The organism is Pseudomonas sp. DC3200b2, from assembly GCF_049895785.1.
Classification (GTDB): domain Bacteria; phylum Pseudomonadota; class Gammaproteobacteria; order Pseudomonadales; family Pseudomonadaceae; genus Aquipseudomonas; species Aquipseudomonas massiliensis.
The window spans coordinates 1-56682 of record NZ_JAFCTA010000006.1 but is presented as its reverse complement, the minus strand read 5'-3'; the positions used below and the strand labels follow the sequence as shown (position 1 = coordinate 56682).

General features: G+C 63.6%; 52 protein-coding genes and 1 tRNA gene (1 of these 53 only partly in view). 25 read left to right on the top strand and 28 right to left on the bottom strand.

The genetic code is table 11. The annotated features are described in order from the left end of the window. From ACP691_RS17495 to pcaC, 7 genes are all read left to right on the top strand, one after another. On the top strand, positions 1-512 hold the 3' portion of the coding sequence (locus ACP691_RS17495; RefSeq protein ID WP_426151905.1) for a CoA transferase subunit A. 346 nt of this gene lie to the left of the window's left edge; only the last 512 of its 858 coding nucleotides appear in the window; its start codon lies off the left edge, out of view; it ends in the stop codon at positions 510-512. Beyond that, positions 509-1291 carry a CoA-transferase subunit beta gene (locus tag ACP691_RS17490; RefSeq protein ID WP_426152267.1) on the top strand — a complete coding sequence of 261 codons (783 nt, stop codon included), beginning with the start codon at positions 509-511 and terminating at the stop codon, positions 1289-1291. Before ACP691_RS17495 ends, ACP691_RS17490 begins: the two co-directional genes overlap by 4 nt. Continuing rightward, on the top strand, positions 1288-2493 hold the full coding sequence (gene pcaF, locus ACP691_RS17485; protein WP_426152265.1) for a 3-oxoadipyl-CoA thiolase: 1206 nt from the start codon (positions 1288-1290) through the stop codon (positions 2491-2493). The genes ACP691_RS17490 and pcaF overlap by 4 nt, the downstream gene beginning before the upstream one ends. 119 nt (positions 2494-2612) lie before the next feature. After that, complete coding sequence (locus tag ACP691_RS17480) at positions 2613-3902, top strand: MFS family transporter (RefSeq protein WP_426151903.1); 1290 nt, start codon at positions 2613-2615, stop codon at positions 3900-3902. Positions 3903-3950: 48 nt separating this feature from the next. Then, entirely contained in the window at positions 3951-5315 is a 1365-nt protein-coding gene (locus tag ACP691_RS17475) for a 3-carboxy-cis,cis-muconate cycloisomerase (RefSeq protein ID WP_426151901.1), read from the top strand. Positions 5316-5327: 12 nt separating this feature from the next. After that, positions 5328-6116, top strand: coding sequence for a 3-oxoadipate enol-lactonase (pcaD, locus tag ACP691_RS17470; protein ID WP_426151899.1), 789 nt, complete (start codon positions 5328-5330; stop codon positions 6114-6116). A 12-nt stretch (positions 6117-6128) separates the two neighbouring features. Beyond that, positions 6129-6521, top strand: coding sequence for a 4-carboxymuconolactone decarboxylase (gene pcaC, locus ACP691_RS17465; protein ID WP_426151897.1), 393 nt, complete (start codon positions 6129-6131; stop codon positions 6519-6521). Between the two features lie 140 nt (positions 6522-6661). On the opposite strand, the gene ACP691_RS17460 is transcribed toward pcaC, so the two are convergent. From ACP691_RS17460 to ACP691_RS17445, 4 genes are all read right to left on the bottom strand, one after another. After that, positions 6662-7948, bottom strand: coding sequence for an OprD family porin (locus ACP691_RS17460; protein ID WP_426151895.1), 1287 nt, complete (start codon positions 7946-7948; stop codon positions 6662-6664). A gap of 603 nt (positions 7949-8551) precedes the next feature. Further along, a complete protein-coding gene (gene adeC, locus ACP691_RS17455) occupies positions 8552-10003 on the bottom strand; it encodes an AdeC/AdeK/OprM family multidrug efflux complex outer membrane factor (RefSeq protein ID WP_426151893.1) in 1452 nt (483 codons plus the stop codon). Beyond that, positions 10000-13149: an efflux RND transporter permease subunit gene (locus ACP691_RS17450; RefSeq protein WP_426151891.1), complete on the bottom strand. Its 3150-nt coding sequence runs from the start codon at positions 13147-13149 to the stop codon at positions 10000-10002. Before ACP691_RS17450 ends, adeC begins: the two co-directional genes overlap by 4 nt. A gap of 3 nt (positions 13150-13152) precedes the next feature. Continuing rightward, complete coding sequence (locus ACP691_RS17445) at positions 13153-14295, bottom strand: efflux RND transporter periplasmic adaptor subunit (protein ID WP_426151889.1); 1143 nt, start codon at positions 14293-14295, stop codon at positions 13153-13155. A gap of 227 nt (positions 14296-14522) precedes the next feature. Here ACP691_RS17445 and ACP691_RS17440 point away from each other — a divergent pair, with 227 nt between their 5' ends. Then, on the top strand, positions 14523-15185 hold the full coding sequence (locus ACP691_RS17440; RefSeq protein ID WP_426151887.1) for a TetR family transcriptional regulator: 663 nt from the start codon (positions 14523-14525) through the stop codon (positions 15183-15185). On the opposite strand, the gene ACP691_RS17435 is transcribed toward ACP691_RS17440, so the two are convergent. The 3 genes from ACP691_RS17435 to ACP691_RS17425 all read right to left on the bottom strand — a co-directional run bounded on the left by ACP691_RS17435 (position 15165) and on the right by ACP691_RS17425 (position 17937). Further along, positions 15165-16568, bottom strand: a complete 1404-nt coding sequence (locus ACP691_RS17435) for an MDR family MFS transporter (RefSeq protein WP_426151885.1) — start codon at positions 16566-16568, stop codon at positions 15165-15167. The two genes, ACP691_RS17440 and ACP691_RS17435, sit on opposite strands and share 21 nt — an antisense overlap. Before the next feature lie 162 nt (positions 16569-16730). Then, complete coding sequence (locus tag ACP691_RS17430) at positions 16731-16907, bottom strand: hypothetical protein (RefSeq protein WP_426151883.1); 177 nt, start codon at positions 16905-16907, stop codon at positions 16731-16733. Between the two features lie 106 nt (positions 16908-17013). Further along, positions 17014-17937, bottom strand: a complete 924-nt coding sequence (locus ACP691_RS17425; RefSeq protein ID WP_426151881.1) for an AraC family transcriptional regulator N-terminal domain-containing protein — start codon at positions 17935-17937, stop codon at positions 17014-17016. Between the two features lie 309 nt (positions 17938-18246). Between ACP691_RS17425 and ACP691_RS17420 the strand changes: the two genes are divergently transcribed. Further along, the gene (locus ACP691_RS17420) at positions 18247-18570 is read left to right on the top strand and encodes an antibiotic biosynthesis monooxygenase (protein ID WP_426151879.1); all 324 of its coding nucleotides are present in this window, start codon (positions 18247-18249) and stop codon (positions 18568-18570) included. A 15-nt stretch (positions 18571-18585) separates the two neighbouring features. Here the strand turns inward: ACP691_RS17420 and ACP691_RS17415 are convergent, their stop codons facing one another. Both ACP691_RS17415 and bglX read right to left on the bottom strand, forming a co-directional pair. Next, positions 18586-19206, bottom strand: coding sequence for a flavin reductase family protein (locus tag ACP691_RS17415; protein WP_426151877.1), 621 nt, complete (start codon positions 19204-19206; stop codon positions 18586-18588). A 76-nt stretch (positions 19207-19282) separates the two neighbouring features. Then, positions 19283-21574, bottom strand: a complete 2292-nt coding sequence (gene bglX / locus ACP691_RS17410; protein ID WP_426151875.1) for a beta-glucosidase BglX — start codon at positions 21572-21574, stop codon at positions 19283-19285. 193 nt (positions 21575-21767) lie between these two features. On the opposite strand from bglX, the gene ACP691_RS17405 reads away from it, so the two are divergent. Next, a complete protein-coding gene (locus ACP691_RS17405) occupies positions 21768-22985 on the top strand; it encodes a class I SAM-dependent methyltransferase (protein WP_426151873.1) in 1218 nt (405 codons plus the stop codon). A gap of 140 nt (positions 22986-23125) precedes the next feature. Here ACP691_RS17405 and ACP691_RS17400 read toward each other — a convergent pair whose 3' ends face one another. Continuing rightward, positions 23126-24133 (bottom strand): DUF4917 family protein, encoded by a 1008-nt coding sequence (locus tag ACP691_RS17400; protein ID WP_426151871.1) that lies wholly within the window; start codon positions 24131-24133, stop codon positions 23126-23128. A gap of 243 nt (positions 24134-24376) precedes the next feature. Here ACP691_RS17400 and ACP691_RS17395 point away from each other — a divergent pair, with 243 nt between their 5' ends. Beyond that, entirely contained in the window at positions 24377-25429 is a 1053-nt protein-coding gene (locus tag ACP691_RS17395) for a glycerophosphodiester phosphodiesterase (RefSeq protein WP_426152263.1), read from the top strand. Here ACP691_RS17395 and ACP691_RS17390 read toward each other — a convergent pair. Then, positions 25423-25635: a hypothetical protein gene (locus ACP691_RS17390; RefSeq protein ID WP_040261155.1), complete on the bottom strand. Its 213-nt coding sequence runs from the start codon at positions 25633-25635 to the stop codon at positions 25423-25425. The two genes, ACP691_RS17395 and ACP691_RS17390, sit on opposite strands and share 7 nt — an antisense overlap. Before the next feature lie 149 nt (positions 25636-25784). On the opposite strand from ACP691_RS17390, the gene ACP691_RS17385 reads away from it, so the two are divergent. Beyond that, entirely contained in the window at positions 25785-26210 is a 426-nt protein-coding gene (locus ACP691_RS17385) for an HPF/RaiA family ribosome-associated protein (RefSeq protein WP_040261154.1), read from the top strand. Between the two features lie 112 nt (positions 26211-26322). On the opposite strand, the gene ACP691_RS17380 is transcribed toward ACP691_RS17385, so the two are convergent. The 4 genes from ACP691_RS17380 to ACP691_RS17365 all read right to left on the bottom strand — a co-directional run bounded on the left by ACP691_RS17380 (position 26323) and on the right by ACP691_RS17365 (position 28061). After that, positions 26323-26396: transfer RNA gene (locus ACP691_RS17380), tRNA-Gly, on the bottom strand. A gap of 42 nt (positions 26397-26438) precedes the next feature. Then, positions 26439-27167, bottom strand: coding sequence for a 16S rRNA pseudouridine(516) synthase (locus tag ACP691_RS17375; protein ID WP_426151868.1), 729 nt, complete (start codon positions 27165-27167; stop codon positions 26439-26441). After that, the gene (locus tag ACP691_RS17370) at positions 27157-27378 is read right to left on the bottom strand and encodes a cysteine-rich CWC family protein (RefSeq protein WP_426151866.1); all 222 of its coding nucleotides are present in this window, start codon (positions 27376-27378) and stop codon (positions 27157-27159) included. Before ACP691_RS17370 ends, ACP691_RS17375 begins: the two co-directional genes overlap by 11 nt. A gap of 59 nt (positions 27379-27437) precedes the next feature. Then, positions 27438-28061, bottom strand: a complete 624-nt coding sequence (locus ACP691_RS17365) for an energy transducer TonB (protein WP_426151864.1) — start codon at positions 28059-28061, stop codon at positions 27438-27440. Positions 28062-28154: 93 nt separating this feature from the next. Here ACP691_RS17365 and ACP691_RS17360 point away from each other — a divergent pair, with 93 nt between their 5' ends. Next, positions 28155-28943, top strand: a complete 789-nt coding sequence (locus tag ACP691_RS17360; protein ID WP_426151862.1) for a class I SAM-dependent methyltransferase — start codon at positions 28155-28157, stop codon at positions 28941-28943. A gap of 14 nt (positions 28944-28957) precedes the next feature. On the opposite strand, the gene ACP691_RS17355 is transcribed toward ACP691_RS17360, so the two are convergent. The 6 genes from ACP691_RS17355 to ACP691_RS17330 all read right to left on the bottom strand — a co-directional run bounded on the left by ACP691_RS17355 (position 28958) and on the right by ACP691_RS17330 (position 37224). Further along, positions 28958-29437, bottom strand: a complete 480-nt coding sequence (locus ACP691_RS17355; protein ID WP_426151860.1) for a YbaY family lipoprotein — start codon at positions 29435-29437, stop codon at positions 28958-28960. A 67-nt stretch (positions 29438-29504) separates the two neighbouring features. Next, entirely contained in the window at positions 29505-32048 is a 2544-nt protein-coding gene (plsB, locus tag ACP691_RS17350; protein WP_426151858.1) for a glycerol-3-phosphate 1-O-acyltransferase PlsB, read from the bottom strand. Between the two features lie 129 nt (positions 32049-32177). After that, positions 32178-32552, bottom strand: coding sequence for a hypothetical protein (locus tag ACP691_RS17345; RefSeq protein WP_426151856.1), 375 nt, complete (start codon positions 32550-32552; stop codon positions 32178-32180). A gap of 23 nt (positions 32553-32575) precedes the next feature. Next, complete coding sequence (locus ACP691_RS17340) at positions 32576-33406, bottom strand: putative RNA methyltransferase (RefSeq protein ID WP_426151854.1); 831 nt, start codon at positions 33404-33406, stop codon at positions 32576-32578. Further along, complete coding sequence (gene dapE / locus ACP691_RS17335) at positions 33406-34557, bottom strand: succinyl-diaminopimelate desuccinylase (RefSeq protein WP_426151852.1); 1152 nt, start codon at positions 34555-34557, stop codon at positions 33406-33408. Before dapE ends, ACP691_RS17340 begins: the two co-directional genes overlap by 1 nt. A 72-nt stretch (positions 34558-34629) precedes the next feature. Next, positions 34630-37224 carry a glycosyltransferase gene (locus tag ACP691_RS17330; RefSeq protein WP_426151850.1) on the bottom strand — a complete coding sequence of 865 codons (2595 nt, stop codon included), beginning with the start codon at positions 37222-37224 and terminating at the stop codon, positions 34630-34632. A gap of 138 nt (positions 37225-37362) precedes the next feature. On the opposite strand from ACP691_RS17330, the gene tcdA reads away from it, so the two are divergent. Next, complete coding sequence (gene tcdA / locus ACP691_RS17325) at positions 37363-38169, top strand: tRNA cyclic N6-threonylcarbamoyladenosine(37) synthase TcdA (RefSeq protein WP_426151849.1); 807 nt, start codon at positions 37363-37365, stop codon at positions 38167-38169. Here tcdA and ACP691_RS17320 read toward each other — a convergent pair. The 4 genes from ACP691_RS17320 to ACP691_RS17305 all read right to left on the bottom strand — a co-directional run bounded on the left by ACP691_RS17320 (position 38160) and on the right by ACP691_RS17305 (position 41278). Beyond that, positions 38160-38567: a SufE family protein gene (locus ACP691_RS17320; RefSeq protein ID WP_426151847.1), complete on the bottom strand. Its 408-nt coding sequence runs from the start codon at positions 38565-38567 to the stop codon at positions 38160-38162. The two genes, tcdA and ACP691_RS17320, sit on opposite strands and share 10 nt — an antisense overlap. Then, positions 38564-39769 (bottom strand): aminotransferase class V-fold PLP-dependent enzyme, encoded by a 1206-nt coding sequence (locus tag ACP691_RS17315; protein WP_426151845.1) that lies wholly within the window; start codon positions 39767-39769, stop codon positions 38564-38566. The genes ACP691_RS17320 and ACP691_RS17315 overlap by 4 nt, the downstream gene beginning before the upstream one ends. A gap of 93 nt (positions 39770-39862) precedes the next feature. Continuing rightward, positions 39863-40897, bottom strand: coding sequence for a 2,3,4,5-tetrahydropyridine-2,6-dicarboxylate N-succinyltransferase (dapD, locus tag ACP691_RS17310; RefSeq protein ID WP_426151843.1), 1035 nt, complete (start codon positions 40895-40897; stop codon positions 39863-39865). 33 nt (positions 40898-40930) lie between these two features. After that, positions 40931-41278: an ArsC family reductase gene (locus ACP691_RS17305; RefSeq protein WP_040261449.1), complete on the bottom strand. Its 348-nt coding sequence runs from the start codon at positions 41276-41278 to the stop codon at positions 40931-40933. Between the two features lie 356 nt (positions 41279-41634). Between ACP691_RS17305 and katB the strand changes: the two genes are divergently transcribed. Both katB and ACP691_RS17295 read left to right on the top strand, forming a co-directional pair. After that, complete coding sequence (gene katB / locus ACP691_RS17300) at positions 41635-43104, top strand: catalase KatB (RefSeq protein ID WP_426152261.1); 1470 nt, start codon at positions 41635-41637, stop codon at positions 43102-43104. Positions 43105-43167: 63 nt separating this feature from the next. Then, positions 43168-43698, top strand: a complete 531-nt coding sequence (locus tag ACP691_RS17295; RefSeq protein WP_426152259.1) for an ankyrin repeat domain-containing protein — start codon at positions 43168-43170, stop codon at positions 43696-43698. A gap of 136 nt (positions 43699-43834) precedes the next feature. Here ACP691_RS17295 and dapC read toward each other — a convergent pair whose 3' ends face one another. Genes dapC through map form a run of 3 tightly spaced genes read right to left on the bottom strand, consistent with a single transcriptional unit; the run spans position 43835 to position 48575 of the window. Further along, the gene (dapC, locus tag ACP691_RS17290) at positions 43835-45034 is read right to left on the bottom strand and encodes a succinyldiaminopimelate transaminase (RefSeq protein WP_426151841.1); all 1200 of its coding nucleotides are present in this window, start codon (positions 45032-45034) and stop codon (positions 43835-43837) included. Positions 45035-45047: 13 nt separating this feature from the next. After that, on the bottom strand, positions 45048-47750 hold the full coding sequence (locus ACP691_RS17285) for a [protein-PII] uridylyltransferase (RefSeq protein WP_426151839.1): 2703 nt from the start codon (positions 47748-47750) through the stop codon (positions 45048-45050). 39 nt (positions 47751-47789) lie between these two features. After that, positions 47790-48575, bottom strand: coding sequence for a type I methionyl aminopeptidase (gene map, locus ACP691_RS17280; RefSeq protein WP_426151837.1), 786 nt, complete (start codon positions 48573-48575; stop codon positions 47790-47792). Positions 48576-48880: 305 nt separating this feature from the next. On the opposite strand from map, the gene rpsB reads away from it, so the two are divergent. The 9 genes from rpsB to ACP691_RS17235 all read left to right on the top strand — a co-directional run. Next, entirely contained in the window at positions 48881-49621 is a 741-nt protein-coding gene (gene rpsB / locus ACP691_RS17275; RefSeq protein WP_040261137.1) for a 30S ribosomal protein S2, read from the top strand. 154 nt (positions 49622-49775) lie between these two features. Continuing rightward, positions 49776-50642 (top strand): translation elongation factor Ts, encoded by an 867-nt coding sequence (gene tsf / locus ACP691_RS17270; protein ID WP_426151835.1) that lies wholly within the window; start codon positions 49776-49778, stop codon positions 50640-50642. Positions 50643-50809: 167 nt separating this feature from the next. Then, on the top strand, positions 50810-51553 hold the full coding sequence (pyrH, locus tag ACP691_RS17265) for a UMP kinase (protein WP_426151833.1): 744 nt from the start codon (positions 50810-50812) through the stop codon (positions 51551-51553). Further along, positions 51550-52107, top strand: coding sequence for a ribosome recycling factor (frr, locus tag ACP691_RS17260; RefSeq protein WP_040261134.1), 558 nt, complete (start codon positions 51550-51552; stop codon positions 52105-52107). Before pyrH ends, frr begins: the two co-directional genes overlap by 4 nt. 19 nt (positions 52108-52126) lie before the next feature. Further along, positions 52127-52882, top strand: a complete 756-nt coding sequence (gene uppS, locus ACP691_RS17255) for a polyprenyl diphosphate synthase (protein ID WP_040261133.1) — start codon at positions 52127-52129, stop codon at positions 52880-52882. After that, positions 52882-53703: a phosphatidate cytidylyltransferase gene (locus tag ACP691_RS17250; RefSeq protein WP_426151830.1), complete on the top strand. Its 822-nt coding sequence runs from the start codon at positions 52882-52884 to the stop codon at positions 53701-53703. Before uppS ends, ACP691_RS17250 begins: the two co-directional genes overlap by 1 nt. Further along, a complete protein-coding gene (gene ispC, locus ACP691_RS17245) occupies positions 53700-54890 on the top strand; it encodes a 1-deoxy-D-xylulose-5-phosphate reductoisomerase (protein ID WP_426151828.1) in 1191 nt (396 codons plus the stop codon). Before ACP691_RS17250 ends, ispC begins: the two co-directional genes overlap by 4 nt. A 58-nt stretch (positions 54891-54948) precedes the next feature. After that, positions 54949-56298 carry an RIP metalloprotease RseP gene (gene rseP, locus ACP691_RS17240; protein WP_426151826.1) on the top strand — a complete coding sequence of 450 codons (1350 nt, stop codon included), beginning with the start codon at positions 54949-54951 and terminating at the stop codon, positions 56296-56298. 73 nt (positions 56299-56371) lie between these two features. Next, a partial coding sequence (locus ACP691_RS17235) for a POTRA domain-containing protein (RefSeq protein ID WP_426199742.1) occupies positions 56372-56682 on the top strand: 311 nt, incomplete at its 3' end.

Below are 56682 nucleotides of genomic sequence, written 5' to 3'. Positions count from 1 at the left end.
CCGGCTTGCCCTTCGCGGTGCTGCGTGCCTATGCAGGCTCCGACCTGCCCAAGGTGAACCCTCTGATCAAGAGCGTCACCTGCCCCTTTACCGGGGAGGTATTGGCCGCCGTGCCTTCGGTGCGCCCGGACGTCACCGTGATTCACGCGCAGAAGGCCGATCGCAAGGGCAACGTTTTGCTGTGGGGCATACTTGGCGTACAGAAGGAGGCAGCCCTGGCGGCCAAGCGTTGCATCGTCACCGTCGAGGAAATCGTCGATGACCTGCAGGCACCGATGAACGCTTGCGTGTTGCCTACCTGGGCCCTGAGCGCCGTCTGCCTGGTACCGGGCGGCTCGCATCCGTCCTACGCCCATGGCTACACCGAGCGGGACAATCGCTTCTATCAGGATTGGGACCCCATCGCCCGTAACCGGGAGACCTTCACTGCCTGGATCGACGAGCACGTGCGCGGCACCCGCGATTTCGAAGAATACCGCGCCAAACTCAGCCAAGCCGGGGGGAACGCCTGATGACTTACTCCACGTCCGAAATGATGACCGTGGCCGCCGCCAGGCGGTTGAAGAATGGCTCGGTCTGCTTCGTCGGCATCGGCCTGCCATCCAAGGCAGCCAACCTGGCGCGGCTGACTTCGTCGCCCGATGTAGTGCTGATCTATGAGTCAGGCCCGATTGGCGCCAAGCCCAGCGTGCTGCCGCTGTCCATTGGTGATGGTGAGCTGGCCGAAACGGCTGATACCGTGGTTCCTACCGGGGAGATCTTCCGCTACTGGCTGCAAGGCGGCCGTATCGATGTAGGCTTCCTCGGCGCTGCCCAGGTCGACCGCTTCGGCAACATCAATACCACGGTGGTAGGTGACTACCACGCGCCCAAGGTCCGCTTGCCAGGTGCTGGCGGCGCGCCGGAAATCGCCGGCTCGGCCAAGAGCGTGTTGATCATCCTCAAGCAATCCCACCGCAGCTTCGTGGAAAAGCTCGATTTCATTACCTCCGTCGGCCACGGCGAGGGCGGCGACTCGCGCAAGCGCCTCGGCCTGCCAGGCGCGGGCCCGGTGGGAATCATCACCGACCTGTGCATCATGGAGCCGGAGGCCGGTACCAACGAGTTCGTGGTGACCTCCATTCATCCGGGCGTGACCCGTGAGCAGATCACCGCCGCTACTGGCTGGCCGATCCGCTTCGCAGAGCAGGTGACAACCACCGGCGAGCCTACCGACGCCGAGCTGACCGCTCTGCGCGATCTCGAAGCCCGTACCGCCGCGGCCCACGGCCAAGCACCGGGAGAAGCCTGATGCGCGACGTCTTTATCTGTGATGCCATCCGTACACCGGTCGGCCGCTTCGGTGGCGCGCTGGCTTCAGTCCGCGCGGACGATCTGGCCGCCATTCCGATCAAGGCGCTGATGGAGCGCAATCCGCAGGTGGACTGGAGCGCCGTGGACGAAGTGTTCATGGGCTGCGCCAACCAGGCGGGCGAGGACAACCGCAACGTGGCCCGCATGGCCTCGTTGCTGGCAGGGCTGCCGCCGAGCGTGCCGGGCATTACCTTGAACCGCCTCTGCGCCTCGGGCCTGGATGCCATCGGCACAGCCTTCCGTGCCATCGCCGCGGGCGAGATCGAACTTGCCATCGCCGGCGGAGTAGAGTCCATGTCCCGCGCGCCCTTCGTGATGGGCAAGGCGGAAACCGCCTATTCACGCAACATGAAAATCGAAGACACCACCATCGGCTGGCGCTTCGTGAACCCATTGATGAAGGCCGAGTACGGCGTGGATTCGATGCCACAGACAGCCGATAACGTAGCCGATGACTACAACGTGTCCCGCGCCGATCAGGATGCCTTCGCCCTGCGCAGCCAGCAGCGCGCCGCGGCCGCGCAGGCCTCGGGATTCTTCGCTGAAGAAATAGTGCCGGTGCGTATTCCCGGCAAGAAAGGCGAAACCGTTGTCGACACCGACGAGCACCCTCGCGCCGACACTACCCTGGAAGCCCTGGCTCGGCTCAAGCCGGTCAACGGCCCAGACAAGACCGTCACCGCGGGCAATGCCTCGGGTGTGAACGACGGTGCCGCCGCGCTGATCATCGCCTCGGCCGAAGCGGTGAAAAAGCATGGCCTGAAGCCACGCGCGCGGATTCTCGGCCTCGCCAGTGCCGGGGTCGCGCCGCGGGTGATGGGCATAGGCCCGGTGCCCGCGGTGCGCAAGCTCACCGAGCGCCTGGGCCTGGCCATGTCCGATTTCGACGTGATCGAGCTCAACGAAGCCTTCGCCTCGCAGGGCCTGGCGGTGCTGCGCGACCTGGGTGTGGCCGATGATGCGCCGCAGGTGAACCCCAACGGCGGCGGTATCGCCCTGGGCCATCCGCTGGGCATGACTGGCGCGCGGATGGTAGTCACTGCCGTGCACCAGCTCGAGCGCAGCGGCGGCAAGAAAGCCCTTGCCACCATGTGCGTGGGCGTAGGGCAAGGCGTGGCCCTGGCGCTGGAGCGAGTTTAACCGGCGCGTTCATTCAATCCTCCGAAACACTCCAGGCTTCCACGCAAGGCCTGGAGCGTTTCGGGCGATTGTCTGTGGTGGTACGGTAGCGCTTCCGTATCCCCTGACGAGAACAACACATGACAACAACTCATTACACGGGCGAAGAGCGGCGCAAGCGGATTTTCGCTATTGTCGGCGCGTCTTCGGGCAACCTGGTCGAATGGTTCGACTTCTACGTTTACGCGTTCTTCGCGCTCTATTTCGCGCCGTCCTTTTTTCCTTCCGATGACCCTACCGTGCAACTGGTGCAGAGCGCCGGTGTGTTCGCGGCGGGCTTTCTCATGCGGCCCATCGGCGGCTGGCTCTTCGGCCGGGTAGCGGACCGTTACGGCCGGCGAACCTCGATGATGATCGCGGTGCTGATGATGTGCGCCGGTTCGCTGATGATCGCGTTCCTGCCCACCTACCAGAGCATTGGCGTGGCGGCCCCGGTATTGCTGCTGCTGGCGCGCCTGCTGCAAGGGCTCTCGGTGGGCGGCGAGTACGGCACCACGGCGACCTACATGAGTGAGGTGGCGCTGCGTGGCCAGCGCGGGTTCTTCGCCTCCTTCCAGTATGTAACCCTCATCGGCGGCCAGTTGCTGGCCGTGCTGGTGGTGGTGATCCTGCAACAGATGTTCGACAAGGCCGAGTTGATGGCCTGGGGCTGGCGCATCCCCTTCGTGATCGGCGCCCTGGCCGCGTTCGTTTCGCTGCTGCTGCGGCGCTCGCTCGAGGAAACCCTCAGCCCGCAAACGCGCAACGACAAGGACGCCGGCAGCCTGAAAAGCCTGTTCAAGCACCACCGTCTGGCATTCATCACGGTGCTGGGCTACACCGCCGGTGGGTCGCTGATCTTCTACACCTTCACCACCTACATGCAGAAGTACCTGGTCAACACCGCCAAGATGAGCCCGGAGACGGCCAGCTTCATCATGACCGGCGCGCTCTTCGTTTATATGTGCATGCAGCCGTTGTTCGGCGCGCTGTCGGACCGCATCGGCCGACGCAACTCGATGCTCTGGTTCGGTGCCCTCGGCGCCCTGTGCACAGTGCCTATCCTGATGGCGCTCAAAACCGTGACCAACCCGATCATCGCCTTTGCGCTGATCACCCTGGCCCTGGCGATCGTAAGTTTCTACACCTCGATCAGCGGGCTGGTGAAAGCCGAGATGTTCCCGCCACAGGTACGCGCGCTCGGCGTTGGGCTGTCCTATGCGGTGGCGAACGCAGTCTTCGGTGGGTCGGCCGAGTTCGTGGCGCTCAGCCTGAAAAGCGCTGGCAACGAAAATGCCTTCTATTGGTACGTCACCGTGATGCTGGTCATCGCGTTCCTGTTCAGCTTCCGCCTGCCACGCCAGGCTGCCTATCTTCACCACGATCATTGATTCCGCATGGCGCGCCCTGGCATGGCGCGCCCTTGGCATGAGGACACCATGAGCCAGAGACCGACCAACAGCCTGTTCGATGCCTATTTCAGTGCCGCGGGCATGCGCCGGATATTCTCCGACCACGGGCGCATTCAGGGCATGCTGGACTTCGAAGCGGCCCTGGCCCGCGCCCAGGCGCGCACCGGGCTGATTCCGGCCGACGTGCCGCCAGTGATCGAAGCCGCTTGCCAGGCAAGCCTGTACGACCCGCAAGCCCTGGCGCTGGCAGTGGGGGGTGGTGGTAACTCGGCCATTCCCCTGGTGAAGATGCTTGGCAGGCAGGTGGCGAGCGCCGACCCACGCGCCGAGCGCTATGTTCACCTGGGCGCGACCAGTCAGGACGTGATGGACAGCGGCCTGGTATTGCAAATGCGTGACGCCTTGGCGTGGCTGGAAGGCGCCCTGCAGCAACTGACCGACCGCCTGGCCGAGCAGGCCCAGCGTTACGAAGCCTTGCCCATGCCTGGCCGAACCTGGCTGCAACACGCCACGCCGGTCACGCTTGGAATGAAGCTTGCAGGCTGGCTGGGCGCATTGGATCGGCATCGCCAACGCCTGCGTGAACTCAAGCCTCGCTTGCTGGTGGTGCAGTTCGGTGGCGCCTCCGGCACCCTGGCTGCATTGGGCGATCAGGCCTGGCCCGTGGCCGAGGCCCTGGCACAGGCACTAGAACTGAGCCTGCCTGAGCAGCCCTGGCATACCCATCGCGATCGCCTGGCAGAGTTCGGTAACCTGCTTGGCTTGCTGGCCGGTACCCTGGGCAAGATGGGGCGGGACATCAGCCTGCTGATGCAGACCGAAGCGGCCGAACTGTTCGAGCCCTCCGCGCCCGGCAAGGGGGGGTCTTCCACCATGCCGCACAAGCGCAACCCGGTGGGCGCTGCCGTCATGATCGCCACCGCCACCCGCGCGCCGGGACTGGTGTCTACGCTGTTGAGCGCGCTGCCGCAGGAACACGAGCGCAGCCTCGGGCTCTGGCACGCTGAATGGGACACCCTTCCGGAGCTGTGCTGCCTGGTATCCGGCGCGCTGGAACAGGCCATCGGCTTCGCCAATGGCATGGAAGTGGACGCCGAGCGCATGGGCCGCAACCTGCAGCTTACCCATGGGCTGGTGCTCGCCGAAGCGGTGAGTATCGTGCTGGCCCAGCGCCTGGGCCGTGATACCGCCCACCACTTGATCGAACAGTGCTGCAAGCGCGCCGTGGCCGAGCATCGGCACCTGCGCGAGGTGCTCGGCGATACCCCCGAAGTGACCGCCGAGCTTTCGCCTGCCGAACTCGACCAGCTGCTCGACCCCGCACACTACCTGGGTCAGGCGCAGCGTTGGGTTCAGCGCGCCGTGACTGAACATACCCGTCTGGATGCTTGAAAGGAGGTATACGTGGCACGCGTCAAACTCGCCGATGGCGAACTCAATTATCGGCTCGATGGCCCTGAAGGGGCACCTGTGCTGGTGCTGTCCAACTCCCTCGGTACCGACCTGGGCATGTGGGACACCCAGATCCCGACCTTCACCGAGCACTTTCGCGTGTTGCGCTACGACACCCGTGGGCACGGCCAGTCGCTGGTGACCGAAGGCCCGTACAGCATCGAACAGCTTGGCCGGGACGTGCTGGCCTTGGTCGACGCATTGTCGCTGGAAAGGTTTTCGTTCTGCGGCCTGTCCATGGGAGGGTTGATCGGGCAGTGGCTGGGCATCAATGCGGGCAACCGGCTGGACCGGTTGGTCATCTGCAACACCGCGGCCAAGATCGCCAACGACGAGGTATGGAACACCCGTATCGAGACCGTGCTGCGCGACAGGGAAGCGGCCATGGTGGGCCTGCGCGATGCCTCCATCGCTCGCTGGTTCACGCCTGAGTTCGCTGAACGCGAACCCGCCCAGGCCAAGCGTATCACCGACATGCTTGCCGCCACTTCGCCGGACGGCTATGCCGCCAACTGTGGCGCGGTGCGCGATGCCGACTTCCGTGAGCAAGTGGCAGGCATCCAGGCGCCCTTGCTGATCATCTCCGGCAGCCAGGACGCGGTGACGCCACCCAGTGGCGGCGAGTTCATCCAGCAGCGGGTAAAGGGCGCCGAGCACGAAGTATTCCATGCGGCCCACCTGTCCAACGTGGAAGTCGGCGGGCCGTTCAGCCGGCGCGTGCTCGACTTCCTGCGCGCATAAGAGGGTATCACCGTGGACGAACAACAGCGTTACGACGAAGGCATGAAGGTCCGCCGCGCGGTACTGGGCGATGCCCATGTAGACCGCAGCCTGAACAACCTGACGGATTTCAATCGTGAGTTCCAGGAGATGATCACCCGTCACGCCTGGGGTGATATCTGGACCCGGCCGGGGCTTGCGCGGCACACTCGTAGCCTGATCACCATCGCCATGCTCATTGGCATGAACCGCAATGAAGAGCTCAAGCTGCACCTGCGCGCCGCCGCCAATAACGGCGTGACCCGGGAAGAGATCAAGGAAGTGATCATGCAGAGTGCCATCTACTGCGGCATTCCGGCGGCGAACGCCACTTTCCACCTGGCTGAATCGGTGTGGGATGAGTTGGGGGTGGAATCGAGGGGGTAGGCCATGGCTCTTCGCTAGCTACCACCGACAGCTGATCATCCAGGCCAGAGGCCAACTGGCTGGAGCCAGCGAAGCTGGCGAATGCTCACATGCCATTCGCTAGCCTCGCCGGCTCCAGGCGGAGCCAGCGAGGTACCGGACTACAACAGGCTCAACGGGTAGTTGAAGATCAGGCGGTTTTCATCGAAGTCGCCGTTGCCGTTGGAGGCGAAGTCTTTACGCAGGGTGGAGTTCCTCCAGCGTACGCTCAGGCTCTTGAAGGTACCGCTCTGGATGGTATACGCAAGCTCGGTTTCCCGGCCCCATTCCTTGCCGTCATCCATGGTCGCCGTGTGTACGTTGCTGCCTTGCAGGTAACGGTTCATCAAGGTCAGGCCAGGAATGCCCAGCGCCGCGAAGTTGTAGTCGTGGCGAATCTGCCAGGATTTTTCCTTCAGGTTCTCATAGCTGGAGCCATAGGTATCGTTGGCCAGGGTGCCGCCACTGGTGCCGTTGACACGCATCCACATGCTGTCGCCCGTCACCTTCTGCAGACCGACGTAGAAGGTATGCCCGCCGTATTTGGCCGAGAACAGGCCGGAGAAGGTACGGTTTTCCATTTCGCCCGCCAGGGCACTGCCGTCTTCGGAACCGTGGAAGAAGCCCAGGTTGGCGCCCAGGGTCCAGTCACCCATGGGTTGACTGTGCAGCACTTGCAGGTATTGCTGTTTGTACACGTCTTCCAACTGAGCGCCCCAGAGACCGATCAAGGTGCGCTTTTCGTTGAAGGTGTATTCACCACCAGCGAAGTTGAAGCGATCCGACGCCGCTGCCGTCGATTTGCCCTGCATGTACATGTCTTCCATGCTGGCGTCGTTACGCGGGCTGTTCTGGCGGAACTGGCCACCGTACAGGGTCAGGCCGTCGATTTCCTTGGACGTGATCTGCGCGCCCTGGAAGGTCTGAGGCAAAGAGCGGCCGTCGTCCGAACGCAGGATCGGCAATACCGGCATCCACTCACCGACCTTCAGTTCGGTCTTGGAAAACTTCGCCTTGCCAGCGACAGCCAGGCGGCCAAAGTCGTCCGCCGGTTCGTTGCCCGCGTGGGTCGGCAACAGTTGGGTACCATAGGTGCCAGCGCCGCCGTCGAGCTTGATCGAGTACATACCCAGTACGTCGACCCCGAAGCCCACTGTCCCCTGAGTGAAGCCGGACTTGGCGTCGAGAATGAAACTCTGGGTCCATTCTTCGGCCTTGCCCTGGGTGTAGCGCGGATTCACGAAGTTGCGGTTGAAGTAGAAGTTACGGAAGTTGAGCGTGGCGGTGGCATCTTCCACAAACCCCGATTCAGCCGCGGCCGCGGGCAGCGCGGCGGCGGAAACAGCCAGGCCGAGGAGGGCGAGGCCGAAACTTTTCTTACGGGCGAAGCTCGTATGGGTGGCGTTCATTCTTGTTGTGGTCTCTGGTGATCATAGGCAATGGTTGGCCGCGCGAGCGGTCACGGAGGGCCGGAGAACCGGTACACCGGGTGTCTGTCTTGAATATCAGGCGTGATGCGGCTGGAGCGCGCGGGCGATATGCATAGTGGCCAACCTGTTGTTATTGGTTTGGGTCCGGACTGCCCGTGTGCGCGGGTAGCCTCGTCTTGCCGATGGTGCTAAGCCCGATCCTTCGGGTCAATTCTGCTGCGGGTAATCCGGGCGATAGGCGAACACTAACTGCCTGGTTACATTACGGCATCAGTCCTACGATGTCCGATCTGATTGTAAGTAAAAATTTCTTTAAAGCGCTATGACTTTTGTCTAAATAAATGCGCCCGTCAAGCCCTGAACCGCTCAAGGACGCGATAAAGCGCTGAGCCGTATCGGTTTTGGCAAAGCAGCTATGCATTTGTTTTAAGCGAGGCGGGCGGATTGGTTGTTTCAATCCGAGGGTAGTGCCGAAGGAAAGGTGGCATTTTGCTGCTATTTGCGGCAACGACATTCGCTCAAGGCGGGAGGCGCCACCGCTACCCTGGCTTCAGGTAACGGTGGCGGACGGCAGGGGTTGGGCTAACCCTTTGGCGGTTGCAGCGAAGCGTTGTCGGCTTGCCCGGCGGTTTCATACCAGCCGCCACCAAGGGCCTTGTACAGGTTCACCTCGGCGGTGAGCTGGGCCAGGCGGTCGCTGATCAGCGATTGCTGGGCGCTGAACAAGGACCGTTGCGCGTCGAGCAGAGTGAGATGGCTGTCCACACCGATGCGATAACGACGGTCGGCCAGGCGGTAGTAATCCTCGCTGGACTTGACCAGGTCACGCTGGGCCTGAAGCTGATCCACATAGGTCTTGCGCGCGGTCAGCCCGTCGGCGACTTCCTGGAACGCTGTCTGGATGGCCTTCTCATAATTCGCCACGTTCACGTCTTTCTGGATCTTGGCGTAGTCCAGACTGGCGCGCAGCGAACCGGCATTGAAGATCGGCAAGCTGATGGACGGGCTGAAGATCCAGCGTCCCGAACCTCCCTTGAACAAACCATCCAGGTCCGCGCTGGCGGTACCGGCGCTGGCTGTCAGACTGATGCTGGGGAAGAAGGCCGCGCGGGCCGCGCCTATGTTGGCGTTGGCCGCCTTCAGATTATGTTCGGCCTGGAGGATGTCCGGGCGGCGGGTGAGCAGGTCGGAAGGCAGCCCCGCTGGCACCTCGCTGAGCAGGTCGCCGTCCAGGTGCTGCCCGCGGGGCAGGTCCTCGGGCAGACGGGTGCCTACCAGCACGGCCAGGTTGTTCAGGTCCTGGGCCACTTGTCGCTGGTACTGGGCCAGGTTGGCGCGAGCGCCTTCCACGGCGGTGCGGGCCTGGCTCAGGTCCAGCGCCGAAGATACGCCTACCTCGGCGCTGCGGCTGGTCAGCCGCAGGCTCTCTTCGTAGGCCTTGAGGGTCTGCTCGGTCAGGTCATACAGGGCCTGGTCCGCCTGCCAGGTCAGGTAGGCATTGGCCACGCTGGCCACCAGGCTGATCTGGGTCGAGCGGCGCGCTTCTTCGGTGGCGAAGTAGCTTTCCAACGCCTGTTCGCTGAGGCTACGAACGCGGCCGAACAGGTCCAGTTCGTAGGCCGAGATGCCCAGGGTCGCCGAGTAGGTGCTGGAAATGCCGGCGCGGCCCGAGGTGGACAGGTCGGCCGGGCTGCGCTGGCGGGTGCCGGCGCCGTCGGCGCTGACGGCCGGCAACAGGTCGGCCCGCTGGATGCGGTATTGAGCCGCGTAGGCATCCACGTTGAGGGCCGCGACCCGAAGGTCGCGGTTGTTCTGGAGCGACAACTCGATCAGTCGTTGCAGGGCCGGGTCGCGGAAGAATTCGCGCCATCCCTGCTCGGCGGCGGCGACCTTGGCCGGGTCCGCCGGAGCGAAGGCCGCCCCTTGCGGGTACTGGGCCGGCACCGGCGCCGCGGGTTGCTGATAGTCCGGGATCAGCGAGCAGCCGCTCAGGAGCGCGGCGGCCACTGCCAGGGAGATCAATGACTTGCTCATTGGCGAGCCTCATCAGGTGTAGGGTCGCTAGGCTTCCTGCGACCGTGGAATACAGAAGAAACGGTAACGAAGAACATCGGTACCCAGAAGATCGCCAGGATGGTCGCGGTGATCATGCCGCCGATCACGCCGGTACCGATGGCATGCTGGCTGCCGGAGCCTGCGCCACTGGAGATCGCCAAAGGTACCACGCCCAGGATGAAGGCCATGGAGGTCATCACGATCGGGCGCAAGCGCATGCGGCAGGCTTCCACCGCTGCGTCGAACAGGCTCTTGCCCTGCTCGTGCAACTCCTTGGCGAATTCCACGATCAGGATCGCGTTCTTCGCCGCCAGGCCGACCGTCACCAGCAGGCCTACCTGGAAGAACACGTCGTTGGACAGGCCACGCAGGCTGGTAGCGATAAGGGCACCGATCACCCCCAGCGGCACCACGAGGATCACCGCGATAGGAATGGACCAGCTTTCGTACAGAGCCGCCAGGCACAGGAACACCACCAGTACGGACAAGGCATACAACGCCGGCGCCTGGGAACCCGACAGGCGCTCCTCGTAGGACAGCCCGGTGAAGCTGTAGCCCACGCCAGCCGGCAGTTGCTTGGCCAGGCGTTCCACCTCGTCCATTGCCTGCCCGGTACTGTAGCCAGGGGCCGGAGTGCCGAGAATTTCCTCGGCCGCTACGCCGTTGTAGCGCGACAGCTTGGGCGATCCGTAGGTCCATTCGCCCTTGGCGAAGGCAGAGAAGGGCACCATCTTGCCGCTGTCATTGCGCACGTACCACTTTTCCAGGTCTTCGGGACGCATGCGACCGCTGGCATCGCCTTGCACATACACCTTCTTCACTCGACCGCGATCGATGAAGTCGTTGACATAGCTGCCGCCCAGGGCGACCGACAGGGTGCTGTTGATATCCGACAGGCTCAGGCCCAGGGCCCGCGCGCGTTCGTCGTCGATGGTCAGCTGGTACTGGGGCTCGTCGCTGAGCCCGTTGGGGCGCACGCCGGCCAGGATCTTGCTCTGGGCAGCCATGCCCAGGAACTGGTTGCGCGCTTCCATCAGCTTGGCATGGCCGACCCCACCCTGGTCCTGCAGGTAGAAGTCAAAGCCGGTGGCGTTACCCAGCTCCAGTACCGAAGGCGGCACCACCGCGAAGGTCATGGCATCGCCATAGCTGAAGAAATGCTGCTGGGCGCGCTTGGCCACTTCGAACACGCTCATGCTCGAATCACGCTCGTCCCATGGCTTGAGCATCACGAACGCCAGGCCCGAGCTCTGGCCGCGGCCGGCGAAGTTGAAGCCGTTGACGGTGAACACCGATTTCACCGCATTGCCTTCGCCATGCTCGGCGTCGAGCAGGTATTCCCGGGCGCGGTCGAGCACCTTCTGGGTATTCTCGGCCGAGGTGTTGGGCGGCGTCTGCACCTGGGTGAAGATCACGCCCTGGTCTTCGTCCGGAAGGAAGGCCGCCGGGATGCGAGTGAACAGCCAGGCCATGGCGGCCACGATCACCAGGTAGACCAGGAAGGCCGGCACCCGATGGCGGACCATATGCCCCACGCCGCGCTCGTAGCTGATTACGCTGCGGTCGAAGGTACGGTTGAACCAGCCGAAGAAGCCGCCCTTGGGCTGGCCGTGCTTCTGCTGGTCGATGGGCTTGAGCAGGGTGGCGCAGAGGGCGGGGGTGAACACCAGCGCCACGAACACCGAGAGGGCCATGGCCGAGACGATGGTGATCGAGAACTGCCGGTAGATCACGCCAGTGGAGCCGCCGAAGAATGCCATCGGCAGCAGTACCGCCGAGAGCACCAGGGCGATACCCACCAGCGCGCCCTGGATCTGCCCCATGGATTTGCGCGTCGCTTCCTTGGGTGAAAGATGCTCCTCGGCCATCACCCGCTCGACGTTCTCCACCACCACGATGGCGTCGTCCACCAGCAAGCCGATGGCCAGGATCATCCCGAACATGGTCAGGGTGTTGATGGTGAAGCCTGCCGCGGCCAGGATGCCGAAGGTACCGAGCAGTACCACCGGCACCGTCATGGTGGTGATCACCGTGGCGCGGAAGTTTTGCAGGAACAGGTACATCACCAGGAACACCAGCACGATCGCTTCGATCAGGGTGTGCACCACGCCGGAAATCGACTCGGTGACCACCGGGGTGGTGTCATAGGGGAAGACCGCCTCCACGCCCTGGGGGAAGAACGGCTTGAGGTTGTCGATGGTGGCGCGGATCGCCTTGGCCGTGTCCAGCGCGTTGGCGCCGGTGGCCAACTTGATCGCCATGCCGGAAGCCGGCTTGCCGTTGTACTGGGCGTTGATGCTGTAGTTCTCGCCGCCCAGGCCGATGTTCGCCACGTCGCGCAGACGCACCTGGGAACCATCGGTGTTGACCTTGAGCAGGATATCGCCGAACTGCTCGGCGGTCTGCAGGCGGGTCTTGCCGATGATGGTGGCGTTGAGCTGGGTACCCGGCAGGGCAGGCAGGCCGCCCAGCTGGCCGGACGACACCTGCACGTTCTGCGCCTCGATGGCGCTGGTCACATCCAGGGGCGTGAGCTGGAAGTTGTTCAGCTTGGCCGGGTCCAGCCAGATGCGCATGGCGTACTGGGCCCCGAACACCTGGAAGTCACCCACGCCGGAAGTACGGGAAATCGGGTCCTGCAGGTTGGACACGATGTAGTTGGCCAGGTCGTCCTTGGTCATCGAACCGTCGGTGGACACCAGGCCGATCACCAGCAGGAAGTTCTTGACCGCCTTGGTGACGCGCAGGCCCTGTTGTTGCACTTCCTGGGGCAGCAGTGGGGTGGCCAGGTTGAGCTTGTTCTGCACCTGTACCTGGGCGATGTCCGGGTTGGTGCCCTGGTTGAAGGTCACCGTGATGGTCATGCTGCCGTCGGAGTTGCTCTCCGACGAGATGTAGCGCAGGTTGTCGATGCCGTTCATCTGCTGTTCGATGACCTGCACCACCGTGTCCTGCACGGTCTGGGCCGAGGCGCCCGGGTAGTTCACGGCGATGGCGATCGCGGGTGGAGCGATGGCCGGGTATTGGTTGATGGGCAGCTTGAGGATCGACAATCCCCCCACCAGCATGATTACCAGCGCGATCACCCAAGCGAAGATCGGCCGGTCAATGAAGAACTTCGACATGGTTTACTCCTTCTGGCCCCCGGCCGCCTGGTCGGGCGCCGCTGGCGCATCCATCGCTACTTCGTGAGGCTTCACCTCGGCCCCAGGCTTGACGTATTGCAGCCCTTCGACGATCAGCTTGTCGCCGGCCTTGAGGCCGTCCTCGATCAACCAGGAAGCGCCCACGGTACGGCTGGTCTTGAGCGTACGCTGCTCGACCTTGTTGTCCGCGGTGACGACCAGGGCGGTCGGGGTGCCTTTCAGATCGCGGGTCACCCCACGCTGAGGAGCCAGAATGGCATTCTGGGCTACGCCGGCCATTAGCTGGGCATGTACGAACATGCCTGGCAGCAGGCTGTGGTCAGGGTTGGGGAACACAGCGCGCAGCGTCACCGAGCCGGTGGTTTCGTCCACGGATACCTCGGAGAACTCCAGCTTGCCTTCCTGACCGAACAGGGTGCCGTCTTCCAGCTTGAGCTGGACTTTGGCCGCGTTATTGCCGGCTTTCTGCAACTGGCCATCAGCCATGGCGCGGCGCAGCTTGAGCATGTCCGCGGTGGATTGGGTCACGTCCACGTACATGGGGTCCAACTGCTGGATGGTGGCCAGGGCGGTGGTCTGGCCGTTGGTGACCAAGGCGCCTTCGGTCACGGACGAACGGCCGATCCGGCCGGAAATGGGTGCCAATACCTTGGTGTAGCGCAGATTGATTTGCGCGCTCTTGAGGGTCGCCTCCGCCTGTAGCTGCTGGGCGCGGGCGGTGTCGTATTCCTGCCGGCTGACGGCTTGCTCGGCGATCAGTTGCTTGTAGCGATTGGTCAGCGTGCGGTACTGCTCCACGCTGGCCTGGGCGTTGGCCAGGGTCGCCTCATACACCGAGGGGTCGATCTGGTACAGCTGCTGGCCCGCTTTTACATCAGCGCCTTCCTGGAACAGGCGCTTGAGGATGATGCCGTCCACCTGAGGGCGCACCTCGGCCATGCGGAACGCGCTGGTGCGTCCCGGCAGCTCGTTGGTGAGGGTGACCGTCTGCGGTTTAAGGGTGACCACGCCGACTTGAGGAGCCTGGGCCGGGGGCGGCGCGGCCTCTTTCTTTTCACAGCCACTGAGCAGCGTGGCCAGGGCAACGGCGGATACCAATGCGGTAACAGCTGGCTTGAATTGCATGAAGATCCTCGGGGCGGAACGCAGAAGACGCTCAAGAGTAGTTGAACGGAAGGGTTTGTAACATCTAGATAAATAGGTTGCTAACGAATATACTTACGTTCGCGGCTGTTTGTAAATAGGCGTTGTGCCTTCTCTCTGCTGCGTATCGCTCACCCGCCGACGCGCCTGATCATAATAAAAGCGCCGGTTCGCTTCGTTCCATCGAAGCGCTCGATGAGGTCACTGCCATGGTTCGCCGTACCAAAGAAGAAGCCCTGGAAACCCGTAAGCAAATTGTCGATGCCGCCGAGCTCGCGTTCTTCGAGCGAGGCGTGGCCAACACCACCCTGGCGGATATCGCTGCTCGTGCCGGGGTGACCCGTGGCGCTATCTACTGGCATTTCAGCAACAAGGCCGATGTGTTCCAGGCCCTGCTGGATAACCTCAACGAGCCGCTGGAAGACCTGGCCCGTGCCAGCGAAAGCGCCGATGAACCTGACCCGCTGGGTTGCATGCAAGCATTGCTGGTGAAACTGTTTCAGGGTGTTGCCCTCGATCCCAGGACAAGGCGCATCAACGAAATCCTCTTCCATAAGTGCGAATTCACCAATGACATGTGTGACCTTCGCCAGCGGCGTCAGGCGGTCATCGCCGAATGCAACGAGCGTATCGCCTGCACGTTGCGTAATGCGGTCAATCGCGCGCAACTGCCCGCCGATCTGGATACCCAGCATGCCGCGCTCGCCCTGCATGCCTACGTCAACGGCCATATCAGCCTCTGGCTGCTGGTCCCGGAAAGCCAGCGGCTGGAGGAAGAGGCCGCGCGCTGGGTCGCCGCGCTCATGGACATGCTGCGCTTCAGCCCGGCCCTGCGCGTTCAGCCGCAGCCCTCAGCCGCGCCCCCGCAATAGTACGTCGGGCATCTTCAACGCCGCCGCCAGTCCCAGCAAGGATAGGCCCGCGCTGATACACAAGAGTTCACGGAATCGCCCGCTCAGCTGACTGTCAGCCGGCGCCTGCGGCCCAAGGCCATGCAACAGCGCGTTGTGCTGGGCGCCTTCACCCAGGCCTGCGTCTGCTCCCAGCAAAGCCAGCAGTAAGGCGGACATGACCGCCACGCCCGTGGCCCCGCCCAAGGAGCGGAACAGGTTGGTGGTACTGGTGCTGACACCGATGTCTTGCGGTTGCGCAGCGTTCTGCGCGCCCACCAGCGAGGTGGGAAACTGCAAGCCACAGCCGACGCCGGTCAGCACCATGAACAGAGCGCTCGTGAACAAGTTGCCCACCGGCGTGAAGGCCATGCCGAGCACGCCTACCGGCACCATGAGCGCGCCGGTGAGAATCACCGGTCTGAAGCGCCCGCTACGTGCCGTATGGCGTCCGCCCAGAAAGGCACCGATGGGCAGCCCCATGGCCAGCGGCATCAGGAATAACGCGGCGCTGTCAGCTCCCGCCCCGGTGATGCTCTGATAACGCAGTGGCGCGATCACTGACAGCGAAATGGATTGGAAGCTGGTCATGAAGACCGTGCACCAGCACAGCACCGCGGTAGGCGCGGCGAACAGGCGAAGGGGCAGGATGGGTTCGACGAAACGCCGTTCCTGCAGCACGAAGAGGAGCAAGGCAAGGACTCCCAGCGCGAACAGCCCCAGCACCGAGCCACTGTTCCAGGCCCGGCCCTGGCCCACTTCAGTCACGGCCAGCAGCACCCCGCTCAGCCCGACCACCAGCAGTACGATACCCGGATAGTCGATACGTGCCTGGCGTTGCGGGGATCGCAGCCCGGCAAGGGTGCGCCGGATGTACCACCAGGCCGCGGCCCCCAAGGGCAGGTTGAGCCAGAACACCCAACGCCAGGAGAGGTGCTCGGTCAGTAGCCCGCCAAGCACCGGGCCGGCCACGCTGGCGGCGGCATACATGCTGCTGAAATAGCCTTGATAGCGGCCGCGCTCACGGGGCGGCACCACGTCGCCGATGATGGCCTGGCTGACCGAGATCATGCCGCCGGCGCCCATGCCTTGGAGTATGCGCGCCAGCACTAGCTGCTCCATGCTCTGGGCCAACCCGCACAACAGGGAGGCCGCGGTGAACAGGCCCATCCCGATGAGCAGCATGGGCCGGCGCCCGTAGAGATCACCGAGCTTGCCGTACAGAGGTGTCGCCACGGTCATGGCGACCATGTAGCCGGCCACCACCCAGGCCAGCAGTGTCACATCGGCGAATTGGCCCGAGATGGCTGGCAATGACACCGCGACTATGGTCTGGTCGAGCGCGCCGAGGAAGATCGCGCTCATCAGGGCAACCAGTACATCACGCAAGGCGGGGGTGGCAGGCGTCGGAGAGGTCACAGGCTGGCCGCACGGTTATGGGCAGGCCCGAGAGTCTACTAAAGCGCTTGCGCCCCGACCATGAACAATCTGACAGCCGAGGTGACCCTGATTGACGTCAGTTTAATCTCATCGCAGCGCCGCGAAGGATGCCCCTTGGGCCAGGCACAGGGCATGGCTGCAACCGCCGTGCGCGCCTTGGGCCGTACGCATCTGTTCTACCCGGTACAGCGAAGCGCCATAAAGGCTAGCCACCAGCAGGCCTGCCGCGCCGTATACCAGAACCGTTTTTGTTTTTGTGTTCATGGCTGATCTCCTTACTACTCGGTTGGAGCCAGCCTTGCTGGCGCCTATGCCGATAGTTTCAGCTTAGGTCGCCAGGAACCGGACGCAAGCACAGCGGTGGCGTTGATCAGGCCGAGGTCTTCTTCAGGCGAGCCAGGTCACGACTCGGTGGCGCGCCGAACAGACGACTGTACTCACGGCTGAACTGGGACGGGCTTTCGTAGCCGACGCGGTAGCAGGCGGCCGCCACCTCGAGGCCATCGAGCAGCATCAGCCGTCGTGCCTCTTGCAGGCGCAGTTGCTTTTGATACTGCAGCGGGCTCATGGACGTCATGGCCTTGAAGCGGTGGTGCAGGGTGGAAACGCTCAGGTTCACTCGCCGGGCCAGGGCCTCGATACGCAGTGGTTCGCCGAAATTGCCATTGAGCCAGTCGATGGCCTGGGTAACGCGGTGGGTCTGGCTGTTGGCCTGGGCAATCTCGTACAAGCGGTGGCCCTGGGGGCTGCGTAGCAGCCGGTAGAGCACTTCCCGCCGGATGAGCGGGCCGAGGACCTGAAGGTCGCGCGGGCTGTCGATCAGGCGCACGAGACGCAGCAACGCATCGAGCAGTTCGCAGGACAGACGGTCCACATACAGCCCCCGCCCCGCCGGGCGGTTAGGTACGCTCAACGGACCGGCTTCGGCGATCAGCCCAGTGATTTCCGCCGGGTCGATATCCAGGCGCAAGGATAGGCTGGGGTTCTGCGGGGTGGCTTCCAGGATTCTTCCACTAATGGGCATGGCCACCGAGACCACCATGTAATTGAGCGGGTCATAGATGTAACGCTCCTCACCCAGGCTCACTTCCTTGCTGCCGTGGGCCAGGACACAGAGCGCTGGCTGGGCGAGGGTGGGCAACGAGGTGGCACATTCGTTATAGCGAATCAGGTAAAGCCCGGGCACTGTGCTTTCACAGTGCAGGCGCTGTTCGGTATGGCGGCCGATGATCTCGGCCAGCTCAGCGCGCTGACGTTCCATCATGCTGTCCAGCGGCGCGGCGAGGTCGTTCATGGCGAGAGCTCCGGATGAATTGGTCCGGCTATCTTATAAACGAGCAAGCCGACCGGGTAGGCAGATCCTGCGGGCCGCTTGCACGATTCTGCCGAGCGACTGGCCAAAGTCTGCGGCACCGGGCGGCGGCCGGGCAATCCGCCTGCCCAGACCTCCGTTAGCTGGAAGCGACAGTCGAGCCCGCCGCTGGCGTGTTCGGGCACACGGTTCGCAGGATCAGGCAATCCCTTGGCAGGATCGGTCTAACGGCAGCCTTGGCCTGGCCCTTATCCTGAACACTGTCCGATCCACGAAGCAGGAGCCTCAGTGATGACCGAACAATCCTTGATCACTCATCGCGTTATCCTTCGTACCTGGCCAGGCCGCTCCAGCCTCGTCGGTAGCCGCCTCACCCGCCTGGTCGAGCAGGCCCGAACCGTGCCCGCATGCCTGACCATGGTGACCCAGCGGCACCCGGAAGACCCGCGCGCCTGGCAGCTGGAAATGTGCTGGGACAACGAGCAGGCCCTTGGCGCCTGGCTGGCGGCGCCACTGGCGGACCTGTTCGGCGAGTTGCTCAACCAGCGGCTGGTGATGCATATCGATATTCAGCCGGGTGCCGCGGTGGCGGCGCCGTTGCGCCAGGCCAGCTGAGGCGGCCCGGACGAATCACGCCTGAGGCCTGGCCATCTTGAACAGCGAACCCAGCTCGAAGTAATCCGCCGGACCGCCGCCGCGCAGGATTGGCCGTGCCGCGGCCGTGTCGTAGATTCCATCCTTGAGCAGATCCTTGCGGATATGCACGGCAACCACTTCACCCAGAATCAGCCAACTGGGTACGGTTTGCCCATCGGCGCGTTGCAGCTGCACGATCTGGCTGAGCCGGCATTCGAAGGATACCGGTGTCTGCGCCACGCGGGGTACCTTGATCACACGCGATGGAGCCGTGGTCAGGCCTGCCAGCTCGAATTCGTTCACGGTCGGCGGTACGGCGGCGCAGCTGGCGTTCATCGGCTCGGCCAGCTCGAAGGTGGCCAGGTTCCAGGCGAATTCGCCGGTGGCCTCGATGTTGTTCAGGCTGTCCTTGCGGCCAATGCTGCTGAAACCGATGATCGGCGGAACATAGTTGAAGGCATTGAAGAAGCTGTAGGGCGCCAGGTTGAGCACCCCCTCGGCGCTCTGGCTGGACACCCAGCCGATGGGTCGCGGACCGACGATGGCATTGAAGGGGTCATGGGGCAGGCCGTGGCCCTGGGCAGGTTCGTAGTAGTGGAAATCTTCGTGGGGCATCAGGCGTCACCTGTAGTAAATCGATAGGAGCGGCGAGGGCGAACCGACGCCTGGGCGGCACCGGTTCGCGCCAAGCTCACAACAGTTGGAACCGCGCCTGCTTGACGTGCTGGGAGTCCAGGCCGACCTGCACGTCGAAGTCGCCAGGCTCGGCAACGTACTGGAGCTGGCTGTTGTAGAACTTGAGGTCGTCCTCGCTCAGTTCGAAGGACACTTCCTTGCGCTCGCCGGCCTTGAGGAAGATCTTCTGGAAGTTCTTCAGTTCCTTGACAGGCCGAGCCATCGAAGCGGTGACGTCATGCAGGTACAGCTGCACCACGGTTTCCCCGTCCCGCTTTCCGGTATTGCGTACCGTCACGCTGACACTGAGCTTGTCGCCGCGCTTGAGCCGGGTGTTGGATAGCTGCGGTTCCGATACGTCGAACTGGGTATAGCTAAGCCCATAGCCGAAAGGAAACAGTGGCGTGGGGTCTTCATCGAAATATTGCGAAGTGTAGTTCTCCTTCTTGCCAGGAACGAAGGGGCGGCCAATGGTCAAGTGACTGTAGTACATCGGCACCTGGCCAACGGAGCGGGGAAAGGTGACCGGCAGCTTGCCCGAGGGGTTGTAGTCGCCGAACAGCAGATCGGCGATGGCATGGCCGCCTTCGGTGCCGCTGAACCAGGTTTCCAGCATGGCATCGGCCTGTTCAGTCTCCTGTACCAGGGACAACGGCCTCCCGTTCATCAGTACGAGCACCAGCGGCTTGCCTGTAGCCCGCAGCGCAGCCAACAGAGCGCGCTGAGGCGCCGGGATAGCCAAGGTGGTACGACTGGCCGATTCATGAGACATGCCGCGGGATTCCCCTACCGCAGCGATGATCACGTCCGCCTTGGCGGCGGCCTTGAGGGCTTCGTCGATCATGGCCTGGGCAGGGCGCGGGTCGATCTCCACCTCAGTGCGGTCCGGGTTCATCCGGTTCAGGAAAGCGATGCTGTAAGGGTCGTCGATGATATTCGAGCCCTTGGCATAGACGACCTGTGCCTGAGTGCCCACGGCCTCACGAATCCCTCGCAAAAGGGTCACCGACTGACTGGGTTGTCCGAGCGCCGACCAGCTACCCATCATGTCGATGGGCGCATCGGCCAGCGGCCCGATGACAGCCAGGGTGCCGGTTTTCCGTAGTGGCAGAGTCTCCCTGGCGTTCTTGAGCAGAACCATCGAGCGCCGCGCCACGGAGCGGGCTTCCTGACGATGCAGGCGCTCTTCGGCGTTGATGTCGACTGGATCATCCGCGGCCTTGCCAATGCGCTGATAGGGATTGGAGAACAGCCCCATGTCGTATTTGGCCGATAGCACCTCCCGTACGGCGTTGTCGATTTCGGCCTCGGGCACCTCTCCACTTTTGACCAGGCCGGGGAGTTCCCGCCCATAGACCTTGTCGTTCATGCTCAGGTCGATGCCCGCATGGATCGCCAGGCGAGCTGCCTCGCGGCCGTCCCGGGCCACGCCGTGCTCGACCAGCTCCAGGATAGCGCCGTGATCGCTCACGGTAAGCCCCTTGAACCCCCAATCCCGGCGCAGCAGGTCTTGCATCAGCCAGGTATTGGACGTGGCGGGAACGCCATTGATCGAGTTGAGCGCCACCATTACACCGCCTGCGCCAGCATCCAGCGCCGCCTTGTAGGGCGGCAGGTAGTCCTGATACATGCGGGTGGGGCTCATGTCCACGGTGTTGTAGTCGCGGCCGCCTTCGACCCCTCCGTACAAAGCGAAGTGCTTGACCGCCGCCATGATGCTGTCCGGGGCCTTGGTATCTTCACCCTGGAAGCCACGTACCATCACCTTGGCGATGCGCGACACCAGGTAGGTATCCTCGCCGAAGCCTTCGCTGCTGCGACCCCAGCGTGGGTCGCGGGAAATATCCACCATGGGGCCGAAGGTCATGTCCAGGCTGTCGGCTGCCGCTTCACGGGCCGCGGTGCGGGCGCTCAACTCGATGGCATCCATGTCCCAGCTCGAGGCCAGGCCCAGTCCGATCGGAAATATGGTGCGCTGGCCATGGATGATGTCGTAGGCGAAGAACATGGGAATCTTCAGCCGAGTGCTCAGGGCCGCCTCCTGCATCGGGCGATTCTCCGCTCGGGTGACGGAGCCGAAGGTACCGCCGATATTGCCCGCTGCGATCTGCTTGCGAATCTGCTCGTGGGTCATCTCGGGGCCGATGCTGATCAGGCGCAGTTGCCCGATCTTTTCCTGCAACGTCATCCGGCTCAATAGGCCTGTGATGAAGGCTTCCTTGCTTTGCGACCCAGGGAGTGGCTCAGCGGCTGAAAGGGAGGGGCAGGCGAGGGCGGTTGCCAGTCCAAGCAGGTGGAGGGTTTTCATGAATCATTCCTGGGGCCGTGCGCTTCGGGAGGCAGGTAAGCGCCTGAAGCAAGGTTTTGTCTTATTTTTGCGAAACTGAGCCCCTTTTAACCCATCGCTGCGGCCGCTGCTACTATCGCGCCGCTCGGTAGCGTTTCCGGTTGCCCGCCGCTGCCGTAGAATGACGTCCCGCTGTCTTTCTCCGAGTCGCCCCATGCCCGCCGCGCCTGCTTTCAATCCGCCAGTCGATGATCCCCGTAGCGCCTTTCTTCAACACTTGCGCGCTGTCCTCGAGCAAGGGCGTTGGGTCAAGCTGGTGCTCGCCCGGCCATTGGGTGCCGAGCCGGAGCTCGAACGCGTCAGCGTCAAGCCGCTGACCGTAAAGGGTCAGCCGCGCCTGGGCTTTGTATTGCGCTACCGCACACGCGATATCACCCGGCACTACAGTCCCGAGGAAGGCCTGGTGGAAATTGCCAACGCGCTGCCCGAACGCTTTCGCAACGCGCACTTGCAAACCACCGAGGAAACCTTGCAGTTGGAGTTCGGCAAGAAAGGCAAGGCCCGCCTGCATCGTGCCAGGGCGCAGGCTTCCACGGCGCCGGCCACCGACGCCCACGATAGGGCCAAACAGCGCTGGCTGGAGCTTGACCGGCCGTTCCTGACAGCCTTGGGTGTGACCGATCGGCACGGCGCCCTGGTACCCGCCATGGCGCGCAAGTGGAAGCAGATCAACAAGTTCGTGGAAGTCTTCGCTCATGCCTTCGGCCAGGCGGGACTTGCGGAGCACGCGCCGGTCACGGTGGCCGATTTCGGCTCAGGCAAGGGATACCTCACCTTTGCCATCCACGATTACCTCAGCCATGGCCTGGGCCGCGAGGCGCAGGTGACCGGGGTGGAGCTGCGTCAGGACATGGTCGAGCTATGCAACCGGGCCGCCACGGGGCTGGACCATCCGGGCCTGACCTTCCAACAAGGCGACGTGCGCAGCGTCGTGCCCGCGCGGATCGACGTGATGATCGCCCTGCATGCCTGCGACGTTGCCACTGACTATGCCATCCATACCGGCATCCGTAGCCAGGCGGCGATCATCATGTGCTCGCCCTGCTGCCACAAGGAGCTGCGACCACAAATGAGCAGCCCCGAACCCCTGGGCCCGATGTTGCAGTTCGGCCTGCACATGGGGCAGCAAGCGGAAATGCTCACCGACAGCCTGCGGGCGCTCTATCTGGAAGCCTGTGGCTACGAGACCAAAGTGTTCGAGTTCGTGTCGCTGGAGCACACCAGCAAGAACAAGATGATCCTGGCGGTCAAGCGTGGCGCCGCCGTCGACAGCGCGCCACGCCTGGCTCGCATCGCCCAGCTCAAATCCTTCTACGGCGTGCGCGAGCATTGCCTGGAAAGCCTGCTGCAGAGTGACGGCCTGCTCGGCTAGGTCTCTGTATGGATCCTGACACCGGTGGGAGTCAGCGTAGCTGACGAACCGGACCGCAAGCGCCGAGGCGGCATCTGCGTCTGGTTCGTAGCTGTCGTTAGCTTCTACCACCCAAATCGAAGTCATTTGACCGCTATCGGTTACCCGCGCGCGGGTTCCGGACGGATATGCAGGCCTGGCAGCGCAAGCGGATGGCTGGTGGCGTCGAAAAACTCCAGCGCCAGGCTGTCGCTCAGCAGTTGTGCATAGTGTTGCTTCTGGCTCAGAACCCAGGGCGCGCTCAGGGGAAAGATGCCCACGGCCATGCGTTCGATGGGCGCCTGCCGCAGGGCGGTGATCAGATGGCTGTCCTGCGGATTGAGCTGGTGCCCCAGCAGGCACAACGGCCCTCGATGGCTGGCCAGGGCGGTAAGGCAATGGCTCAGGTAGGCCGAACCCTGGATGCTGCGCATTTTGTCCGGCCCCCGGCCTTCATTGACAAACAGCGGCACATCTCCCGGCACGTTCACGGCGAACCCGTCGAGCAATTCGCCGCCGTCGGATCTCCGGCGTCGGGTGGCCCCCTCTCGATCCTTGAGCAGGTGAAGGCCGCCATGCAGGTAGTAAAGATGATGCTCCCCTGTGAAGGGGCGGGCCGGGTCGAAGCCGGCGTCCGCCTCCAGGCCATCATCGAATCCCTCCGGCGCCTCGCCCACGGCCCAGGGGCAGAGCAGGTCGTAGTTGCTGGAGTAGATGCTGGAGTATTGGCGCAAGGCTTGGTTCATGGCCTGCCGGGTGGCGGCCGGCAGCAACCGCCAAGGCAGATGCACCACCCGCATGGCGTGGATGAGCGCCTCCTTGATGGCGTAATAGCGATTCAACGGCCCAGAGGCACCGATGGCCAGAGCGGCGTTGACCCGCTGGGTGGTGTTGAGAGCGCCCAGGGCCTGTTCGAAACTTTCAGTGCCCAGGGCCTTGAACAAGGCCAGGTCAGTTTGCCCCAGCGGGCGATTGCGAACCTTTTGCGCTACCTCGAACAGGCTGTCATAGGCGAAGCCGCGCCAGAGCGCTCGGCTGGCGCCATTGCCCAGTAAAAGCCCAGTGCACTGGCTGGACAGTCGGGTGTCTTGCCACGAAGGGAGAGAGGGGTCCAGCAGGTAAGTGTCCATGGAGCAGCGTTTCGGTTGCCAAAGCTGGCGGTGACTGTAGCACGTCGGGGGGCCGCGTTCAGGTAGCCAAGGTGTCGCGACTGTCATCTTCGCGAAGGAGCCGCTGCGCTATGCTCCTCGCCTGGCGCGAAGCGCTGCGTCGGGCTGGCCGGCACGCGTGGAGCGAAACGCTCAAGGGAAAGAGGAAAGCCTGTGAACAACCATCATAAACACCAGTGGCGCGTCGCTGCTCTCTGTCTCGCCATGGCGGCGGGTCATGCCTGGGCGGCCGCGCCCTCGGCACAAGCCCTGGCTACCAAGGCCGGCATCCCTTACCCGGCCGTCATCGCGCACCGCGGCGCCAGCCACGACGCCCCGGAATCGACCCGGCCCGCCTACATGGCCGCGCGTGACCTGGGCGCGGACTATCTGGAACTGGATCTGCAGCGCACCCGGGACGGCCAACTGGTTGCCTTCCATGACGACACGCTGTTGCGCACCACCGATGTAGCGGCTCGTTATCCGGAGCGGCGCGACCGGCCCATCAGCGACTTCTCGCTGGCAGAGCTGCGCGCTCTTGACGCTGGCAGCTGGTTCAACGCCAGCTATCCGGACCGCGCCCGCCCCGGTTTCGCCAATGCCCGCATCCTCACCCTCGATGAAATCATCGACATCGCCGATGCCGATCCGGAGCATCGCACCGGTCTATACATCGAGACCAAGGTGCCCAATCTGTATCCGGGCATCGAAGCTGACTTGAAAGCCAAGCTCATCAGGCGTGGCTGGCTGACGCCGGAGGGCGAGGTGGCGCCAGGTCACCGGGTCGTGTTGCAGACCTTCGAAAAAGCCAGCCTGCAGTTACTGGCCAAGGAGATGCCCAAGGTGCCCAAGGTGCTGCTGCTGTGGGTGGGCGAGGGGAGCATCGAACCTGAGTCCAAGGTCACCTTCGCCCAGTCTGGGGCCAAGGACAAGGCCGGCTACTATGCAGCGCAACGGCCAGCGAGCAAGGAAGCGTTCAGTCAGTGGGTCGATTTCGCCAAGGCTCAGGGAGCCGTAGGTACAGGGCCGTCAGCGGCCTTGACTGCGGGCGGTGAGCAAAGCTACATGGACTTGATCCAGCCCTGGATGAACCAGCTCACCCACGCCAAGGGCTTGCTGGTGCATGCCTATACGCTCGACGAACCCGTGGATTTCGACAAGGCGCGCAAGGCCGGCGTGGACGGTATCTTCACCAACAGGGCCGACCAGTTGCTCAGGTTCTATGGGCGACCCGCGGCCAAGTCCGTTCAGGCGGTGCTGGAAGCAGACGGCTACTGACCGGAAATGCCGTGCAGCTCCGCAATCCAGCGGCCGATCGGCTCCGCGTTGCGCTCCAGGGTATCCAGGGCGTCGCGCACACTGCCAGCGGTGGCGGCATCGTCACCGCGCACCTCCACCCAGAGCGCCAGTTCTTCAATGGCGGCAGCCAGGGCGACCTGGTTTTCGTAGATCTTTTCCAAAGCGTGATGCAGTGAATCCGGCATAGTCCTTCACTCCGTTGATCCTTATCCAGTGACCTCAGGTGACCGGGTTGGTGCCAGTCAACCGCCCAAGCCATGGCAAAAGTGAACCCTGCCTCAAGACCGAGCCCTAATGAAAACAAGCCGTTGCATTAGTCCATTGGAGAATAACCATGCAGGTACAGGTCAACAGCAACCAGATCACCGCTGGCGTCGGGCTGCAGGATTGGGTTGGGGCTACGGTCACCGACACCCTGGCGCGGTTCGACGACTTGCTCACCCGGGTGGAAATTCACGTCAGCGATGAAAACGCTGGCAAGTCCGGCGAGCAGGATAAACGCTGCCAGATCGAAGCGCGCCCCAAGGGCCATTCTTCCATTTCCGTGACTCACAAGGCCGATTCCTTGGACTTGGCTGTGCAAGGGGCGGCAGACAAGATGTCCCACGCACTGGAGCACCTGATGGGACGGCTGGACGAAGCCGTGGTTTCCACCGGCCACCTGACCGCGCCGCCGGTACTGGAAGATTCGCCCGCCGAAGTGGATGCCATGCTGGAGGATGATTTCCTGGCACGTCGCGAGGCGGCTGGGAAGGAGTGATACGCCTGTAGCAGCCAGCTTCAGCTGGCGAAGCGGTTCGCCGTTTTTCGCCAGCTGGCGCAAGGTTGAAATTGCCGGTTGACGCTGGCGCCTGGAGACAGGCTTTTAAGACTGGAGCGGGTGGAGGGAATCGAACCCTCACCTAGAGCTTGGGAAGCTACCGTTCTACCACTAAACTACACCCGCTTGAGGCCGTACGTTTTACCAGAACAGTTCGCAGAATAGAAATTATTTTTGCTCGGTCGCTACATTTTCCGCCGCTCGGCTCAGGCTCGACAACTCCTCTGCGGTGAGGCTCCGCCACTGGCCGGGTGCCAGGCTTGAGTCCAGCCGCAACGGGCCAATGGCCAGGCGGTGCAGGCGGGTGACCTTGTTCTGAAAGTGCCCGAACATCCGCTTCACCTGGTGATAGCGGCCTTCCATCAGGCTCAGGTACGCCCGGCGTGGTCCCAGGATTTCCAGCGTGGCCGGTAGGGTGGTGAGGCCTTCATAGGCGAAATACAGGCCCTGCTCGAAGACCGTCGCATAGTGAGCTTCGATAGGGCTTTCTGTTTCCACGTCGTAGAGCTTGGGCAGCTTGCTGGTGGGCTGGGTCAGGCGCCGGGACCATTGCCCGTCGTTGGTCAGCAGTACCAGGCCGGTGGTATTGAAGTCCAAACGGCCGGCCAGGTGCAGGCCCTCCCGCTCTGCCGGGGGCAGGCAATCGATCACGGTGAGGTGTTCAGGGTCCGCGGTCGCGCTGACGCAGCCAGCCGGTTTGTGCAGCATCAGGTAGCGCGCGGCATAGCCCGGTTGCACGACCTCTCCTGACACCTCGATCCGGTCGAATACTCGAACGTCATGGGCCGGGTCGTTGATCGCCGCACCCCCGAGACAGACGTCGCCCCTGGCCAGGGCCAGGCGCGCGCGCTGACGGTTGAAGCCTGGCAGGTTGGCAACGAAGCGATCAATCCTCACGCGAAGGATCCGGGGCCTGGCCAGGCCCTGGCGGCAATCCAGCGGCACAACGCGGGCACAGGCACGTCTGTCCGCGCTCGGATTCGGGCAGCGCGGCCAGAGCCTCTTCGGCCACGGTGACCGAGAAGCACCAGCAAGGGTTCGCCTGGCCCTCGATGAGCGCGCATTGATTGGAGCTGCCGCAGACCGGGCAGGTACTGGCGTGGAGCATTCCGGCAGGTCTCGTGAAAAGGGAAAGACGGGATTATCCCACAGCCACGCGCGGCCAGGTCAGGCCGTGACGCGCAGGTTCTGCAGCACGATGGGGCGTGCCCAGCCGATGTCAAAGTCGAACTCGCGCTGCTGCCAGATAAGGGTCGGCTCGTCGAAAGGCTCGTTGGGCGGCGGCAGCAACTCCATCTCGAATTCAGCGATGGGCAGTTGCAGGCGGCGCGGCCGAGGCGCCGGGCCGGGTTCGGGCAAGGGTTTGCCATTGGCCATGACCAACGGGCGGCGCCAACCTGTGTCCAGGTCCAGCTCGTACTGGTGGGCCTGGATCTCTTCCGGCGGATAAGGCGTGGCGGCGGGGGGCAGCAGGTTGGTGTCGAATTCGGCGATGGGCAAGAACAGTGCCCGGGGCGGCGCGATAACCCGATCAGCGATCTCGCAGGCCCGTTGTTCCTGTACCTGATCCAGCCATTGGCTGGCCGCCAGAGGTTCACCTTCCGGGCTGATTACGTTGGGCAGCTCGAAGGCCGCCTCGGCGATGACCTCAGACTGAGCGTCGGCGCTGAGCGCGCTGGAGAAAAAATCCTGCCATAGCTTGCTCACCCCGCCCAGGGTCTGGGTGTTGCGGCGGCTGAAGTTACCAACCGGCGACAAATAACCAACAGGTGGGGTGATCAGATCGGACATGAGGTTCAGTAGGCCCAAAGCTCTGGCAAAATACCCGGCACAGTGACTATCGGCCGCCCGCGGCGAAGATTTAACCCTTTTTGAGTACAACCGATGCAAGAGCGACAGGCGGCATGCCGCATACAGGTCACCCCCCTGGGCGAGGCCTTCACCGAGCGTGCCCGACAACTGGCCGATTCCCTCGGCCTTGCGTTGGCCTTGGATGCGGCGGATTTCGCGCTTGAGGTAGGGGGCGAGGGCCTGCGCTTGCAACAGTTGAGCCCGGGCGCGCCTGGGCCGGTATGGGTGGATTTCCTCGAAGGAGGAGCGGCGCATCGGCGCCAGTTCGGAGGCGGCAGCGGGCAGATGATCGCCAAGGCGGTCGGCTTGCAGCCAGGGGTGCGGCCACGGGTGCTCGATGCCACCGCCGGGCTTGGCCAGGATGCCTTCGTGCTGGCGACCCTTGGTTGCGAGGTGGACTTGATCGAGCGACAGCCCGTCATCGCGGCTCTGCTCGCGGACGGTTTGGCTCGCGCGGCCGTCGATGGCGAGGTAGGGCCAATAGTAGCGCGAATGCGTTTGCAGCAGGGCGACGCGATTGAACGGATGCGCCAATGGGAGGCAGTGCCTCCGCAGGTAATCTACCTGGACCCCATGTTCCCTCATCGGGACAAGAGCGCTCTGGTGAAGAAGGAAATGCGCCTGTTCCGTCCATTGGTGGGCGACGACCTGGACGCACCAGCCTTGCTGGAGGCTGCCCTGGCCTTGGCGACCCATCGGGTAACGGTCAAGCGGCCGCGCAAGGCGCCTCCTATCCAGGGTCCCGCGCCCGCGCTTACCCTGGAGGGGAAGTCCAGCCGTTATGACATCTATCCCAAGAAGTCGCTCAAGGGTCAGGGCTAGCCGCGGCTCCGGGGTCAGGCCCCGGTCGCGTTTGCCTCGTCGATCAGGTTGCCGCCCTGGATGCCCTGGGACGCGTCGGTCAGGTTGCCTCCATGCACGCCTTCAGGTGAATCGGCCCTGAAGCCACCCCTGGCGCTGGCCGCGTCAGCCGAGGCCTGGGTTGCGCCAACTTGAGCGAATTCAACGAGAATCGCTCGTTCGGTCGTGGCTGGCAGGCTTACCCCATGATGGGTCGTACTGCATTTGTACAATCGCTCGCCAACGTGGATGGACGCGCCCAGGGCGTAATCATGGCCGGCCTCGATCTGATCGGTATCGTAAATCAAGGTGTAGGACAGAGAGCCGTTCGCGGGAACCAGGCGTGTAGCGCTGGCAATGACCGGGTTGGGGCCGTCCGGCAGGCTAGCGTCGTACAGCTCGACTGCCAGCATGCAAGGCGGAAGTCCTTCACGGGTTCGATAATGTACGTGACCTTTGATTTCAGCGATAGGCATGAAAAGCTCCTTGAGTGAATGACCCGGAAATCGCCGGGTCTTCAAGGTAGCCAGAGGTAGTCGGCCGTCAGCGGTGCTTATCTACCGCCGCCGGGTCGGCACTGGAAGACATAGGCTCTTCGGCGGTTACCGCCGCGCTTACGGCCAGCTCGTCCGTGCGGTGCAGCGTCACCTGGCGGATCGACAGCCGCACCTCCGCGGACAATACCCGCTTGGCAGCGCCTTCAGCCAGTTCACCAAGCTCTTCCTGGTAGCCCAGTCGACCTTCTTGGTCACGGTGGACCACCCCGGTGTCCACCAGCGCCTGGATGAAATGGCGGAACAGGGTCTTGTCGAAGAATTCCGGTGCATTGAGGCCATGGAGGATGGAAAGGCGTTGGGCCATGACCGTGGCCAGGTCCTCGAGGGCTTCAGCGGTCAGCCCGTACTGGCCATGATTGAGCAGCAGGGCGATCGACATGTAGAACCGTTGAAGCGTCTGGGTGATGCCACGGGCCAGCAAGGTCAGCAGCACGAACTGGCGGGAGCTGGGGGCGGGGCGCTGGTAGCTGTCGGCCTCCTGGCGCAGCAGGCCCTGGGCGACAAAGGCCTCCAGCCATTGGTCCATCACCGTATCGAGTTCGTCTACCGAAAAGCGAATGAACAGCTCAGCCTTCAGGTACGGGTACAACGCCCGGGTGAAGCGCAGCACACCCTCGCGCTTGATCCGGGCCGAGCTCTGGAACAGGCTTGCCAGCAACGCTGGAAGGGCGAATACGTGCAATACGTTATTGCGGTAATAGGTCATCAGAACGGCATTCTGCTCGCTCAGGTAGAGAATGCGGCCCAGGGGGTCACTCTGCTCTGCCACCAGGTCCATGCCTTTGACGTGGGCGATAAGGTCCAGGCCGCTCCCTTCGGGCAGGGTGGTATGGGTGGAGTAAGGTACGGCGCGCAACAACGCCAGGAACAGGTTCAGTACCCGGGCCAAGGCATGTTCATCGAGGGCCTGGCGGGTAGTGGAAAGCAGCGCCAGGGCTACCAGGTTGGCCGGGTTGATCGCCGCCGCCTCGTTGATTGCGCAGGCTACCCGGTCGCCCAGCTTGTGAGTGACCGGGTTCAGCCAGGCGGGCTTGAAGTCATCGGCGGCCGGCTCGGCGCGCCAGCCGGGGCGCTCCTGATCCAGGAACTCGGTCAGGCGAATGGGCGGGCCGAAGTTGACCGATACCTGGCCGAAGCGCTGTTTGAACGCGCCGACCACCTTGAAGACATCCAGCAACGATTCTTTCTTCTTGCTGGCGCCGCGTAGCTCACCCAGATAGGTGCGACCTTCCAGCACCCGCTCATAACCGATGTACACCGGCACGAACACGATGGGCATGCGCGACGAACGCAGGTAACTGCGCAGGGTGATCGCCAGCATCCCAGTCTTGGGCCGCAGGGTACGGCCTGTGCGGGAGCGGCCGCCTTCGACGAAGTACTCCACAGGGAAACCCTTGGTGAAGAGGGTGTGCAAATACTCGTTGAACACGGCGGTGTAGAGCGGGTTGCCCTTGAAGGTGCGGCGCATGAAGAAGGCGCCGCCCCGGCGCAGCAGCCCACCGATCACGGGCATGTTCAGGTTGATCCCGGCGGCGATATGGGGTGGTGTCAGGCCGTTGCGGAACAGCAGGTAGGACAGCAGCAGGTAGTCGATATGACTGCGATGGCAGGGTACGTAGATGATTTCATGGCCCGGCGCGATCTGCTGGACCTGCTCGATCTGGCTGACCTTGATGCCGTCGTAGATCTTGTTCCAGAACCAGCTCAGTACCACTTCCAGGAAACGAATGGCTGTGTAGGTGTAGTCCGAGGCGATCTCGTTGCCATAGCGCAGCGCCTGGGCCTCGGCTTTTTCCTGGCTGATGTTTTCCCGTGAGGCTTCGTCGGCGATGGCCTGGCGTACCAGGGGGGCGTGTACCAGGCCCTTGACCAGATGACGACGATGGGAGATGTCCGGGCCGATCACAGCGGCCTTTTGCTGGCGGAAGTGCACCCGCAGCAGCCTCTGGGCCATGCGGACCGTACGCTCCGGGCCTTTGCCGGCGGCTACCAGGGCGCCCAGGGAAATTGGCGGGGCGAACTGCACCCGCGTCTTGCGGCCCAGGATCAGGATGCTGACCAACCGGCGCAGGCGCCCGGTCACCGCCCAGCTGTCGGCGAACAGCAATTTCCAGGGGCTGGATTCGCTGTCTGGCGACAGGCCCCAGAACACGCTGACCGGCACGATCAGGACATCCTCCCCGGCGTGCGCCTGGCAGGCATCCACCAGGCGCTGCAAGGCCGGTGGCGCGCCTCGCTTGTTCTGCCGCCCGAGCCAGTCTGCGTCGGGCGTGAGGTAAAAGTAGGCCCTTGGCTCAACGATGCCCCTCGCGGCCACGGGCAGGAGCGGGCGTGGCAGGCCCAGCGCGCTGCATTCGTGGTCCACCACCGCCAGGTCGCTGGCCGCCGGGCTCTCGAGCACGTAGACAATCGGCTGGCTGCGATCGAGTTCGATGGCAACGCTGGGGTTGATGCTCTCCGAACGGACCCATAGATAGAGGAGCCGCCGCAGTGCGCTGGAAAGGGCGCGGTGCAGTACAGAAGGGGTCATACGGAGTTGCTCAGGTAAACAGGCAGACAGTGTGACAGATCACCGTGAAATTGCCTCGCCTGGGGAAGGCGACAAGGTGGTCCGGCAGAAGCGATGTCGGGCATATGGCCGTGGATGCTGGCCACTGCCTCAGGTACGCCAGATGATCTCTTGCTCGCCCTCGGCGCTTACCCGGATCCAGCGGTCGGCGTCTTCATCGCTTTCGTCTTCCACCCAGGTACCCGGGGCGCAGCGCACTTCTACACCCAGGGCGGCATGAGCGGCGCGAGCGCAGGCCAGGTCGTCGGCCCACGGCGTGCGCTCGCTTTCCAGGTACAGGCTGTTCCATCTGCCGACCGCCAAGGGCACCCAGGTGACCGGTATGTCCCCGGCCTGGCATTTCCAGGCCTGGCCTTTCTGCGCCCAGGCGGTGCAAGGGCCGATCGCGGCGGTCAGCCAGGCGGTGATCGCCTTGTGGTCGACCTCGGCGTCCTTGAGGTAGATCTCGATATCAGGTTGTTGCATGGCAGGCTCGCTGAGTCGGGGTTTCACGAGGCCGCCGGAGCGTCGGCATCGTTCAGGAAATAGTCGTAGCGCATGGATACCGTCACTGCAAAGGGACCAGGGTGTCCGATCACCTCCGCCCGTCGCTCGGCGCTGGCGCGCCAGCCATGAGGCGTCATGGCCAGGAGGTTGGCCCGGCTGGCCGGGTCGATCAGACGCAGGCGGTAGGTCAGCACCTCGGTATGGGCCAGGCGCATGCCCTCGGGCACCAATGCCAGGTGCTTGTCGTCCTGATAGGGCCGTACTTCATCATAGAGCCGCTCGCGCAGTTCCATCAGGTGGCCCTGGGTAGGGCCCACGCGCATCAGGCCGCCACCGGGGCGCAGCAGGCGCTGGGCTTCGTGCCAGTCCAGCGGGCTGAACACGCTGGCGATGAAGTCGCAACTGGCCGGCGCCAGCGGTACCCTGGCCATGCTCGCCACCAGCCAGTTCACCGAAGGCGCTCGACGACAGGCACGCTTGACCGCTTCCCGGGAAATGTCCAGGCCATAGCCTTGCGCCTTGGGCAGGGCCGCCGCCAGGCGGGCACTGTAGTAGCCCTCGCCGCAGCCGATGTCGAGCCAGCGCGTCGGCTGTTGCCGGGCTGCCAATTCGGCCAGGCGCTCGGCCACCGGGGCGTAGTGGCCTTCTTCGAGAAAGCCCCGGCGAGCCTCGACCATTGCCTGGTTGTCGCCCGGCGCGCGGCTGTTCTTGTGCTGCACGGGCAGCAGGTTGAGGTAACCCTGGCGCGCGCGATCGAAGCGATGGCCGGCGGGGCAGGCCACGCCTTGACCGGCGGTGGCGAGCGGGGCGGAGCAGAGTGGGCAGGTGAGCATCAGGCGAGCAGCTTCACGAGGGTGTGGTAGTAGATATCGGTGAGCAGGTCCAGGTCGCTGGCCAGAACGCGTTCATCCACCTGGTGAATGGTGGCGTTGACCGGCCCCAGCTCTACCACCTGAGTGCCCAGGGTGGCGATGAAACGCCCGTCGCTGGTGCCCCCGCTGGTGGAGGGCTGGGTATCACGCCCTGTCACCTGTCTGATAGCCCCGGCCACGGCGCTGAGCAGGTCGCCCGGCTCGGTAAGGAAGGGCAGGCCGGACAGGGCCCAGTCGATGTGCCAGTCCAGGCCATGCTTGTCCAGAATGGCGGCCACTCGTTTCTGCAGACCATCTACCGTGGACTCGGTGGAGAAACGGAAGTTAAACACCACCGTGAGCTCGCCGGGAATCACATTGGTAGCACCGGTGCCGCCGTTGATATTGGAAATCTGGAAGCTGGTGGGTGGGAAGAAGGCATTGCCGTTGTCCCAGTGCTCGGTACTGAGTTCGGCCAGAGCTGGCGCCGCCAGGTGAATGGGGTTTCGCGCCAGGTGCGGGTAGGCCACATGGCCCTGCTTGCCGCGCACCCGCAAGGTAGCGCCAAGCGAACCGCGACGGCCGTTTTTCACCACGTCGCCCACCAGGGCGGTGCTGGACGGCTCGCCCACGATGCACCAGTCCAGCCGTTCCCGGCGGGCGGCCAGGCGCTCCACCACAGCCTTGGTACCGTGCTGGGCCGGGCCTTCCTCGTCACTGGTGATCAGGAACGTCAGCGCGCCGCGATGGTTCGGATAATCGGCCACGAAGCGCTCGGCGGCGACCACCATGGCGGCCAGGCTGCCTTTCATGTCCGCGGCGCCACGGCCGCAGAGCATGCCCTCGGCGTCGATCAGCGCTTCGAAGGGCTGGTGCTGCCATTGCTCGGCCGGCCCCGTGGGCACTACGTCCGTATGCCCGGCGAAGCACAGTACAGGGCCGTCAGCCTGGCCGTGGCGTGCCCAGAAGTTATCCACCTCTTCGATGCGCATGGGCTCCAGGGCAAAGCCCGCCGCGGCCAGCCGCTGCATCATCAAGCCCTGGCAATCGGCGTCCACGGGGGTAACGGACGGGCGCCGGATCAGCTCGCAGGCCAGGGCGAGGGTAGGTGAAAGATCAGCGGCGGCCGTCATGGGTGCACTCCGGGGGCAGGGCGAGAAAAGGCTGCGTATGGTAAAGCAAAACGCCGGCTCAGGCGCGCCCGCTCACGCATCGCCCATGGCTACCTCGGCAGGCCGGCGCCACCCTGGGGCGGCCGAGAGCAGGGCCATGATCACCGCCGCCAGGTAAGGCAGCGCCTGGACCAACAGCATGACCAGCCACCAGCGGGCATCGGCGTTGGGCGCGCCCTGGGTCAGATACAGCCCGCCGGCGGCGCCCCCCAGGAGCAACAGCACGTAGAGCTCTTCCCGGGCCTGGCTCAGGGCCGCCAACAGGCCCGGGCGTTCGGCCAGCTTGGGCGTGCGCACGAAGGGCAGCCCGCGGGTGAACAGCCCATAGAGCACTGCCTTGCCGATGGTGTGGGACAAGGCCAACCCCGCCAGGGCGGCGCACAGGGCTCGCCGCACCGGCTGCCCGAGGGCGCGTCGGTAGAGAAACAACAGCTTGCCCACCTTGAAGGCGAACAATGCCAGGGGGGGTATGGCGAACACCAACAGGGGTGGCTCTACCCGGCTCGGCACGATGATCATCGCCCCGGACCACAGCAAGGCGCCGAAGGTGAAGAAAATATTCATGCCGTCGCCGATCCAGGGTAGCCAGCCGGCGATGAAATGGTATCGCTGGCCTCTGCTGAGGCGCGCCTGGCGGCCCGTTAGCAGGGCCCGGGCATGGCGCTTGAGGATCTGGACGGCGCCATAGGCCCAGCGTACCCGTTGTTTCTTGAAGGCACTGAAGGTGTCGGGCATCAGGCCCTTGCCGTAGCTGGCCGGATGGTAGGCCGCCGAAAGGCCACGCTCGAAGATGCGCAGCCCGAGTTCGGCGTCCTCGCAGATGCACCACCCGGCCCAGCCCAGTTCCTGCAGGACGCTGCGTCGGGTCAGGGTCATGGTGCCGTGCTGGATGATCGCGTTGCGGTCATTGCGGGTGACCATGCCGATGTGAAAGAAGCCCTGGTATTCGAGCTCGCAGAGGGTCTTGAACAGACTGGTGTCGCCGTCGCGGTAATCCTGGGGGCTTTGCACGATGGCGATGTTGGGGTCGGCGAAGTGAGGCACCATGTGGCGCAGCCAGTCAGGGGCCACGCAGTAATCGGCATCGATCACCGCCACCACTTCGGCATCGGCCGCTGTGTGTTCCAGCAGATAGTTCAGAGCACCGCCCTTGAAGCCTTCCAGGGGCGCCACATGAAAGAAGCGGAAGCGCCGGCCGAGTCTGGCACAGTGGGCCTGTACCGGCTCCCAGGTGGTTGGGTCGGGCGTGTTGTTGTCGATCACCAGTACTTCGAAGTCTGGATAATCCAGCTGGGCCAAGGCGTCCAGGGTGGCGATCACCATGGCCGGCGGCTCGTTGTAGCAGGGAAGGTGGATGGACACCTTGGGCCGGTACGCCTGCGCGTGCAGCACAGGGTGGAAGGGGCGACGCCGCTTGCGCGTCCATACGGCCTCGGCCAGTTCATGGGCTTCGGTGAGCAGCACCACTAGCACGCCCGCCACGCCTAGCGCCAGCAGGGCGCCCATGGTCAGGCTGAACCAGGTGCTGTACTGCTGGCTGTAGTCATAGGCGATCCACACCAGCACCGAGCCGCAGAGAAAGGCGATAAAGGTGAGGAACGCGCGTCCGCGCTGGCGTAGGGTCGAACCGTCGATCAACAGCACGGCCAGGGCAATGAGCGCGAAAACCACCGAGGCGGTAGCCAGCAGGCGCCATTGAGGAATGGCTACCACCGGGCCAGTGAAGGCGAATTTCGGTTGCCGCGCGGCGTCGAACACGCCCCAGTAGGCGCCCACGGCTCCTTCGTCACTGGCCTTCCAGGGCTGGTCGTAGGCTTCGATCACATAGAAATCATAGCCACGACGGTTAAGGGAATTGACCAGGCGGCGCAGGTACACTGCCTGGTCGGCCTGGCTGGCATCGGCGCCACCGCGCATGTGCCCGTTGCTTGGCCAGCCTACTTCTGAAAGCAGCAAGGGTTTGCGCGCAAATGCCTGTCGCAGCTCACGGGCGCGGTCCAGGACGAACTGCCCGGCATCGTCGCGTTGGATGAATTCCCAATACGGAAGTATGTGCGCGGCGATGAGGTCTACGTGCTGAGCCAGTTCCCGATGGTGCATCCAGATGTGCCATTGTTCGGACGTGGTCACCGGCACCCTTACCGCGGCGCGCACCCGGTCCAGATAGGCCATCATCTGGCTGGGCGTCACTTCCTCGCGAAACAGGGCTTCGTTGCCCACCACCACCCTCACCACGCTACGGTACTGGTTGGCCAGTTCGATGCCGGTGGCGATCTCCTGCTCGTTGCGGGCCAGGTCGTTGCCGATCCAGATCCCCAGGGTCAGGGCCATGCCGGCTTCTTCGGCGAGCCGGGGAATGGCGGCCTGGCTGCCGGCCACTGAATAGGTACGCAAGCCTTGGGTGTATTGGCCCAGCTGGCGTAGGTCCTGGCGTATCTCGTCTTCGCTGGGGTAGACGCCCGCCTGAGGGTTTTGTCCGAGGCGAAAGGGCGAATAGGCGAAGCCGGGGATACGGTCCGGCCAGTCTGGGGCATTGACAGGGCGGTTGACCAGCGCCCATGCGCCGATGAACAGGGCAGCGATGGCCAGCAGCGTGAAGAGATTCAGGCCCAGCTTGCGGGTAGGCATTACGACACATCCTTGCGGTTTCTCCACAGCTGAAACCAGGCGGCGCGGAAAGTTGCCACTGTTCGCCCAATATCGCGCAAAGCGTTCGCCGGGGCGTCGGTGGTCGTATAATCGACGCCTGCGTAATGGGGTAAAGCAATGAGTAACGATGATCCGAGATTCGGCGGCGTGGCCCGCCTTTATGGCGCCGATGGCCTGGCCCGGTTGCAGGCAGCGCATGTGGCGGTGGTCGGCGTGGGCGGCGTAGGCTCCTGGGCCGCGGAAGCCTTGGCGCGGAGCGGAGTAGGGGCCATTTCCCTGTTCGATCTGGATGATGTCTGTGTCAGCAACACCAACCGGCAGTCCCATGCCCTGGAAGGCAGTGTCGGGCAGCCCAAGGTCGAGGTGCTTGCCCAGAGGCTGCGGGCGATCAACCCGGCTTGCCGGGTGCGGGCGGTGGTGGACTTCGTCACGCCGGACAACCTGGCCGAGCACATCACCGACGAGCTGGATTTCGTGCTCGACTGCATCGACAGCGTCAGGGCCAAGGCTGCGCTGATCGCGTGGTGCCGGCGGCGCAAGCTCGCCATGGTGACCACTGGCGGCGCGGGCGGCCAGGTGGACCCTACCCAGGTCGCCCTGTGCGACCTCAATCGCACCTACAACGACCCGCTGGCTTCCCGGGTGCGCTCGCTGCTGCGGCGTGACTATGGCTTCTCCCGCAATACTTCACGCAGCTACAGCGTGCCCTGTGTGTTTTCCACCGAGCAGTTGCGCTATCCCGCCGCGGACGGCAGCGTCTGCCACAGCAAGGCCTTCGTCGGCGAAGGCGTCCGCTTGGACTGTGAAGGTGGCTTTGGCGCGGTGATGATGGTCACGGCCACCTTCGGCATGGTGGCTGCCAGCAAGGCAGTGGAGAAGCTGGTGGGCGGGGCGCGCCGCCCCAGCGAGCGGGCTCAGGGCTGAGCCGTGGCTTTCATCTGTCTCAACACGGCGTTCAAACCATTGGTGCGTGATGGCGTCAGCTGACGCTGCAGGCCCAGCTCATTGAACCAGGGGCCAAGGTCCAGCGCTCGGAGACTGGCGCCATCCAGGCCGTTGACGCGGGCCAGCAGCAAGGCCAGCAGGCCGCGCAGCAAGCGGGCATCGGTGGCGGCGCGAAAGTACCAGCGTGCCCCGCTCTGCTCGCCCACCAGCCATACCTGGCTTTCGCAGCCCTGTACCCGATTGGCCTCGGTCTGTTCCTCCAGCGCCAGTGGCGCAAGGCGTTCGCCTTCCTGCATGAGCAGGCGGGCCCGCGCCTCCCAGGAGTGGCAATCGGCGAAACGTTCCAGCGCGGCGGCGGCATCGATGGGCAAGCTCATCGCAGAAGCTCCAGGGCGCGGTCAAGCGCATCGAAAAACCGCTTGAGGTCGTCCGAGTCATTGTAGATGCCCAGTGAAACCCGCAGCGCGCCCTTACTGTTCAAGGTTTGGAACAACGGCATGGCGCAATGATTGCCCACCCTGACGGCGATGCCCTGGTCAGTCAGCAGGTGCGCCAGATCCGCGTTGTGTACATCCTTCACCACGAAGCTGGCCAGGGCCTTGTCCGGCTTGCCTAGCACGCGAATGCCCTCGCGGTCTCCCAGGCCACGCAGCAGTTGCTGGTGCAGCCCCTGTTCATGGGCCAGCAAGGCTTGCGCATCCAGCGACCCCAGCCAGTCAAGGGTAGCACCGAGGCCGATCACACCGGCAATGGGAGGAGTGCCCGCTTCGAAGCCCAGGGGCGCAGGGTGGAAACTGGCGTGATGATAGTCCGTCTGGTGGACCATCTCTCCGCCGAACAGCCAATGGCGCAACTTGCCCAACGCTTCACTGCGGCCATAGAGCACGCCCACGCCATCGGGGCCATACAGTTTGTGGCTGGAGAATACGTAGAAGTCGCAGCCCAGGGCGGCAACATCCTGGCGGCCGTGAACCACGCCCTGGGCGCCGTCCACCACCGAAAGCGCGCCCTGTCCGCGAGCCAGGTCGATCAGTGGCGCCAGGGGCTGGACGGTGCCGAGCACATTGGACAATTGACTGATGGCTACGACCCGGGTGCGCGGCCCGATGAGCTGGGCAGCCTGGCTCAGGTCGATGCGTCCGCTGGCATCCAGGGGCAATACCACCAGGCGCGCGCCACGCCGCAGCGCCAGTTGCTGCCAAGGAAGCAGGTTGGCGTGGTGCTCCAGGGCGCTGACCACCAGTTCATCGCCGGGATGCACCTCGGCTTCCAGCCCATAGGCCAGCAGGTTCAAGGCCGCGGTAGCGCCCTGGGTGAAGATGATCTGAGCAGGCGCGCCGGCGCGCAGCCAATGCGCCACCTTCTCGCGACATTCCTCGAACGCCTGGGTTGCCAGGGCTCCGGGTAGGTGTTGGGCCCGGTGCACGTTGGCGGCGCCATGACCATAGTAATGGCAGAGGGCGTCGAGCATGGCCTGGGGTTTCTGCGTGGTAGCCGCGCTGTCCAGGTAGGTTTGCTGTTGCCGCTCGAAGGCGGCCATGGCGGGAAAATCGCCCCGCCATGGGGAGGGCTGGGACATGTTCGAATCCTGGGCGCTGGGAACGGGCCTGGCCTGGAGCCAGAGGCTGGAGCGTCAGCCTTTGCCCCCACGCCTGGCCGCCCCAGGCTGCGATCAGTTGTGGGCGTGCAGCGCTTCGTTCAGTTCGATGGCCGACTTGTGGGTCTTGCACTCCACCGCGCCGGTTTCGGAGTTGCGACGGAACAGCAGGTCGTCCTGGCCGGCCAGGTCACGCGCCTTCACCACCTTCACCAGTTGGTTGGCCTCGTCGAGCAGGGCGACCTTGGTGCCCGCGGTGATGTAGAGACCGGCTTCGACGGTGTTGCGGTCGCCCAATGGAATGCCGATACCGGCATTGGCGCCGATCAGGCAGCCTTCGCCTACCTTGATCACGATATTGCCGCCGCCGGAGAGGGTGCCCATGGTGGAGCAACCGCCGCCCAGGTCCGACCCCTTGCCAACGAACACACCCGCCGAAACGCGGCCTTCGATCATGCCCGGGCCTTCGGTACCAGCGTTAAAGTTGACGAAGCCTTCGTGCATGATGGTGGTGCCTTCGCCCACGTAGGCGCCCAGGCGAACCCGCGCCGAGTCGGCGATACGCACCCCGCTCGGCACCACGTAGTCGGTCATCTTCGGGAACTTGTCCACGGAGAACACCTCCAGCAGTTTGCCCTTCAGGCGCGCTTCCAATTGACGTTCGGCGAGTTCGGCCAGGTCGATGGCCCCTTGGCTGGTCCAGGCCACGTTGGGCAGCAGCGGGAAGATGCCGGCCAGGTTCAGGCCATGCGGACGCGCCAGGCGGTGCGACAGCAAATGCAGCTTCAGGTACGCCTCGGGAGTGGAGGTCAGCGCGGCGTCTTCGGCCAACAGGGTGGCCACCAAAGGCTTTTGGCTTTCAGCCAGGCGGGTGAGCAGGGCGGCCTGGGCCGGGTCGATCGCCTTGAGCGCCTCGGCCAGTTGCGAGGCCTGGGTGGTGCTGAAGCTGATCGCCTGGTTGCCGCCGGTGTAGCCAAGGGGCGTGGCGACAGCGTCCACCAGCGCGGCGGATGGCGACACCAGTGGCAGGGCATAGAAGACTTCCAGCCAGGCGCCCTGGCGATTCTGGGTGCCGACGCCGAAGGCCAGGCTGAACAGGGTAGTGGACATGCAGTGTTCCTCTTGAAAGGCAGGGCCAGCTGATCAGCTCAGGGCCGCTGCGTAGTGGTCGGGCTTGAAACCCACGAGGGTTCGGTCGCCGAGATCGAGTACCGGACGCTTGATCATCGAAGGCTGGGCCAGCATCAGCTCGATGGCCTTGGCCTGGTCCAGCCCGGCCTTGTCCGCGTCCGGCAGCTTGCGAAAGGTGGTGCCGGCGCGGTTGAGCACAGTTTCCCAACCATGAGCGTCGCACCATTGCCGCAGGTGCTCGCGGTCGATGCCTGAAGTCTTGTAGTCGTGAAAGACGTAGGCGATGCCATGATCATCCAGCCAGCCACGGGCCTTTTTCATGGTGTCGCACGCCTTGATGCCGAAAAGAGTGTAAGCCATGGTACAGCGGCGACCCTGGGACGCCAGCCTCTGCTCCGGAAAATTGAGGGGTCGTGGATTATGCGGCATCGTACCAGCCCGCGCCATGTCCAAGGCGCCATGCCTCATCGCTGGCTACCCCGCGCGCGAGTTATAACGGTAGCTGTGCGCGATTTCCTGAATTTCTGTTTATCAAAACCATAGCGCCTTTCAATTACAGCTTCAGGGGCCTCCCTCCCTAGGATGAACAGCGATAGACACTGCCACCAGCCGTGGCGATGTCTGGTTTCGACCACAATAATTCCATAGGGAATATCATGAAACTCACTTCCTTGACGGGACAGGCCCTGGGGGCGGTTGCCTTCGGCGCGATTGCCATGACGTCGGTATTTGCCGACACGCTCACCCGCGACAACGGCGCCGCGGTAGGCGATAACCAGAATTCGCAAACGGCCGGGCCCAATGGGCCAACCGTTCTGCAGGATGTACAGCTGATCCAGAAACTGCAGCGTTTCGATCGCGAGCGCATTCCCGAGCGTGTCGTGCATGCCCGCGGTACCGGCGTGAAGGGCGAATTCACTGCCACCGAAGACCTTGGCGAACTGACCAAGGCCAAGGTATTCCGCGCTGGTGAACATACCCCGGTGTTCGTACGCTTCTCCGCGGTGGTACATGGCAACCACTCGCCTGAAACCCTGCGCGACCCCCGTGGCTTCGCCACCAAGTTCTATACGGCCGACGGTAACTGGGACCTGGTGGGCAACAACTTCCCGACCTTCTTCATTCGGGACGCCATCAAGTTTCCCGACATGGTCCACGCTTTCAAGCCGGACCCGCGTACCAACCTGGACGATGACTCCCGCCGGTTCGATTTCTTCTCTCACGTTCCCGAAGCCACGCGTACGCTGACGCTGCTTTATTCCAATGAAGGTACCCCGGCCGGCTACCGCTTCATGGACGGCAATAGCGTACACGCCTACAAGTTCGTCAACGCCAAGGGCCAAGTGCACTATGTGAAGTTCCACTGGAAGAGCCTGCAAGGGATCAAGAACCTCGATCCGGCCCAGGTGGCGCAGGTTCAGTCCAAGGACTACAGCCACATGACCAACGATCTGGTGCAGGCGATCAACAAGGGCGACTTCCCCAAGTGGGACCTGTACATCCAGGTGCTGAACCCCGAAGACCTGGCCAAGTTCGCCTTCGACCCACTCGACGCCACCAAGATCTGGCCTGATGTGCCGGAGCGCAAGGTAGGCCAGATGGTGCTCAACAAGAACGTCGATAACTTCTTCCAGGAAACCGAGCAGGTTGCGATGGCGCCCGCCAACGTCGTGCCTGGCATCGAACCTTCCGAAGATCGGCTGTTGCAGGGTCGGGTGTTCGCCTATGCCGATACCCAACTGTACCGGGTAGGCACCAACGGGCTGAGCCTGCCGGTGAACCGCCCTCGGGTAGCGGTGAACAACGGTAACCAGGACGGCGCGATGAACCTGGGGCACACCACCACCGGGGTCAACTACGAGCCTAGCCGCCTCAATCCTCGCCCACAGGACGAGAGCGCCCGCTACAGCCAGTTGCCCCTGACCGGTACTACCCAGCAGGCGAAGATCCAGCGCGAGCAGAACTTCAAGCAGGCTGGCGACCTGTACCGTTCCTATAGCCAGAAAGACCGCCAGGACCTGATCCAGAGCTTCGGTGAGTCCCTGGCCACCACGGATGCGGAAAGCAAGAACATCATGCTTTCGTATCTGTACAAGGCCGATCCTGAATATGGCACCGGCGTGACCAAGGTCGCCAACGGTGACCTGGCCAAGGTCAAGGCGCTCGCCGCCAAGTTGCAAGACTGATAATCGATGGCCCATGTTTTCGGACATGGGCCATCTTTAAGCGAGGTAGGCATGAGAAGGTATATCGCGGCGCTCTGTGTCGCTCTGTGTCTTGGTCCGGCCATGGCGGCTTCACCCGGACCGGAAGATACTCGCGCACAATTGCAGGCGCTGTTTTTCGAGGCTGCCCGCCAGGGCAATACGGACATGCTCGGCGCGTTCATCGAGGCAGGGTACGACCTCAACGTCCAGGATGACAAAGGCTATAGCGGGTTGATCCTGGCGGCTTATCACGGCCATCAGCCGGCGGTGGAGCAGTTGCTGGCAGCGGGCGCCGATCCCTGCGCGCAGGACGCTCGTGGCAATACGGCCCTCATGGGCGCCATCTTCAAGGGGGAGCTGGCCATTGCACGGCGTTTGGTCAATGCCGACTGTTCTCCTGACTTGCGTAATCACAGTGGCCAGACCGCCGCCATGTACGCGGCCCTGTTCCAGCGCGAAGACATTCTGCGCGCGCTGGCCGATAAAGGCGCCGACCTGCAGGCCCAGGATGCGCTGGGTAACGACGTGCAATCCCTGGCCAAGGGCGAGTTCAAGGCCGCGCCCCAGCGCTGATCGTCGTCGGGGCCTCGGCCGGGTGGAAGGCAGCCAGGCTGCCGAAAAGCGCTCGATCAGAAAAGCCTTTCGCTAGCTGGCGCTAGCGCCCACCGTGATCACCTCGCTGTCGAGCGAGTGGGGTTCAAGCATTCGTTTACTGGCGAGCCTCGATGAAGGCGCGGATGCGCTGGGCCGCCTCGATGCATTCGGCCAGTGGCGCGACCAGGGCCAGGCGTACCCGGTTGGCGCCGGGGTTCACGCCGTTCACCTCTCGGGACAGGTAGGAGCCCGGCACTACCGTTACATGCTGCTCGCTGAACAGCTCGCGGCAGAAGGTTTCGTCACTCATGGGTACGCCTGCCCACAGGTAGAAGCCGCCATCGGGACGCTGAACGTCCAATACCGGCCCAAGAATGTCCAGTACCGCGGCGAACTTCTCGCGATAGAGGTCACGGTTGGCGCGTACATGGGGCTCATCCTGCCAGGCCGCGATACTGGCCAGCTGGGTCGGAATCGGCATCGCACATCCGTGATAGGTGCGATACAGCAGGAAGGCCTTGAGGATATCGGCGTCGCCCGCCACGAACCCGGAACGCAGACCGGGCAGGTTGGAGCGCTTGGACAGGCTGTGGAATACCACGCAACGCTTGAAGTCCGAACGGCCCAGGGCCGCGCAGGCGCTTAGCAGTCCAGGTGGCGGTGCGTCTTCGTCAAAGTACAGCTCGCTATAGCATTCGTCGGCGGCAATGATGAAGTCATGCTCATCGGCCAGGGCGATCAATGCCTTGAGGGTGTCCAGCGGAATCAGCGCACCGGTGGGGTTGCCCGGCGAGCACAGGAACAGCACCTGGCAGCGCGCCCAGACCTCGGCCGGTACGGCGGAGAAGTCCGGATTGAAGCCATGAGTCTGCAGGCAGGGCAGGTAATAGGGCTGGACCCCTGCCAGGATCGCCGCCCCTTCGTAGATCTGATAGAAGGGGTTGGGGCTGATGATCAAGCCGTCCCGGTCGCGCTCGGCTACCGCCTGTACGAACGCGAACAGGGCTTCTCGGGTGCCATTGACCGGCAACACGTGACGGGCCGCGTCCAGCCAGCCCTCGGGCACGCCGAAGCGCTGCCCGCACCATTGGGCGATGGCTTCGCGCAAGGCCGGCAAGCCGGCCGTGGTGGGGTAGACGGAGAGCTGCTCCAGGTTGTCCGCCAGCGCCTGGGTAACGAAGGCAGGCGAGGCGTGCTTGGGCTCGCCGATCGATAGCGCGATGGGTGCCTTGCCCGCTGGTGGCTGGGCGCCGGCCAGCAAGGCGCGGAGCTTCTCGAAGGGGTAGGGCTGCAAATGGCTCAGGGCGTGGTTCATCGGTGGCTCGGGTCTAGATGCTCAGGCGGGTCAATTCGATGCCGGGAGCCTGCTCCACGCTCAATTGCTCGACAATGGCGTCTTGCAGGCGCGCGCATAGCTGCGGGTCCGACAGGGGCTGGTTGTGGGCGTCGGTGAGGAAGAACACGTCCTCCACGCGCTCGCCCAATGTAGCGATCTTGGCGTTCTGCAACGACAGATCATATTCCAGGAAGATCTTGCCCAGGCGGGCCAGCAGTCCCGGCCGGTCGGGCGCCCTCAGTTCGAGAATGGTCACCGGCCGCTGGGCGTCGGTGTGGATGATCACCTGGGGCGCGAAGGCGAAATGCTTGAGCTGTCGTGGCACTCGACGCTGGATGATGGTGGGGTAGTCGTCAGGATTGCGCAGCGCCTCGGTCAGGCCGTCGCGGATTCGTCGGATTCGCTCCGGATCGTTGCCAATGGAGCCACCGTCGTTGTCCAGTACGATATAGGTGTCCAGGGTGAACTGGCTGCTGGAGGTAATGATGCGCGCGTCATGGATGTTCAGGTTCAGCTGGTCCATGGCCGCTACCGTCACCGCGAAGAAATCGTGTTGGTCCGGCGCGTAGATGAAGATCTGGGTAGCGCCTTCGAAGTCCCGCTGGGTGGTTTCCCGGATCAGCACCAGAGGGCCGCCGTCGGCGGGCTGCTGAAGGATCGCATCGCTGTGCCAGGCCACGTCAGCGGCCGTGTGGCGCAGGAAATAGTCATCGCCCAGCTGGCTCCACAGCTGCTCGACATCATCCGGGTCGGTGCCGCCGCGTACCAGAATGTCGAGCGCCGCGGCCTGGGTCTGGCGAATCTGCTCCTCCCGGTCCAGCGGGTTTTCCAGGCCACGGCGCAAAGCGCGCTTGGTCTCGGTGTACAGCTGGCGCAGCAGGCTGGCGCGCCAGGAATTCCACAAGCTGGGGTTGGTGGCGTTGATGTCGGCCACGGTGAGCACATAAAGGTAGTCCAGGTGCACTTCGTCCCCAACCAGCTGGGCGAAATCGTGGATCACCTGGGGGTCTGACAGGTCCTTGCGCTGGGCCGTAGTGGACATCACCAGGTGGTGTTGCACCAGCCAGACGATCAGCCGGCTGTCCCAGGGCGGCAACTGGTGCCGTTCGCAGAAAGCCCGGGCATCCACCGCGCCCAGCTCGGAGTGATCACCGTCGCGGCCCTTGCCGATGTCATGGTACAGCCCGGCGATGTAGATCAGCTCGGGCTTGGGCAGCCGGCACATGACCTTGCTCGCCAGCGGGAACATCTCCGAGACCGGCGTGTATTGCAGCTTGCGCAGATGCTTGATGAGGTTGAGCGTGTGCGCGTCCACGGTATAGATATGGAACAGGTCGTGCTGCATCTGGCCCACGATATGGCCGAACTCGGGCAGGTAACGGCCCAGGATGCCGTAGCGGTTCATCCGCCGCAGGTTGCGATGGATGCCGATCTCGCATTTGAACAGCTCGATGAACAGGCTGGTGTTGCGGATATCGTGGCGGAACTGATCGTCGATCAGGTGACGGTGTTCGCGCAGTAACCGTATCGTGTTGGCCCTGACCCCCTTGATGGCGGGGTTCTGGGCCATCAGCACGAAGATTTCCAGGATGGCGAACGGGAACCGCCTGAAGATGTTTTCGGCGGTGGCCTCGATATAGCCGTCATGCAGCTGGAAGCGCGCATTGATCGGTTGCAGGCTGGCGCCGGTTTCGTCCGCCAGGATCTCTTCTTCGAAGTGCTGCATGATCAGGTCGCTCAGCTCGGCGATGCGCATGACCACCCGGTAGTACTTTTGCATCAGCGCTTCGATGGCCAGCCTGGCGTTGCTGTCCTGGTAGCCCAGCAGCTCGGCGATGCGCCGCTGGTAGTCGAACAGCAAGCGATCCTCGGAGCGCCCGGCCAGCATGTGCAGGGCGTAGCGAACCTTCCACAGGAATTCCTGGGAGGCGGCCAGCAGGTCGCTTTCGTTTTCCAGAAGAAAGCCCTGGCCGGCCAGCGCCTGCAGGTTGAGCGTGCCGTATTGGCGGCGGGCTACCCAGAGGATGGTCTGGATGTCCCGTAGCCCGCCTGGGGAGCCTTTTACATTGGGCTCCAGGTTGTATTCTGTGTCGTTGTACTTGTGGTGCCGGGCCCGCTGCTCTTCGCGCTTGGCCAGGAAAAAGGCCTTGCTTGGCCACATGCGTTCGGGGGCGGTGACTTCCAGCATCCGCTTGCGCAGCCGCTCGGGCCCGGCGATGGTGCGGCATTCCATCAGGTTGGTGATCACCGTCAGGTCCGCCTGGGCCTCCTGGGCGCATTCGTCCACCGAGCGCACGCTTTGCCCCACTTCTAGGCCAATGTCCCAGAGCAGGGTAAGGAAGCGTTCGATGGAATCGCGGAAGACTTCGTGATCGGCGTGTTCCAGCAGGATCAGCAGGTCGATGTCGGAGTAGGGGTGCAGCTCGCCGCGGCCGTAGCCGCCTACCGCCACCAGGGCGATATCGGCTTCATCGCTCCACTCGAACTGGGCCCAGGCCTGTTGCAGGATGTTATCCACGAACCAGGCCCGATCCTCCACCAGGCGGCGTACGTCCCGGCCGCTGGCGAAGCGCGCGTCCAATACCTCGCGGGCCTGCCGGATGGCTTTCTTGAAAGCCGTCACGGGGCTGGCCTTGAGCGCCAATTCCGCCTGGAATTGGCCGCGATCGAACAATTCCGGATCTACCTGCGGCATCGCTCGCCTTCCTTCTATAGAACCCTTGTCAGGCGCGACTCATCGCGCCGAGGTACGTGGCAGGGTGTCATCACGGCGCAGCGTGAGGATTTCATAGCCATCAGCCGTCACCAGCACGGTATGCTCCCACTGGGCCGAAAGCTTGCGGTCCTTGGTGATGGCCGTCCAGCCATCGCCCAACAGGCGGGTGTCGGCCTTGCCCTGGTTGATCATCGGCTCGATGGTGAAGATCATTCCTTCCTTGAGCACCTCGCCAGTGCCGGCCCGGCCGTAATGCAGCACCTGCGGTTCTTCGTGGAAGCCTTTGCCAATGCCGTGGCCGCAGTATTCGCGGACCACCGAATAGCCGTTCTTCTCGGCGTGCTTCTGGATGACCTCGCCGATATCTCCCAGGCGCGCACCGGGACGTACCACTTCGATGCCCTTGTACATGCATTCCTGGGTGACCCGGGAAAGACGCTGCGCCCACTCCGGCACGTTGCCCACATGGAACATGCGGCTGGTGTCGCCGTGGTAGCCATCCTTGATCACGGTGATGTCGATGTTCAGGACGTCGCCATCCTTCAGGGGCTTGTCATTGGGGATGCCATGGCACACCACATGGTTGATGGAGGTGCAGATGGACTTGGGGAAGCCCTTGTAGTTGAGCGGGGCGGGGATGGCGTGCTGCTCGTTGACGATATAGTCGTGGCAGATGCGGTCCAGTTCCTCGGTGGTGACCCCTGGCTTGACGTGAGGCTCGATCATTTCCAGCACCTCGGCGGCCAGGCGGCCAGCGACGCGCATCTTTTCGATGTCCTCGGGGGTTTTGATGATAACGGTCATACGGGCTCTCTCGGCACCAGCGGTGCGGGTGAAAAAATCGCAAGGCAGCGATTCTATCATAGGCGCACGCCCTGCCGTCGGCCGCGCAGGCCGCCCGGTCGTATCCCTGGCGTGGAGAAGGCGCCATTGGCGGTTCTCTTTACAGGCCTTTCGTGATATAAAGTGCGCCGCTTTGCGGGGGGTAGCCCTGTAGAGCTCTAACCCACACACGTATCGACACGATGACCTGGGTGCCCGGGCCTTACGGCCTTGGGTTGGATCATTGGGATGCGTGGAGGCCTAACCCGACTTATCAAGGAACTATCATGTCCCAAGTCAACATGCGCGATATGCTGAAGGCCGGTGTGCACTTCGGCCACCAGACCCGTTACTGGAACCCGAAAATGGGCAAGTTCATTTTCGGCGCGCGCAACAAGATTCACATCATCAACCTGGAAAAAACCCTGCCGATGTTCAACGACGCGCTGAGCTTCGTTGAGAAACTGGCCCAGGGCAAGAACAAGATCCTGTTCGTCGGCACCAAGCGTTCCGCTGGCAAGATCGTCGCCGAGGAAGCCGCGCGTTGCGGTTCGCCCTACGTCGACCACCGCTGGTTGGGCGGCATGCTGACCAACTACAAGACCATCCGTCAGTCGATCAAGCGCCTGCGCGACCTGGAAACCCAGGCCGAAGACGGCACCTTCGCCAAGCTGACCAAGAAAGAAGCCCTGATGCGCACCCGCGACCTGGAAAAGCTGGATCGCAGCCTGGGTGGCATCAAGGACATGGGCGGCCTGCCTGACGCGCTCTTCGTCATCGACGTCGAGCACGAGCGCATCGCGATCACCGAAGCAAACAAACTGGGCATTCCGGTCATCGGCGTTGTCGATACCAATAGCAGCCCTGAAGGCGTTGACTACGTGATCCCTGGCAACGACGATGCCATCCGCGCCATCCAGCTGTACATGGGTTCGATGGCTGACGCCGTTATCCGTGGCCGTAACAATGTCGCTGCCGGCACTGGCGAATTCGCCCAGGACGCGACCAGCGAGGCCGTAGAAGGCTGAGTCGACCGCGCCTGAAAATGGCTCGGTAAGCGAAAAGGGGGCTAGGCCCCCTTTTTGCCACCCGCCGAGGCCGTAACGGCCTGGCGGGTCAGAATTTCAATGCCCGTTTCCACGCGGGCGGTATGGCCGAAAACCTGTTCAAGAGGATTTTGAAATGGCAGAAATTACTGCGGCGCTGGTCAAAGAACTGCGCGAGCGCACCGGCGAAGGCATGATGGATTGCAAGAAGGCCCTCACCAAGGCCGGCGGCGACATCGAGAAAGCCATTGACGACATGCGTGCCTCCGGCGCCATCAAGGCTGCCAAGAAAGCGGGCAACGTGGCCGCTGAAGGCGCCATCGCAATCAAGGACGACGGCAAGGCCGCCGTGCTGCTGGAAGTCAATTCCCAGACCGACTTCCTGGCCCTGCAGGACGACTTCAAGGCGTTCGTCGCCGCCGCCGTCGACAAGGCCTTCAGCGACAAGCTGACCACCGTCGAGCCGCTGATCGAAGCCATGGAATCCGACCGCCTGGTGCTGGTTGGCAAGACTGGCGAGAACGTCAACATTCGTCGCCTGGTTCGCGTCGAGGGCGATGTGGTCGGTAGCTACCTGCACGGCAACAAGATCGGCGTGGCAGTTGTACTCAAGGGCGGCAACGTCGAACTGGCCAAAGACATCGCCATGCACGTGGCGGCCAGCAATCCCGAGTTCCTGCACCCTTCCCAGGTTTCCCAGGAAGCCATCGATCGCGAGAAGGCTGTGTTCATGCAGCTGAACGAGGAAAAGATCAAGGGCAAGCCAGAGAACATCGTGGAAAACATGGTGGCTGGCCGTATCAAGAAGTTCCTGGCCGAAGCGAGCCTGGTCGAGCAGGCGTTCGTCAAGAACCCTGAAGTCACCGTAGGCACCCTGGCCAAGCAGGGCGGCGCCGAGATCGTATCCTTCACCTACTACAAGGTAGGCGAAGGCATCGAGAAGCCGGTCGACAACTTCGCCGAAGAAGTTGCCGCTCAAGTGGCTGCCGCAAGCAAGCAATAAGACAGGTTCCATCTGTCACCCCAGAGAGGCTGCCCGCTCACGCGCGCAGCCTCTTTGTCAAAGTGAAGCCCGCCCGGGCACAGCACGGGGGGGCAGGCGCGCAAAGCGCCATGTTGCAAGCAGGCCAAGGCCTGGAATATTCGAGAACGCCGCAGGAGAGATACGCAATGGCCCAGCAGGTGAGTGGTCGTCAACCTCGCTATAAACGCATTCTGCTCAAGTTAAGCGGCGAAGCCCTGATGGGCTCGGAAGAGTTCGGCATCGACCCGAAGGTGCTGGACCGCATGGCCCTCGAAGTCGGCCAGCTGGTCGGCATCGGCGTGCAGGTAGGGCTGGTGATCGGAGGGGGCAACCTGTTCCGTGGGGCGGCCCTGAGCGCGGCCGGCATGGACCGCGTCACCGGCGACCACATGGGTATGCTGGCCACGGTGATGAACGGCCTGGCCATGCGCGACGCCCTGGAGCGGTCCAATATCTCCGCCATCGTCATGTCCGCGATCTCCATGGTAGGCGTGACCGATCACTACGACCGCCGCAAGGCCATTCGTCATCTCAATGGCGGCGATGTGGTCATCTTCTCCGCGGGCACCGGCAACCCGTTCTTCACCACCGATTCGGCTGCCTGCCTGCGCGGTATCGAAATAGGCGCTGACGTTGTGCTCAAGGCAACCAAGGTCGACGGGGTGTACACTGCCGATCCGTTCAAGGACCCTCACGCGGAGAAGTTCGACCGCTTGACCTACGACGAAGTACTCGACCGCAAGCTCGGCGTCATGGACCTCACGGCCATCTGCCTGTGCCGTGACCACAACATGCCGCTGCGGGTCTTCAATATGAACAAGCCTGGGGCCCTGCTCAACATCGTTGTGGGCGGTGGCGAAGGCACCCTGATCGAGGAAGGCGAACAATGATCAACGAAATCAAGAAAGACGCGCAGACGCGCATGCAGAAATCCATCGAATCGCTGGATCACGCTTTCGGCCGCATTCGCACGGGCAAGGCCCACCCCAGCATCCTCACTGGCGTGATGGTTCCGTACTATGGGGCTGACACCCCGATCAACCAGGTCGCCAGCGTCACCGTCAAGGACGCCCGCACCCTGCAGGTGGTTGCCTTCGAGCGCAACATGCTCGGCGCGGTGGACAAGGCCATCCAGAACGCAGGCCTGAACCTGAATCCGACCAACCTTGGCGAACTGCTCCTGGTGAACATGCCGCCGTTGACCGAGGAAACCCGCAAGGGCTTCACCAAGCAGGCTCGCGAAGCTGCCGAAGACGCCCGGGTTGCCGTGCGCAACATCCGTCGCGATGCCCTCGGCCAGCTGAAGGACCTGGTCAAGGAAAAGGAAATCAGCGAAGACGAAGAGCGTCGCGCCGCTGATGAAATCCAGAAGCTGACCGACAAGTTCGTGGCCGAGATCGATACTGCAGTGAAGGCCAAAGAAGCCGACCTGATGGCAGTATAAGAAGGAACTGCGCGTTTCCATGGAAAAGACCAAGTGGGTAGCGCCAGCATCCGTTCCGCGGCATGTGGCGATCATCATGGATGGCAACAACCGCTGGGCCAAGAAGCGCCTGCTGCCAGGGGTGGCGGGCCACAAGGCCGGCGTGGACGCGGTGCGCGCCGTGATCGAGGTCTGTGCCGAGGCTCGGGTGGAAGTCCTCACCCTCTTCGCTTTCTCCAGCGAGAACTGGCAGCGGCCCGCCGATGAAGTGGGCGCGTTGATGGAGCTGTTTTTCACCATGTTGCGGCGTGAAGCGCGCCGCCTGAATGAAAACAACATCAGCCTTCGCATCATCGGCGACCGCGGCCGCTTCCATCCCGAGCTGCAAGCGGCCATGGCAGAAGCCGAGGCGCTCACAGCGGGCAACGGTCGGTTCGTGCTGCAGATCGCCGCCAACTATGGGGGGCAATGGGATATAGCCCAGGCGGCCCAGCAGTTGGCGCGTCAGGTCCAGGCCGGTACCCTGCGTCCGGATGAGATTACCCCCGAGCTACTCCAAGGATGCCTGGCAACCGGTGATCTGCCGTTGCCAGACCTGTGCATTCGCACTGGGGGGGAGCATCGCATCAGCAATTTCCTGCTGTGGCAACTGGCCTATGCTGAGCTGTACTTCTCCGACCTCTACTGGCCGGACTTCAAACACGAGGCCATGCGCAGCGCGCTGGCCAATTTCGCCTCCCGACAGCGTCGCTTCGGCAAGACCAGCGAGCAGATCGAGGCTGGAGCCCGCGCCTGATGCTCAAGCAACGCATTCTTACCGCCCTGGTCCTGTTCCCGTTGGCCTTGTGCGGCTTTTTCCTGCTGGAAGGCGCGGCCTTCGCCCTGTTCATCGGCGCGGTGGTGGCTCTCGGTGCCTGGGAGTGGGCCCGCTTGGCCGGCCTCGAAGGGCAGCCCCAGCGGGGACTTTTCGCCGCCCTGGTAGCCGCCGGGCTTGTGGTGTTGTTCTTGGTGCCTGGGCTGGCGCCCTGGCTGCTCGGGTTGGCCGTGCTCTGGTGGGGCCTGGCGACCTGGCTGGTACTGACCTATCCCGGCTCCGCGCGGCTCTGGTCGAGCATCGCCTGCAAGCTGCTGGTCGGCTTGCTCGTGCTCCTGCCAGCGTGGGAAGGCCTGTGGCTGCTGAAGCAGTGGCCATCCGGGCAGGGAAACTGGCTGATCCTGGCTGTGATGGTGGTGGTCTGGGTGGCCGACATTGGCGCCTATTTCTCCGGGCGCGCCTTCGGCAAGCGCAAGCTGGCGCCTGCCGTCAGCCCTGGCAAAAGCTGGGCGGGGCTCTATGGTGGCCTCGGGATCGCCCTTGCCGTTACGCTGATCACCGGGCTTGCCCGCGGCTGGAGCGGTATGCACGTGTTCGGCGCGCTGCTGACTGTCGCCCTGGTGGTACTCATTTCGGTGGTGGGGGACCTGACGGAAAGCATGTTCAAGCGTCAGGCAGGCATCAAGGACAGTAGTCAACTGCTGCCCGGCCATGGGGGGGTGCTTGATCGTATCGACAGCCTTACCGCGGCCGTTCCGGTGTTCGCCGTGGTCTTGTGGGCAACCGGCTGGGGTGCGATGTGAATAGCCGCCAACGTATCACCGTGCTCGGCGCCACCGGCTCGATCGGGCAGAGCACCCTGGATGTCATCGCTCGCCATCCGCACCTGTATGAAATCCATGCGCTGACCGGGTACGCTCGTCTGGATGAGCTGCTGCGCCTGTGTCGGCAACATCGCCCCAGGGTGGTGGTGGTGGCTACCGCCGCCGACGCTGACGCATTCGCGCCCCGGTTGCGCGAGCTGGGCCTGGCCACCGATGTGCTGTACGGCGAAGCAGGCCTGTGCGAAGTCGCCTCGGCCAGCGATGTGGATACGGTCATGGCCGCCATCGTTGGCGCCGCAGGTTTGCCGCCTACCCTGGCGGCAGTACGCGCGGGCAAGAAGGTGTTGCTGGCCAACAAGGAAGCGCTGGTCATGTCCGGCGGGCTGTTCATGCAGGCTGTACGTGAGCATGCCGCCGTGTTGCTGCCCATCGATAGCGAGCACAATGCCATCTTCCAGTGCCTTCCGGGCAACTATGCGCAGGGGCTGGCCAGGGTAGGGGTACGGCGTATCCTGCTGACGGCCTCGGGTGGCCCTTTCCGGGAAACCCCACTGGCGGCCTTGGTCGAGGTGACACCGGAGCAAGCCTGCGCTCATCCTAACTGGTCCATGGGGCGCAAGATTTCAGTGGATTCGGCCACCATGGCCAACAAGGGGCTGGAACTGATCGAAGCCTGCTGGCTGTTCGATGCCCGTCCCGCCCAGGTTGAAGTAGTGGTTCACCCCCAGAGCGTGATCCATTCCCTGGTGGACTACGTCGACGGCTCGGTACTGGCCCAGCTGGGCAACCCGGACATGCGCACCCCTATCGCCAATGCCCTCGCCTGGCCCGAGCGGATCGATTCCGGCGTCTCGGCGCTGGACCTCTTCGCCGTCGCCCGCCTGGACTTCCATGCCCCGGACGAAGCCCGTTTCCCGTGCCTGCGCCTGGCGCGGGAAGCGGCCGAGGCGGGTGGGAGCGCGCCTGCCTTGCTCAATGCCGCCAACGAAGTGGCCGTGGCCGCATTTCTTGACCGGCGCATCCGCTACACCGAGATCGCGAGCATGATCGAAGCGGTGCTGACGCAAGAGCCCGGGCAGCGCCTTGAAAACCTTGAAGCGGTTTTCGCCGCCGACGACAGGGGGCGACGTTTGGCCGAGCAGTGGTTGACTCGGCGTGGCCGATGAGTTCCGATGACCTCGCTCCGGGCATGAATACAGGCGCCCGGCCGCAGCGGAGATACCTATGAGCGCGCTATATATGTTGGTTGGTACCCTGATTGCCCTTGGGGTATTGGTAACCTTCCATGAATTCGGGCACTTCTGGGTGGCCCGTCGCTGTGGGGTGAAAGTCCTGCGCTTCTCCGTGGGCTTCGGTACGCCACTGCTGCGCTGGTCCGACAAGCAGGGAACCGAGTATGTGGTGGCCGCGATTCCCCTTGGCGGCTACGTGAAAATGCTGGACGAGCGCGAGGCCGAGGTGCCTGCCGAACAACGGGAACAGGCCTTCAACCGCAAGCCCGTGGCCCAGCGCATCGCCATCGTGGCCGCGGGGCCGATCGCCAATTTCCTGCTGGCCATCGTGTTCTTCTGGGGCCTGGCAATGTTGGGCAGCCAGCAGGTCCGTCCGGTGATCGGCGCCGTGGAATCCGGCAGCCTGGCAGCCAGCGCCGGCTTGCGCGCCGGCCAGGAGATCGTCGAGGTCGATGGCGAGCCTGTCTCGGGCTGGTCCGGCGTGAACATGGAATTGGTTCGACGCCTGGGCGAGACCGGTACCTTGCACATCCGGGTCAATGAGGAAAATGGCGGCACCAGCCTGCACGACCTTGACCTGGTCGCCTGGCTCAAGGGAAGCGAAGAGCCCGATCCGGTCCATTCCCTGGGTATTCGCCCGTGGCGCCCCGTGCTGGAACCGGTGCTGGCTGAAATCGAGCCCAAGGGGCCAGCCCATGCCGCCGGGCTAAAGTCCGGCGATCGTTTGCTCGCCCTTGACGGGGTCGCTCTGGCCGATTGGCAGCAGGTGGTGGATGCCGTGCGTCAGCGGCCGGATCGTTCCGTGGTGTTGCAAGTCGAGCGCGACGGCAGAGCGCTGGATATCCCCGTCACCCTGGCCCGCAAAGGGGAGGGCGAGGCCGCCACCGGGTATCTCGGCGCCGGGGTCACGCCTGTTGCCTGGCCTGCGGAGATGCTGCGCGAAGTTCGCTATGGCCTGCTCGACGGCGCGGTCGAAGGCATGCGCCGCACCTGGGAGATGAGCGTCCTGACCCTTGATTCGCTGAAGAAAATGCTGTTCGGCGAGCTGTCCGTAAAAAACTTGAGCGGACCGATAACCATTGCTAAAGTGGCGGGCGCTTCGGCCCAGTCGGGCCTTGGGGATTTCCTGAATTTCCTGGCTTATCTAAGCATCAGTCTCGGGGTTCTCAATCTGCTTCCCATTCCCGTCCTGGATGGGGGGCATTTGCTGTTCTACCTGATCGAGTGGGTTCGGGGTCGCCCGGTGTCCGATCGGGTACAGGGCTGGGGGGTTCAGATCGGTATCAGTCTGGTGGTCGGCGTCATGCTGCTTGCCCTGATAAACGACCTGGGTCGGTTGTAATGAGTCGCACAATTGCGAACCTGCCGCCTATGCGGCAGTTTGTTTATTGCCTGTTGGAATAAGAAAGGACTTCATGAAACGTCTGCTGCTTACTGCGGTGCTGTCCGCACTGATGATCGCCGAAGTTCACGCCGAGTCCTTCACCATCTCCGATATCCGAGTCAACGGCCTGCAGCGGGTGTCCGCCGGCAGCGTCTTCGGCGCCTTGCCCCTGAACGTGGGCGAACAGGCCGACGACCGCAAGCTGGTGGAATCGACCCGCGCGCTGTTCAAGACCGGCTTCTTCCAGGACATTCAACTGGGGCGTGACGGTAACGTCCTGGTGATCAACGTGGTGGAGCGGCCTTCGATCGCCAGCATCGAAATCGAAGGCAACAAGGCCAT

Coding starts and splice junctions, on each gene's coding strand:
- tcdA (WP_426151849.1), top strand. CDS start 37,363: ATGAGTAACGATGATCCGAGATTCGGCGGCGTGGCCCGCCTTTATGGC.
- dapE (WP_426151852.1), bottom strand. CDS start 34,557: ATGACGGCCGCCGCTGATCTTTCACCTACCCTCGCCCTGGCCTGCGAG.
- ACP691_RS17460 (WP_426151895.1), bottom strand. CDS start 7,948: ATGAACGCCACCCATACGAGCTTCGCCCGTAAGAAAAGTTTCGGCCTC.
- ACP691_RS17475 (WP_426151901.1), top strand. CDS start 3,951: ATGAGCCAGAGACCGACCAACAGCCTGTTCGATGCCTATTTCAGTGCC.
- adeC (WP_426151893.1), bottom strand. CDS start 10,003: ATGAGCAAGTCATTGATCTCCCTGGCAGTGGCCGCCGCGCTCCTGAGC.
- ACP691_RS17345 (WP_426151856.1), bottom strand. CDS start 32,552: ATGCAACAACCTGATATCGAGATCTACCTCAAGGACGCCGAGGTCGAC.
- ACP691_RS17340 (WP_426151854.1), bottom strand. CDS start 33,406: ATGCTCACCTGCCCACTCTGCTCCGCCCCGCTCGCCACCGCCGGTCAA.
- tsf (WP_426151835.1), top strand. CDS start 49,776: ATGGCAGAAATTACTGCGGCGCTGGTCAAAGAACTGCGCGAGCGCACC.
- ACP691_RS17400 (WP_426151871.1), bottom strand. CDS start 24,133: ATGGACACTTACCTGCTGGACCCCTCTCTCCCTTCGTGGCAAGACACC.
- katB (WP_426152261.1), top strand. CDS start 41,635: ATGACGTCGGTATTTGCCGACACGCTCACCCGCGACAACGGCGCCGCG.
- ACP691_RS17450 (WP_426151891.1), bottom strand. CDS start 13,149: ATGTCGAAGTTCTTCATTGACCGGCCGATCTTCGCTTGGGTGATCGCG.
- ACP691_RS17385 (WP_040261154.1), top strand. CDS start 25,785: ATGCAGGTACAGGTCAACAGCAACCAGATCACCGCTGGCGTCGGGCTG.
- ACP691_RS17320 (WP_426151847.1), bottom strand. CDS start 38,567: ATGAGCTTGCCCATCGATGCCGCCGCCGCGCTGGAACGTTTCGCCGAT.
- ACP691_RS17330 (WP_426151850.1), bottom strand. CDS start 37,224: ATGCCTACCCGCAAGCTGGGCCTGAATCTCTTCACGCTGCTGGCCATC.
- rseP (WP_426151826.1), top strand. CDS start 54,949: ATGAGCGCGCTATATATGTTGGTTGGTACCCTGATTGCCCTTGGGGTA.
- ACP691_RS17420 (WP_426151879.1), top strand. CDS start 18,247: ATGACCGAACAATCCTTGATCACTCATCGCGTTATCCTTCGTACCTGG.
- ACP691_RS17430 (WP_426151883.1), bottom strand. CDS start 16,907: ATGAACACAAAAACAAAAACGGTTCTGGTATACGGCGCGGCAGGCCTG.
- ACP691_RS17355 (WP_426151860.1), bottom strand. CDS start 29,437: ATGCCTATCGCTGAAATCAAAGGTCACGTACATTATCGAACCCGTGAA.
- ACP691_RS17390 (WP_040261155.1), bottom strand. CDS start 25,635: ATGCCGGATTCACTGCATCACGCTTTGGAAAAGATCTACGAAAACCAG.
- rpsB (WP_040261137.1), top strand. CDS start 48,881: ATGTCCCAAGTCAACATGCGCGATATGCTGAAGGCCGGTGTGCACTTC.
- ACP691_RS17395 (WP_426152263.1), top strand. CDS start 24,377: ATGGCGGCGGGTCATGCCTGGGCGGCCGCGCCCTCGGCACAAGCCCTG.
- dapD (WP_426151843.1), bottom strand. CDS start 40,897: ATGTCCACTACCCTGTTCAGCCTGGCCTTCGGCGTCGGCACCCAGAAT.
- uppS (WP_040261133.1), top strand. CDS start 52,127: ATGGAAAAGACCAAGTGGGTAGCGCCAGCATCCGTTCCGCGGCATGTG.
- plsB (WP_426151858.1), bottom strand. CDS start 32,048: ATGACCCCTTCTGTACTGCACCGCGCCCTTTCCAGCGCACTGCGGCGG.
- pyrH (WP_426151833.1), top strand. CDS start 50,810: ATGGCCCAGCAGGTGAGTGGTCGTCAACCTCGCTATAAACGCATTCTG.
- ACP691_RS17305 (WP_040261449.1), bottom strand. CDS start 41,278: ATGGCTTACACTCTTTTCGGCATCAAGGCGTGCGACACCATGAAAAAG.
- map (WP_426151837.1), bottom strand. CDS start 48,575: ATGACCGTTATCATCAAAACCCCCGAGGACATCGAAAAGATGCGCGTC.
- ACP691_RS17425 (WP_426151881.1), bottom strand. CDS start 17,937: ATGAACGACCTCGCCGCGCCGCTGGACAGCATGATGGAACGTCAGCGC.
- frr (WP_040261134.1), top strand. CDS start 51,550: ATGATCAACGAAATCAAGAAAGACGCGCAGACGCGCATGCAGAAATCC.
- ACP691_RS17370 (WP_426151866.1), bottom strand. CDS start 27,378: ATGCTCCACGCCAGTACCTGCCCGGTCTGCGGCAGCTCCAATCAATGC.
- ACP691_RS17480 (WP_426151903.1), top strand. CDS start 2,613: ATGACAACAACTCATTACACGGGCGAAGAGCGGCGCAAGCGGATTTTC.
- ACP691_RS17445 (WP_426151889.1), bottom strand. CDS start 14,295: ATGCAATTCAAGCCAGCTGTTACCGCATTGGTATCCGCCGTTGCCCTG.
- ACP691_RS17315 (WP_426151845.1), bottom strand. CDS start 39,769: ATGTCCCAGCCCTCCCCATGGCGGGGCGATTTTCCCGCCATGGCCGCC.
- dapC (WP_426151841.1), bottom strand. CDS start 45,034: ATGAACCACGCCCTGAGCCATTTGCAGCCCTACCCCTTCGAGAAGCTC.
- ACP691_RS17415 (WP_426151877.1), bottom strand. CDS start 19,206: ATGCCCCACGAAGATTTCCACTACTACGAACCTGCCCAGGGCCACGGC.
- bglX (WP_426151875.1), bottom strand. CDS start 21,574: ATGAAAACCCTCCACCTGCTTGGACTGGCAACCGCCCTCGCCTGCCCC.
- ACP691_RS17250 (WP_426151830.1), top strand. CDS start 52,882: ATGCTCAAGCAACGCATTCTTACCGCCCTGGTCCTGTTCCCGTTGGCC.
- ACP691_RS17435 (WP_426151885.1), bottom strand. CDS start 16,568: ATGAGCGCGATCTTCCTCGGCGCGCTCGACCAGACCATAGTCGCGGTG.
- ACP691_RS17440 (WP_426151887.1), top strand. CDS start 14,523: ATGGTTCGCCGTACCAAAGAAGAAGCCCTGGAAACCCGTAAGCAAATT.
- ACP691_RS17405 (WP_426151873.1), top strand. CDS start 21,768: ATGCCCGCCGCGCCTGCTTTCAATCCGCCAGTCGATGATCCCCGTAGC.
- ACP691_RS17285 (WP_426151839.1), bottom strand. CDS start 47,750: ATGCCGCAGGTAGATCCGGAATTGTTCGATCGCGGCCAATTCCAGGCG.
- ACP691_RS17360 (WP_426151862.1), top strand. CDS start 28,155: ATGCAAGAGCGACAGGCGGCATGCCGCATACAGGTCACCCCCCTGGGC.
- ACP691_RS17365 (WP_426151864.1), bottom strand. CDS start 28,061: ATGTCCGATCTGATCACCCCACCTGTTGGTTATTTGTCGCCGGTTGGT.